The organism is Methylocystis sp. MJC1, from assembly GCF_026427715.1.
Lineage (GTDB): Bacteria > Pseudomonadota > Alphaproteobacteria > Rhizobiales > Beijerinckiaceae > Methylocystis.
The window spans coordinates 3,228,706-3,286,376 of record NZ_CP107558.1; the positions used below are offsets into that span (position 1 = coordinate 3,228,706).

Annotated in this window: 50 protein-coding genes, 2 tRNA genes and 1 pseudogene (2 of these 53 only partly in view); 25 read left to right on the forward strand and 28 right to left on the reverse strand. The window is 59.1% G+C overall.

Going from position 1 to position 57,671, the window contains the following annotated elements; genetic code table 11:
- Positions 1–129, reverse strand: the 5' end (the start) of a protein-coding gene (locus tag OGR47_RS15505) for a LysR family transcriptional regulator (protein WP_165054384.1). The gene continues 777 nt to the left of window position 1, outside the view; 129 of the gene's 906 nt are visible here — the first part of the coding sequence; its start codon is at positions 127–129; its stop codon lies off the left edge, out of view.
- Between the two features lie 193 nt (positions 130–322).
- Here OGR47_RS15505 and OGR47_RS15510 point away from each other — a divergent pair, with 193 nt between their 5' ends.
- Complete coding sequence (locus tag OGR47_RS15510) at positions 323–1,360, forward strand: aldo/keto reductase (protein ID WP_165054575.1); 1,038 nt, start codon at positions 323–325, stop codon at positions 1,358–1,360.
- Between the two features lie 57 nt (positions 1,361–1,417).
- Here OGR47_RS15510 and OGR47_RS15515 read toward each other — a convergent pair.
- Positions 1,418–1,507 (reverse strand) — tRNA-Ser (locus OGR47_RS15515).
- Between the two features lie 207 nt (positions 1,508–1,714).
- Here OGR47_RS15515 and OGR47_RS15520 point away from each other — a divergent pair.
- Positions 1,715–1,804: transfer RNA gene (locus tag OGR47_RS15520), tRNA-Ser, on the forward strand.
- A gap of 363 nt (positions 1,805–2,167) precedes the next feature.
- Here OGR47_RS15520 and OGR47_RS15525 read toward each other — a convergent pair.
- The 9 genes and pseudogenes from OGR47_RS15525 to OGR47_RS15560 all read right to left on the reverse strand — a co-directional run bounded on the left by OGR47_RS15525 (position 2,168) and on the right by OGR47_RS15560 (position 7,639).
- A complete protein-coding gene (locus OGR47_RS15525) occupies positions 2,168–2,758 on the reverse strand; it encodes a TlpA disulfide reductase family protein (RefSeq protein ID WP_165054381.1) in 591 nt (196 codons plus the stop codon).
- 291 nt (positions 2,759–3,049) lie between these two features.
- A complete protein-coding gene (locus tag OGR47_RS15530) occupies positions 3,050–3,526 on the reverse strand; it encodes a DoxX family protein (protein ID WP_165054378.1) in 477 nt (158 codons plus the stop codon).
- 13 nt (positions 3,527–3,539) lie between these two features.
- Positions 3,540–3,980, reverse strand: a complete 441-nt coding sequence (locus tag OGR47_RS15535) for a hypothetical protein (RefSeq protein WP_246729770.1) — start codon at positions 3,978–3,980, stop codon at positions 3,540–3,542.
- A gap of 111 nt (positions 3,981–4,091) precedes the next feature.
- Positions 4,092–4,325, reverse strand: a pseudogene (locus OGR47_RS21935) (DNA-binding domain-containing protein); the annotation flags it as partial.
- 17 nt (positions 4,326–4,342) lie between these two features.
- Entirely contained in the window at positions 4,343–5,212 is an 870-nt protein-coding gene (locus OGR47_RS15540) for a DUF692 domain-containing protein (RefSeq protein WP_165054372.1), read from the reverse strand.
- A 34-nt stretch (positions 5,213–5,246) separates the two neighbouring features.
- Positions 5,247–5,525, reverse strand: coding sequence for a DUF2282 domain-containing protein (locus tag OGR47_RS15545; protein WP_165054370.1), 279 nt, complete (start codon positions 5,523–5,525; stop codon positions 5,247–5,249).
- A 148-nt stretch (positions 5,526–5,673) separates the two neighbouring features.
- A complete protein-coding gene (locus OGR47_RS15550; RefSeq protein ID WP_165054367.1) occupies positions 5,674–6,465 on the reverse strand; it encodes a DNA-binding domain-containing protein in 792 nt (263 codons plus the stop codon).
- On the reverse strand, positions 6,462–7,313 hold the full coding sequence (locus OGR47_RS15555) for a DUF692 domain-containing protein (protein WP_371824432.1): 852 nt from the start codon (positions 7,311–7,313) through the stop codon (positions 6,462–6,464). Before OGR47_RS15555 ends, OGR47_RS15550 begins: the two co-directional genes overlap by 4 nt.
- Positions 7,314–7,369: 56 nt before the next feature.
- Positions 7,370–7,639, reverse strand: coding sequence for a hypothetical protein (locus OGR47_RS15560; RefSeq protein ID WP_165054365.1), 270 nt, complete (start codon positions 7,637–7,639; stop codon positions 7,370–7,372).
- Between the two features lie 1,065 nt (positions 7,640–8,704).
- Between OGR47_RS15560 and OGR47_RS15565 the strand changes: the two genes are divergently transcribed.
- The 5 genes from OGR47_RS15565 (at position 8,705) to OGR47_RS15585 (ending at position 15,252) form a co-directional block, all read left to right on the forward strand.
- Positions 8,705–10,384, forward strand: coding sequence for a multicopper oxidase family protein (locus OGR47_RS15565; protein WP_206527469.1), 1,680 nt, complete (start codon positions 8,705–8,707; stop codon positions 10,382–10,384).
- A gap of 38 nt (positions 10,385–10,422) precedes the next feature.
- On the forward strand, positions 10,423–11,109 hold the full coding sequence (locus OGR47_RS15570) for an SCO family protein (protein ID WP_165054359.1): 687 nt from the start codon (positions 10,423–10,425) through the stop codon (positions 11,107–11,109).
- Between the two features lie 18 nt (positions 11,110–11,127).
- Positions 11,128–12,924 (forward strand): hypothetical protein, encoded by a 1,797-nt coding sequence (locus OGR47_RS15575; protein ID WP_216697923.1) that lies wholly within the window; start codon positions 11,128–11,130, stop codon positions 12,922–12,924.
- Between the two features lie 47 nt (positions 12,925–12,971).
- Positions 12,972–13,595 (forward strand): SCO family protein, encoded by a 624-nt coding sequence (locus tag OGR47_RS15580; RefSeq protein ID WP_246729780.1) that lies wholly within the window; start codon positions 12,972–12,974, stop codon positions 13,593–13,595.
- Between the two features lie 145 nt (positions 13,596–13,740).
- Positions 13,741–15,252 (forward strand): c-type cytochrome, encoded by a 1,512-nt coding sequence (locus OGR47_RS15585; RefSeq protein ID WP_165054350.1) that lies wholly within the window; start codon positions 13,741–13,743, stop codon positions 15,250–15,252.
- Between the two features lie 124 nt (positions 15,253–15,376).
- Here OGR47_RS15585 and OGR47_RS15590 read toward each other — a convergent pair whose 3' ends face one another.
- The 7 genes from OGR47_RS15590 to hppD form a co-directional block, all read right to left on the reverse strand.
- Positions 15,377–16,063: an NrsF family protein gene (locus tag OGR47_RS15590; RefSeq protein WP_165054347.1), complete on the reverse strand. Its 687-nt coding sequence runs from the start codon at positions 16,061–16,063 to the stop codon at positions 15,377–15,379.
- Positions 16,060–16,590: a sigma-70 family RNA polymerase sigma factor gene (locus OGR47_RS15595; protein WP_165054343.1), complete on the reverse strand. Its 531-nt coding sequence runs from the start codon at positions 16,588–16,590 to the stop codon at positions 16,060–16,062. The genes OGR47_RS15590 and OGR47_RS15595 overlap by 4 nt, the downstream gene beginning before the upstream one ends.
- Positions 16,591–16,943: 353 nt before the next feature.
- The gene (gene mmsB, locus OGR47_RS15600; RefSeq protein WP_165054340.1) at positions 16,944–17,819 is read right to left on the reverse strand and encodes a 3-hydroxyisobutyrate dehydrogenase; all 876 of its coding nucleotides are present in this window, start codon (positions 17,817–17,819) and stop codon (positions 16,944–16,946) included.
- A 15-nt stretch (positions 17,820–17,834) separates the two neighbouring features.
- The gene (locus OGR47_RS15605; RefSeq protein ID WP_165054337.1) at positions 17,835–19,331 is read right to left on the reverse strand and encodes a CoA-acylating methylmalonate-semialdehyde dehydrogenase; all 1,497 of its coding nucleotides are present in this window, start codon (positions 19,329–19,331) and stop codon (positions 17,835–17,837) included.
- A 27-nt stretch (positions 19,332–19,358) separates the two neighbouring features.
- Entirely contained in the window at positions 19,359–20,366 is a 1,008-nt protein-coding gene (locus OGR47_RS15610; RefSeq protein WP_165054335.1) for a fumarylacetoacetate hydrolase family protein, read from the reverse strand.
- Positions 20,363–21,661, reverse strand: a complete 1,299-nt coding sequence (gene hmgA / locus OGR47_RS15615) for a homogentisate 1,2-dioxygenase (RefSeq protein WP_165054333.1) — start codon at positions 21,659–21,661, stop codon at positions 20,363–20,365. Before hmgA ends, OGR47_RS15610 begins: the two co-directional genes overlap by 4 nt.
- Before the next feature lie 6 nt (positions 21,662–21,667).
- Entirely contained in the window at positions 21,668–22,780 is a 1,113-nt protein-coding gene (hppD, locus tag OGR47_RS15620; protein WP_165054331.1) for a 4-hydroxyphenylpyruvate dioxygenase, read from the reverse strand.
- A gap of 112 nt (positions 22,781–22,892) precedes the next feature.
- Here hppD and maiA point away from each other — a divergent pair, with 112 nt between their 5' ends.
- The 9 genes from maiA (at position 22,893) to OGR47_RS15665 (ending at position 33,633) form a co-directional block, all read left to right on the forward strand.
- Entirely contained in the window at positions 22,893–23,528 is a 636-nt protein-coding gene (maiA, locus tag OGR47_RS15625) for a maleylacetoacetate isomerase (RefSeq protein WP_165054328.1), read from the forward strand.
- 83 nt (positions 23,529–23,611) lie between these two features.
- Positions 23,612–24,781, forward strand: coding sequence for an isovaleryl-CoA dehydrogenase (locus tag OGR47_RS15630; protein ID WP_165054326.1), 1,170 nt, complete (start codon positions 23,612–23,614; stop codon positions 24,779–24,781).
- 13 nt (positions 24,782–24,794) lie between these two features.
- Positions 24,795–26,399, forward strand: a complete 1,605-nt coding sequence (locus tag OGR47_RS15635; protein ID WP_165054324.1) for a carboxyl transferase domain-containing protein — start codon at positions 24,795–24,797, stop codon at positions 26,397–26,399.
- Between the two features lie 6 nt (positions 26,400–26,405).
- Positions 26,406–27,197, forward strand: coding sequence for an enoyl-CoA hydratase-related protein (locus OGR47_RS15640; RefSeq protein WP_165054322.1), 792 nt, complete (start codon positions 26,406–26,408; stop codon positions 27,195–27,197).
- Between the two features lies 1 nt (position 27,198).
- Entirely contained in the window at positions 27,199–29,193 is a 1,995-nt protein-coding gene (locus OGR47_RS15645) for an acetyl/propionyl/methylcrotonyl-CoA carboxylase subunit alpha (RefSeq protein ID WP_165054320.1), read from the forward strand.
- Complete coding sequence (locus OGR47_RS15650; protein WP_165054318.1) at positions 29,190–30,128, forward strand: hydroxymethylglutaryl-CoA lyase; 939 nt, start codon at positions 29,190–29,192, stop codon at positions 30,126–30,128. The genes OGR47_RS15645 and OGR47_RS15650 overlap by 4 nt, the downstream gene beginning before the upstream one ends.
- Positions 30,129–30,202: 74 nt before the next feature.
- On the forward strand, positions 30,203–31,318 hold the full coding sequence (locus OGR47_RS15655) for an acyl-CoA dehydrogenase family protein (RefSeq protein ID WP_246729779.1): 1,116 nt from the start codon (positions 30,203–30,205) through the stop codon (positions 31,316–31,318).
- Positions 31,315–32,376, forward strand: a complete 1,062-nt coding sequence (locus tag OGR47_RS15660) for a 3-hydroxyisobutyryl-CoA hydrolase (protein WP_165054315.1) — start codon at positions 31,315–31,317, stop codon at positions 32,374–32,376. Before OGR47_RS15655 ends, OGR47_RS15660 begins: the two co-directional genes overlap by 4 nt.
- Before the next feature lie 78 nt (positions 32,377–32,454).
- Positions 32,455–33,633 carry an acetyl-CoA C-acyltransferase gene (locus tag OGR47_RS15665; protein ID WP_165054312.1) on the forward strand — a complete coding sequence of 393 codons (1,179 nt, stop codon included), beginning with the start codon at positions 32,455–32,457 and terminating at the stop codon, positions 33,631–33,633.
- Here the strand turns inward: OGR47_RS15665 and OGR47_RS15670 are convergent.
- On the reverse strand, positions 33,630–34,751 hold the full coding sequence (locus tag OGR47_RS15670) for a Glu/Leu/Phe/Val family dehydrogenase (protein WP_165054309.1): 1,122 nt from the start codon (positions 34,749–34,751) through the stop codon (positions 33,630–33,632). The two genes, OGR47_RS15665 and OGR47_RS15670, sit on opposite strands and share 4 nt — an antisense overlap.
- Before the next feature lie 189 nt (positions 34,752–34,940).
- Between OGR47_RS15670 and pdhA the strand changes: the two genes are divergently transcribed.
- The 4 genes from pdhA (at position 34,941) to gmd (ending at position 39,328) form a co-directional block, all read left to right on the forward strand.
- Complete coding sequence (pdhA, locus tag OGR47_RS15675) at positions 34,941–36,032, forward strand: pyruvate dehydrogenase (acetyl-transferring) E1 component subunit alpha (protein WP_165054306.1); 1,092 nt, start codon at positions 34,941–34,943, stop codon at positions 36,030–36,032.
- The gene (locus OGR47_RS15680; protein ID WP_165054302.1) at positions 36,025–37,005 is read left to right on the forward strand and encodes an alpha-ketoacid dehydrogenase subunit beta; all 981 of its coding nucleotides are present in this window, start codon (positions 36,025–36,027) and stop codon (positions 37,003–37,005) included. The genes pdhA and OGR47_RS15680 overlap by 8 nt, the downstream gene beginning before the upstream one ends.
- On the forward strand, positions 37,002–38,102 hold the full coding sequence (locus OGR47_RS15685; protein ID WP_165054299.1) for a dihydrolipoamide acetyltransferase family protein: 1,101 nt from the start codon (positions 37,002–37,004) through the stop codon (positions 38,100–38,102). The genes OGR47_RS15680 and OGR47_RS15685 overlap by 4 nt, the downstream gene beginning before the upstream one ends.
- 245 nt (positions 38,103–38,347) lie before the next feature.
- Positions 38,348–39,328 (forward strand): GDP-mannose 4,6-dehydratase, encoded by a 981-nt coding sequence (gmd, locus tag OGR47_RS15690; RefSeq protein WP_216697924.1) that lies wholly within the window; start codon positions 38,348–38,350, stop codon positions 39,326–39,328.
- A gap of 66 nt (positions 39,329–39,394) precedes the next feature.
- On the opposite strand, the gene OGR47_RS15695 is transcribed toward gmd, so the two are convergent.
- From OGR47_RS15695 to OGR47_RS15705, 3 genes are all read right to left on the reverse strand, one after another.
- Complete coding sequence (locus OGR47_RS15695; protein ID WP_165056130.1) at positions 39,395–40,474, reverse strand: hypothetical protein; 1,080 nt, start codon at positions 40,472–40,474, stop codon at positions 39,395–39,397.
- Between the two features lie 63 nt (positions 40,475–40,537).
- Positions 40,538–41,491: a GDP-L-fucose synthase gene (gene fcl, locus OGR47_RS15700; protein ID WP_165056128.1), complete on the reverse strand. Its 954-nt coding sequence runs from the start codon at positions 41,489–41,491 to the stop codon at positions 40,538–40,540.
- An 82-nt stretch (positions 41,492–41,573) separates the two neighbouring features.
- The gene (locus tag OGR47_RS15705) at positions 41,574–43,772 is read right to left on the reverse strand and encodes a polysaccharide biosynthesis tyrosine autokinase (protein ID WP_165056126.1); all 2,199 of its coding nucleotides are present in this window, start codon (positions 43,770–43,772) and stop codon (positions 41,574–41,576) included.
- Positions 43,773–44,108: 336 nt separating this feature from the next.
- Here OGR47_RS15705 and OGR47_RS15710 point away from each other — a divergent pair, with 336 nt between their 5' ends.
- Positions 44,109–44,957, forward strand: coding sequence for a LuxR C-terminal-related transcriptional regulator (locus OGR47_RS15710; RefSeq protein ID WP_246729894.1), 849 nt, complete (start codon positions 44,109–44,111; stop codon positions 44,955–44,957).
- Here the strand turns inward: OGR47_RS15710 and OGR47_RS15715 are convergent.
- From OGR47_RS15715 to OGR47_RS15725, 3 genes are all read right to left on the reverse strand, one after another.
- A complete protein-coding gene (locus OGR47_RS15715) occupies positions 44,951–46,441 on the reverse strand; it encodes an exopolysaccharide biosynthesis polyprenyl glycosylphosphotransferase (RefSeq protein ID WP_165056124.1) in 1,491 nt (496 codons plus the stop codon). The genes OGR47_RS15710 and OGR47_RS15715 overlap by 7 nt on opposite strands.
- A 436-nt stretch (positions 46,442–46,877) precedes the next feature.
- Positions 46,878–47,717 carry a WecB/TagA/CpsF family glycosyltransferase gene (locus OGR47_RS15720; protein ID WP_253948122.1) on the reverse strand — a complete coding sequence of 280 codons (840 nt, stop codon included), beginning with the start codon at positions 47,715–47,717 and terminating at the stop codon, positions 46,878–46,880.
- A gap of 153 nt (positions 47,718–47,870) precedes the next feature.
- On the reverse strand, positions 47,871–49,058 hold the full coding sequence (locus tag OGR47_RS15725) for an acyltransferase family protein (protein ID WP_165056122.1): 1,188 nt from the start codon (positions 49,056–49,058) through the stop codon (positions 47,871–47,873).
- A 313-nt stretch (positions 49,059–49,371) separates the two neighbouring features.
- Between OGR47_RS15725 and OGR47_RS15730 the strand changes: the two genes are divergently transcribed.
- The 3 genes from OGR47_RS15730 (at position 49,372) to OGR47_RS15740 (ending at position 52,353) form a co-directional block, all read left to right on the forward strand.
- Positions 49,372–50,133 (forward strand): RraA family protein, encoded by a 762-nt coding sequence (locus OGR47_RS15730; protein ID WP_165056120.1) that lies wholly within the window; start codon positions 49,372–49,374, stop codon positions 50,131–50,133.
- 88 nt (positions 50,134–50,221) lie between these two features.
- Entirely contained in the window at positions 50,222–51,472 is a 1,251-nt protein-coding gene (locus OGR47_RS15735) for an ATP-grasp domain-containing protein (RefSeq protein WP_165056118.1), read from the forward strand.
- Complete coding sequence (locus OGR47_RS15740; protein WP_165056116.1) at positions 51,469–52,353, forward strand: NAD(P)-dependent oxidoreductase; 885 nt, start codon at positions 51,469–51,471, stop codon at positions 52,351–52,353. Before OGR47_RS15735 ends, OGR47_RS15740 begins: the two co-directional genes overlap by 4 nt.
- Before the next feature lie 59 nt (positions 52,354–52,412).
- On the opposite strand, the gene OGR47_RS15745 is transcribed toward OGR47_RS15740, so the two are convergent.
- The 3 genes from OGR47_RS15745 to OGR47_RS15755 are packed head-to-tail and all read right to left on the reverse strand — an operon-like array spanning position 52,413 to position 56,374.
- Positions 52,413–53,780, reverse strand: coding sequence for a hypothetical protein (locus OGR47_RS15745; protein ID WP_165056115.1), 1,368 nt, complete (start codon positions 53,778–53,780; stop codon positions 52,413–52,415).
- 45 nt (positions 53,781–53,825) lie between these two features.
- Positions 53,826–55,160, reverse strand: coding sequence for a hypothetical protein (locus OGR47_RS15750; protein WP_165056113.1), 1,335 nt, complete (start codon positions 55,158–55,160; stop codon positions 53,826–53,828).
- A 32-nt stretch (positions 55,161–55,192) separates the two neighbouring features.
- Positions 55,193–56,374, reverse strand: a complete 1,182-nt coding sequence (locus OGR47_RS15755) for a hypothetical protein (RefSeq protein WP_165056111.1) — start codon at positions 56,372–56,374, stop codon at positions 55,193–55,195.
- Positions 56,375–56,679: 305 nt separating this feature from the next.
- On the opposite strand from OGR47_RS15755, the gene OGR47_RS15760 reads away from it, so the two are divergent.
- Positions 56,680–57,671 carry the 5' portion of a glycosyltransferase family 4 protein gene (locus OGR47_RS15760; protein ID WP_206527516.1) on the forward strand. It continues 229 nt past the right edge of the window, so only the first 992 of its 1,221 coding nucleotides appear in the window; it begins with the start codon at positions 56,680–56,682; its stop codon lies beyond the right edge, outside the window.

The following is a 57,671-nucleotide window of genomic DNA, read 5'->3' on the forward strand; positions in this document are numbered from 1 at the left end:
GGAGACGAGCTTGCTGACGGCCGAAGGCGTCATGCGGCGCGCGCGTGCAGCGGCGGAGAAACCGCCGCGCTCTACGACGCAAACGAAGACCTCCATCTCGCCGGAACGATTAATCTCCGATCGCGCCATTGGTCGTTCAATTCATAAGTGATGTTACAATTGACACTCTATGTCACTTTCAGCATAGCGTCTATCTCGGGAACGCCATCGGCGTTGGGCGGGAGCGGCGATCGATCACGGTCCCGGCCTCGTTCTCGCGCCGCTCGTGGCGAGCTTCTTTCCGGCGGCGGCGATCGCCGCCAACCCTCTGAAAGGACATCCCATGGAATATCGCTCGCTCGGTCGGTCCGGCCTCAAGGTTCCGGTCTTGAGCTTCGGCGCGGCCACATTCGGCGGCGTCGGGCCATTGTTCCGCGCCTGGGGCAATACCGACGCCAACGAGGCGCGCCGTCTCATCGACATTTGCCTGGAAGCGGGCGTCAACCTTTTCGACACGGCCGACGTCTATTCCAACGGCGCCTCCGAGGAGGCGCTTGGCGCCGCGCTGAAGGGGCGGCGCGATCACGCGCTCATCTCGACCAAAACCAGCCTGCCGATGGGCGACGGCCCGAATGACGCGGGCTCGTCGCGTTTCCGCCTGATCCGCGCCGTCGAGGACGCGCTGAGGCGGCTCGACACCGACTATATCGACCTCCTGCAATTGCACGCCTTCGACGCGGCGACGCCCGTGGAGGAAGTGCTGTCCACGCTCGATACGCTCGTGCGCGACGGCAAGGTCCGCTATGTCGGCGTGTCGAATTTCTCTGGCTGGCAGATCATGAAGGCGCTGGCGGTTGCCGACCGCTACGGCTGGCCCCGCTATGTCGCCAATCAGGTCTATTACTCGCTGATCGGCCGCGATTATGAATGGGATCTCATGCCGTTCGGGGCCGATCAGGGTCTCGGCGCTCTCGTCTGGAGTCCACTTGGTTGGGGGCGGCTTACCGGCAAGATCAGGCGTGGCTCCCAGCTGCCTGAAGGGAGCCGCTTGCACGACACGGCGAGCTACGGCCCGCCGGTGGAGGACGATTATCTTTACCGCGTCGTCGATGCGCTGGAGGCGGTCGCAGCGGAAACCGGCAAGACCGTGCCGCAGGTAGCGATCAACTGGCTGATCCAGCGCCCAACCGTTTCCTCGGTGATCATCGGCGCACGCAACGAAGACCAGCTTCGCCAGAACCTCGGCGCGATCGGCTGGACGCTTTCCTCCGAACAGATCGCCAAACTCGACGAAGCCAGCGCCATTACGGCGCCCTATCCGCAATTCCCTTACCGGCGTCAGGAAGGGTTCACCCGTCTCAATCCGCTTATGGTGGGTTGAGGGTCATAGGGCAGTGTTGGCGTTGCGATCGCGCCATGGAGGGCTATCGGCGGTGAATGGCGGAGGGGGCGGGATTCGAACCCGCGATACGGTTTCCCGTATACACACTTTCCAGGCGTGCGCCTTCAACCACTCGGCCACCCCTCCATTGGCGCGCAATATATTCATGGCGGCTCGGAACGCAATTGCCGAGTTGGAAATTATCCCCTTTCGGCCCGATTTTGCCGCCTTTGGGTCCAAACGGCCTTTCATTCGCGCCGATCGTGCGACTTGTGCTTGATCACACGCCAATTTGCGTGTTATGGGCCGCTCACCACAAAGCTATCGGCCCTCTTGGGGCCGAATTGGCGCGCCGGAGAGGTGGCTGAGTGGTTGAAAGCACCGCACTCGAAATGCGGCATACGGGCAACTGTATCGGGGGTTCGAATCCCTCCCTCTCCGCCATCATTGACAGCAAGATGCTGAAATATTCTGATTTTCGAGCCGGCCCGGCCCCCGAGCTTTGCTGGGATGCGGTAAGGCGCTGTGAGGCCTTTGGGGTAGCCGCTAAGGTAGCTGAGCTGGAAAAGCCTCTCTCAAAGCGCGACGAAATCTAAGATCAGGCTGGTGGATGTGGGGCGCAAAGCACCTCTACCGGCACGGTGGCCGCCGTTCACCGAACCGCTTCGTTCTTCGGGCCGTCCCCGCTCGCCGGCGCCAGCACCGACGATCCAATGCATGAAGCGCTCGAGCTAATTTCGGACTTCAGTATTCGTTCTCGAGCGCGCGCCCCTGCGATAAGCCGGCATGCGCCGACGCGTGGCCCCCTCACCCTTCCGTGAAATAGGCGAGGAAGGAAAGCGCTTCTGGTGATGTCCAGTCCACTTCGCCCGTTACATAGCCGATGACCAATCCGCCTCTATCAATCAAATAAGTTATCGGCATTCCATATAGAGGGAATGGAGCAGCCTCTTCGACAGGTCCGACAATACGCTGCGACACAGCATAATATATAGGGAGATTATTCACGTTAAGATGTCGAAGAAAGCTTTCGATGGATGATTTGCCAGTCCTGTCGACTGAGGCTGCGACAATCTCAAGTCTTTGAGCTCTAGTGAGCGCCGCCAGCCGCTCAAGCGACGGCAGTTCCCTCCGGCACGGAGGGCACCATGTTGCCCAAAAGCTCAATAGGACAACTTTTCCACCGAATTTCTCGAGAGAAATCAACTTGCCATCGAGCCGCTCAAAGGTGAGGGCGGGTACTTTAGACCTCGGGATGAGTTCGATGAACTGCGCACTGTTCGAGCGCAACTGCGGAAGATCCGATTCCGCTCGAGCTGGTGAATTGGAGGTTGCTGTCAGAAAGGCGAGGGCGAGGAAATAGAAGGCGCCAAAGTAAAGCCTGAAGGTTTCCGCCATGCACGATCGCCTGTCTCGAGCGCTCGAACGCGCACCGCCAACAAAGCTCCATTCCGCCAAACACGCCACCTGTTAAGCGAGCAAGCGAGCGAAGCGCATCAAAGCCATTGTGTAATTAGCCGGTCTAACCGGTCCACAGCGAACTCTCAGGCAGTCCGCAACATCAAGATCGCATCCCATGTTGCGGCCGCCCGAGAGCTGGCGCCGAGACGGGCATTTTTGGGGCACGAAGCCCGCCCTCGGAACCGAAGTCAATTTCGTCGGCGCACTCTGAAAGGTTACGGGGCTAGATTAGTTGCGGAACAAAAGGTGGTCGAAGGAAACTTTGCCTGGACCTCGCGCTATCAAAACCGACAAAATCGTCACCCAATACACATGCACTGTCCACCATGCATCCGGGTAAACAAAAAATTGAATTACCAAGGTCATCACGAGCAGACCGAGCGCAGAGAAACGCGCCGCCAGCCCCAACATCAGCATCACGGGCAGAATGAATTCCAGCCCTGCCGTGAGCAGGGCGGCGCTCTCAGGCGACAGGAACGGCAATTTGTAGTCATTCTCAAAAAGCGTAAGCGTTGAATCGCGAAGGCTGGTTGGAATCTGAAAGGTCATATCGTAGCCGAAATATTCGCCCCCAAATGTGGGTCCTTCGATTTTAGTCTGGCCGGACAGAAAGAACGGGCGGCCCACGACGAAACGCAAAACAAGAGCGAGGAGAGAGTAAGGGATCGCGTCGAGATAGCGCCCGATGATGCGGAAGTATTTCATTCAGTTCTCCAGCTTATGAGCTGATAGCCAATGGGGCAGGATCGATGGCCACAATCGCCCGTGCGGATATGACCAATTCGACGCAAGCGGCGAGATCAAACCGCGAGTCTTGCAACTGAGCGTCCGCGGCCGCGTGTAAAATGGTTTGGCCGTCGGCGAGCGAACGCATGAAGCGAAATCCGCCGGCCGGCAGCCTGTGCACTTCGACGTTCAAATAGGAGCGCACGATCAGAGCATCTTCTGGCTCCGTCGCATCGAGGACTTTTACCTCGTCATCGAAGCTGTTCGTGCGCCAAATCGAGACGATTGGGTACGCGAATGAATGAAGCGTTGCGGATGGATGCAGTTGCAGCCTCGAGCCGGCTATCTGATCCGGCGACATGCTGACAAGGACCTGATTGGATACGGGCGCTGCGTCAGCAGCGTCGTAAGCGCGCCCGATGTCGTATTCCAACCGAGCGACGTCGGGAAGATAAGGAAGTGCGCGCGCCGGCCCGAAACCACTGATGAAGTCCGGGAGATCGGCGCCATATTCGATCAGAATTGGCGACCCAGGAGGCGACCGGCGGATATATTCAGACGCCAACGCTCGAAAAAACGAGTCGCCTACGAGCCGTTTGCAGACCGGAAAGCGCGCTTCGAGATTGTCGATCAACCTCGAGAACAGGTTATTTTGATAGATTGCAAAGCGCCTCACGACGGAATGCGAACTCGACCGTTTCAAAGAGACCGGAACCGGCGCATTGCGATCCAGTAACGCCCGGAGGAATTCCTCGGCGTAATTCTCCGGCGTCTGCATTGTAGGATACGTGGCTCTCAAGATGGCGTGACGGAAGCGCCATGCGCGTTCGCCAAGAGTAGTGACTCGGCGCGCACAGCTTCGCTCAGAAGCGTATCCCACGCGGGGATGTCGTTGTCCCACTCAATCACTGTTTGAACGGGTCCACGTCTCGCAAGCACACGCTCGTAAAGCGCCCACACGCGCCCGGCGACTTTCGAATTATGAGCGTCGATCAATAAGGGCTCACCTCCCAGATCCGTCAATTCGGCGTAGCCTGCAAGATGAACCTCCTCCACGCTGGATATTGGAAAGGCGTCGATATACTCCTCCGGTTCAAAACCATGGTTGCATGCGGAGACAAATACATTGCTCACGTCGAGTAGGAGACCGCAGTCAGTGCGCTCGACAATCTGAGCGATGAACTCGATTTCCGTGAAACATGAACCCTCGAACTCCACATATGTCGCGGGGTTCTCCAGGAGTATCCGACGCTGCAAGGCGTCTTGGACCTGGTGAATGTTGGCAGTGACCCGATCCAAAGTTTCAGGCGTATAGGGAAGCGGGAACAAATCGCCAAAATAGCGACCCGCGTGCGCCGACCAAGCTAGGTGTTCAGAGAAAATAGCCGGCTCGAATCGATCGACAACCCGCTTTACGCGCGCAAGATGCTCTCGGTCGATCGCCTCGGACCCACCGATGGACAACCCCACCCCATGAATAAGCAAGCGATAGTCACGGCGGATACTTTCTAGTTGGTTCAAGCGCGCGCCGCCAGCGCTCATGTAATTTTCCGCGTGAACCTCGAGCGCGCTGACGCACCCAGAAAAGGCCAGAATATCCACGGCGTGTTCCGGCTTGAAGCCGACGCCCACGCAACCGGAACTAATCGTTTCAACGGAGCGCATCTAACCATCCTGGCAAGACCACATGAGGCTGCGATTAATTTGTGATCGGCTCGAGGCTGCCTTTTCCCTTCGGAGTAACGATTGATGTGCAAGTACCCTTTGGCACGTATTTCCAGGCATCACCCTGATAATTCTTTGTTGCTGATCCGGCGCAGCTCGTTCCGGCGCCTGCTGCACAATCATTTTTTCCTTTCAACGACACGCCATAACATTTTTCCTGCTCCGCCTTTGCGTGAGCGGTTTCAATCGTCGAAAGCGCAGTTGCGATAGCTCCAGCGACGAACAGCGCTGTACATTTGCTAGCGTCAATCATCGTTTCCTCCTCCAAAAGGGGGGCAAAGGGCCCTTCCCTGCGTCGATATTCTCTAACAATTGTTTCGCGTTCTTACGCGGAAGGTTACATCGTCGCACCGACGTCAGCCACGCTGGCGCAACTCCGAGTAATCGCGCTCAAACAAACCTCACGCTTTGATTTGAAGACTGACGATCAACCCATCAGCAAACCAACCCGATAGAAAACCCCCGATAAGAACGCTTACATCATCTCCATTGTGTCTGAAGGAGAGCAGCGAGCAGACGTCGGCGAACGTTTTCGCGCGCATCGCTTCAGAAAGGGCGAGGCGCTCGTCATTATCGACGATTCTGTGGAAAGTTTCGTATTCACTCCGCCAAACTAAGACTGTCTCGTCACTATATGGGGGAGAAGCGGGAGCGGACGTCCGACCCTCGGTTAGAGACTCGTATAGCGTCGCCGTCCCACGGCTCAGGGTAAGCAAATTTGCGCTGGGATGGAATGACAAAACCAAATTCGGCCAGTCCGCGGCGTCGATCTGATGAAGCGTCTGCGCGCTCGAAGCTGGCGCATCGGCGGCGTCGAAGGCATCCGCCAGCGCACGCTCGAAGCGCGCGAGATCACAGGCGCTACGATCTAGGCCCCAGCTATCGGACTGCTCCATAAACTCGGGGAGGCCCCTTGCGTACCATCTTGCGTTACGATGGATCGAGGGCTTCGCCATCACATATTCTTCTACGAGCCTGCCGAAATCTTCATCGCCGAGATAGCTCCGCAAAATCGCGAAATCAGTCGAGATGAACTCGGCAAGGCGCAGACGGTAGGCATTGTAGTAAACGCCAAAAGCGGTGACGCGATCAATCAAACGTGGTTGCCCCACGAACGCCAGCGTCGTTGCGCTCGGCACTTCCGCCTTGAGGATCGCCGCTTGGAAAGCCCTCTGAAACGACAGGAGAGTCACGCGGGCGCCCTTTCGGCATCGACATCAGCCGCAATCTGCCGCATGCGTTCCACTTCCTTTAGTAGTTCCTCGAAAGGTGGAAAATTGTCATCGCGCTCGACCATCGTCGAAACGTTGCCAAATCTGCGCCGAGCGTGCGCATACAGTTCCCAGACATCTTCGCACACAGGCTGATCGTGCGTGTCGATTTTGTGGGTGCCATAATCGCTATGGCCGGCAAGGTGGAGTTGTGCCACTCGGTTTACCGGAAGTGCATCGATAAACGTGCGAGGCTCGAAACCGTGATTGAATCCAGAGACAAATACATTATTGACGTCGAGGAGAAGAAGACAATCGGCGCGTTCGGCGAGCTCAGCCAGAAAATCCTGTTCCGCCATCTCGGATCCATCGACAGATACATAGGTGGAGACATTCTCGACGATCAATCGTCGACCTAGAAAGTCCTGCACGCGCGCGATGCGCTCGCTGACGTGACGCAGCGCTTCCAGCGTAAACGGTATCGGCAGTAGGTCATGAAGATTAGACCCGCCGACTCCTGTCCAGGCGAGGTGATCCGAAATCCAGGCGGGCTCGATGCGGGCGGCCAGCGCCTTCAATTCTCTCAAATAATCAAAATCGAGATCGTCGGTCGACGCCAGCGACATCGCGACGCCATGCATCACTACAGGGTAGTTCGTGCGGATGCGTTCAAGCGTCGCTAGAGGACGCCCACCAGGAATCATGTAATTTTCGGATATGATTTCGAACCAATCCACCGCGGGTCTGCGGTCCAATATGTCTGGATAATAAATTGGCCGAAGACCGAGCCCGAAGCCGAGCGAGGAAGGTATCGTCACATCATTGCCCATGTCGAGAATTTTACGGGCGGGACGCGCGAGGTTCCGCGCGCGTCCCACCACGCGGCTTACATCGCCTGAACCGTACCGCCCTTGGCTTCGCAGGCCTTAGCGGATTTCTCCGGAAGCCAGCCCTGCCCCTTGCAGGAGTTCATGGCCTTGCAGGAGTTGTTCGCTGTCTTGCAGGCGCCCATTCCCTTGCAGGAATTGATGGCCATGCAATGAACGGGCGCAGCAGCGGCTTTCTTCGCCAGAGCCGAGGACGTCGTTGCGCCGCTGGCGGCAAGGGCGATGGCGGCGGCGGCGAGAGTCGCGCCAGAAACAATGTTGGCTTTCATTCGTCTTCCTCTGTGATGAACAATTAGCCTACGCGCACGACACGAGGGTGATGCGCGGTCCAACTAACCTACGCCACAAATTTCGCAGCCCCCCGCGGGAAAGTTACAGCACGCCGATGGAATCCAACTTGCGGCGGTGGACGCCACCAGCTGGCGGCGACTGAAATACAACCTCCGGTAGGTTGAAAGCCAGGCTTCCCCACGGAAAAATAGATGCGGGGCGTCCCCTTACGGGGAAAAGCGAGGGCATCACAGAACGACATCATTCTGAGAGGCATTGCATTCGCGTCGCGCATAGCGGCGGGGTGTGCGCGGACGCACGTCTCCAATTCCAATGACGCAGTAATCTTTCCTCTGTGCGTTCTTGTGCACAGAGCAGGACCGTTCGGCTTCCTTTGCGTCGCCGCGCGCCGGCTCAACGCGTCTCGAATCACAAAACTGGCGCTGGCTGCAATGTCACGCGCCAGAATACCCCCGCTCGTCCTATAATATACAACACACAATTGGCGAGCGTATACAATCTAGTAAAGTATAAACACACGAAAATGCCAATTATACCATTGACTAAGCCGTCGCCTTGTCTTGTATTAGCCGGGGCGGCACTAGGAGGGGGTGCATATGGTGACTGACACAATGAATTAAGGCTCAGCGCCACCTGAGAGGCATTGCATTCGCATCGCACATGGCGGCGGGCTTGTGCGTGAACGCACGTCTCCAATTTCATGGCGCAGTAATCTTTCCCCTGTGCGTCCTTGCGCTCAGGACGGGACCGCTCGGCTTCCTTTGCGTCGCCGCGCGCCGACTTAATGCGTTTCGAGATCGTAAAACTGGCGCGGACTGCATCGTCTTGCGCCAGAATAATAGCGCTCGCCATATTGTATTCATCAAACACAACTGGGGGGTGTTACTTGTATCGTAAACGTCGAATACGGAATATCTCCAACTATAACGTTGACTAAGCCTGCGGCTTGTCTTGTATTACGCCGGGGCGGTAAGGAGGGGCTGGATATGGTAAACCGACGCGATGCATTAAAATTAGGGCTCAGCGCCGCTGGCGCAGGGATCGTGGCTCAGGAAGCGCACGCAGTTCCGCAAAGCGGTCTGCTTTTCCCCGATGGCTATGTTCCGGGGTTTCAGGCGCACCCAAGTCCGCCCGCAACGCCTTTCGCCATGCCATTGTATGTCATGCCGACCGCGCAGCCGGTGCCTGTCGGGGCCCTCGGAACGCCTCCGGATCCGGCGCGGCATCAGCGCTACAACGAGTTTCTTCCGAAGAAATTCTACAAGCAGGTTCTGTCGGAATTTAAGTGGAACTATCATCTTGAGGGGCCTTACGCGAACGGCTCCTGGGCATACGGTTTCAATGGCGCGACACCCGGCGAGACATTCATGGCGCGCTATGGCGAGCCGATCTTCGTTCGTCGCTTCAATAATCTGCCGCCAGTTGGCACAGGCAATATCTCTTTCGCCTTGCCCTCGAGCACGATTCACACGCACAATGGCCACCAGGCTTCCGAAAGCGACGGCAATCCGGCGGACTTCACATTCCCCGGAGAATTCTGGGATCATCACTACCCCAACATCTACGCCGGCAACGATCCGCGGGAAGCGCTCAGCACGCTTTGGTACCATGACCATCGTCTCGATTTCACCGCGACCAATGTTTATGCAGGCCTAGCAGGCTTCTATCTGCTGTTCGACGAGAGCGATTCAGGTAACGAACAGGATCGGAACCCCAAGGCTTATCGTCTCCCGAGCGGCCGATATGACGTCCCGCTGATTTTGCACGACGTTCTGTTCGACCAGAACGGCCAACCGATCTGGGACTTCACCGGCGCTCATCCGGTCGCCAATTCCGGTGAAACGGGCGGCTACATCGGCAGTGACGTCTACACGAACCACGGCATGCTCGGTGACCGCTTCACGGTCAACCGCCGCATCCAGCCGTATTTTCAAGTGGAGCGTCGTAAATACCGCTTCCGTCTGCTGAACGGCGGCCCGTCGCGTCTCTACAAGCTGTACCTGACCACGCAGGGCAAGGACGCCATCCCGTTCGTGGCGATCTCGAACGACGGTAATCTGCTACCCGAGCCGATCCTGACCGACAATGTCAATCTTTGGGTCGCTAATCGCTGTGACATTATCGTCGATTTTTCGAAGTTCAACGCCGGCGACAAAATCTATCTTACCAATCGACTCGCCATGAGAAACGATGGCGCGGGCCTCGCTGGCGGTCTTCTGGACCAAGGCGACCTGATAATGCGCTTCGATGTCGTTGGGCCTATGGTCTTCGATCCGAGTCGCATCCCAGAGCGGTTCCGCGAGCTGCCGCCGATTAACCTCAAGGACGTCAAGCGCGAACGCCTATTTGTCTTCGACTATACCAACGGTCTTTGGACGGTGAACGGAAAGCTCATGGATCCAAAGCGCATCGACGCCGCGATCGAGCAGGGCACGGCCGAAATCTGGACTATTCGGAATGGCGGCAACAACTGGTCGCACCCCATCCACACACATTTCGAGGAATTCCAGATCATCGAAAAGAATGGCAAGCCGATAAAGCCCGGCTCCATGCTGAACGCCCGCAAGGATGTCGTCGAACTGGCGCCGGGCGATGAGGTGAAGTTCTACGGGCATTGGCGAGATTTCTTCGGCAAATATGTCATGCACTGCCACAACGTCGTGCATGAAGATCACGCAATGATGATCCGCTGGGACATCGTGAAGCCAGGCCAGGGTTTCTAAAACACCCGGCACGCACAATGGAATTCAAGGAGAGTCAAATGAACGAGAGGCGCAAGTTCCTCGCGGGGCTGTCGCTCGCGGGTTTGCTCCCAGTCGCCAACGCCGCGCAGGCGATGACGTCGGGGCAAGAACACACACACACTCATGGCGGCGTGCAGCTCTATGGCCGTAGCCAGCTACCGGAATCGACCGTCACCACGCACGATGGCCGCACGGTGCAGCTTTACGGGGATCTTATTCGTAACAAGGTCGTCATTATCAATTTCATGTCGATTGCGAATGAGGAAAGCTTTCCGATCACTGCAAGTCTCGCAGAGGTCGCCAAGCTTCTGGGCGATCGCCTCGAAGAAGAGGTTCGGATCATTTCGATCACCGGCGATCCGGCAAATGACACGACGGAGCGCCTGGCTGCTTTCGCCGAAAAATTCGGCGCGCCGAAGGGGTGGGTTTTCGTCCGCGCTTCGTCCGAAGGCAATGCGGCTTATGCCTCGCGCCTTTATAAGCACGGGAGGGACACATCTCGCCCCGCCTCCGTCGACATCGTTCACTATGGCAATGACGCTGTTGGCCTGTGGGCCGCGTTTCCCGCATTGATCGCGCCGGAAGACGCGGCGTCGCGGATCAAGTCGGTGATGAATGGAAAGCCTGTGACGGGCGATTTCGCCCAGGCTGGCCCGCGCCGCCTCGACGAGAACGGACCATCCTTCCACAATCGGGCCATCTAAAGCTGCCGGAGCAACGTCATGAACTCGAATCAAACGCGTAATGTGACGATCGCCTCCACGGCGATCGCCCTTTTCCTTGGAGGCGGTTTCGCTTTAGCGCAAGTCCCTCCCCCGCCGAACGATCGCACGCCGCAGCCGTGGCCGGCCCCGTCGGCCTACAAATATGAAGTGTCGCCGGACGGAAAAACGACGACAGTCACAACGCCCCAAGGCAACTTCCCGCCTTCGGACCCATGGGTCAATCCGACCAACCTGTTGCCAACGCGGTACGAGAACGTAAAGGCCGCGGACGGAACCGAGATTCCGAATACCCTTTCATCCTCGCCAGAGCATCCCTACAATCTGCATGACGACCCGGTCGTCACGCCGATCAACAAGACATCGCCGACAGACGACCTCGCGGCGATCTTCAAAGCTTGGCATCGCAAGGGAAATCCCGGCAAAGGCGACGAAAGAGACGAAAGAGAAGCCTATTCGCCGGACGGGTTCAGTAAGGCCGACTTGCAACGGGCCATCGACATTCTCGAGGGCAACCCTGTTTCAGATCGCGTCTATAGCGGCATCCCCATGATGCACTATGCCGGCTCTAGTAATCTGACGCATGTCGATCCGATCAAGGACGCATCTGGAAACGTCATTGGCGGCACAGCGACGATCCACCAGGTTTGGTTTGACACTCACATCGAGTCGGACACCGCTTTCCTCGATGTGCGAGACGTCAAAGGCGTGCCGTTCACGATCAACTATATCGTCGACACGTTGAACAAGGGCCAGGACGATTTTTCGCCCATGCAGATGTATCTCGACCCGACTGCTGTTCCGGGAGCCGCGATACCGCTGGTCACGATGGATTTGACGTTTTTCCCAATGGAAGACGGCACCCGCACGCAATACAAGCTGAAATTCGCGCCGGGTAAGAACTTCAACCTCACTTACACTTGGGGCTGGCGCCGTCATCCTCCACGCGTGCAGGTGACCGAAAACGCGTTCAAGCCCGTTGGCAAGAGCACGCCTTTGGGATGGGAGCAAGCGGTTTTCGGTTCTACGCCGCGCGCCAGCCAGGCGGACAAAGAAGCAGCGATTGCCAAAATCGGCGATCTCGCGCCCTCGAAGCGGATGTGGAAGGCATTCCGTTCTCTTTTGAACAGCGGCTACAATCCCGTTGTGATGGCGGAAGCCGAACGCGCATTCTTCCAATGGCAAGATCGTAACAGCTTGCCGGATGGCGTCTCCGAGGATCCTGACGCCGACATGACGTTGTTCTATGTCGACAACACGATCTACGGGCGCTTCAAGAAAAACAATTTCAAAAGTGAAGCTCAGCCGATTCTCGACAAGTGGCACACCCGGCCTGCAACCGTCAAAGTGAAGCTGGTCAACGGCGACTACTTTGATCACGGCTATGTGAGCGTCGACTTCGGCGGCATGCGCGGGTGGGAGAACACCTTCCACAACACGCTGCCTGTCGGCGGCGACGGCGCGTTCTTCACCTTCGGGCGCGCCTGGTGGGAGATGAATACGCCGACGCCGATCATTATCCCAGCAGCAACGCAATCGGCGAACCCGACTCCGTCCACGCCTCCGGCGATCGATCCGGAAATCTACAAGAACCGCGAGTTCTGGATGGAGGAGAATGATCCAGAGGGCAAACGAATGTTCGCACGCCCTCGCGGGGCATCGTTGAAAACGTCTTACGGCACCACTCTCGGTGAAGCGACGGTCATCTTGAACCTAAACTATGAGCCCTCGCTTCGTCTGCGTCTTTACCAGTTCGATCCGCTCCATCATGAGCAGGCGATCTGGTCAATCCACTAATGACTTTAACTGCAGGCGCCGATTGTCGGCGCCTGCATTTGCAACGGATGACAATGGCAAACTCAAGTCATGCCTTCCGGGGGCTGCTGCACGCGGTTCATTTTGCGCCTCTGCTATTGGCTTCAATTTCCGCGTCTCACGCCGCTCAGCCCGACTCCGCCGTTGTGCGCAGCGAGCTAACCTTTGTGGCGCCTGCGATCACCCTGACCGACGACATCCGGAACTCTGTGCGGCTCGATCAATTGCTCGCCGAGCGCCGGCCCGTCATCGTGCAGTTCATCTTTACGAGCTGCACAACCATATGCGGCGTGATGACGTCGACCCTGGCGGCCGCAAAGACCGAGCTTTCGGCTGTCCGCGGGGATTATCGAGCCGTATCCATCACGATTGATCCGGACTACGATACGCCGGAACGGCTGCACGAGTTTGCGGAGAATTTTCCGCCCGACAATCATTGGCGATTTCTGACCGGACGAAAAGAGGACATTGCACGGGTGCTGTCAGCTTTCGATGCACGCTTCGCCAATGATGCAAAGGCGAACCATCGGGCTTACACCTATCTCCGCGGGTCGCCAGAGCAACCTTGGGTTCGTATCGAGGGTCTGATCAGCAGCAAGCAACTTGTGAGCGAGTATCGAACCATTGTCCAAAAAGCCGAAAGCTCTCACTGAGCAAGCCTCCCTTAAGCGCACGCTTTCTGTCGTCGCACTGGTGGCTGCGATCTCCCCTTCATCCGCCCTTGCCGAACCCTCCGGCGATCCGGCGCTTGGCGAGCGATTGTATTTCGAAGGACGGAGGGCCGACGGATCTCCGCTCGTGGCGACGACTCAGGGCGACGTCTCTCTGCCCGAATCGCGAGCGGCTTGCGTCACGTGCCATAGGCCCAGCGGATTCGGAACAAGCGAAGGGGGGTATTTCGTTCCGCCGATTAATGGCTTGGCGCTTTTCAGCGAGCGGCAATTGGATCGCGGCCGCTTCCTTCTCAACCGCTTTGAGCAGGCGCAGCCGCAACGCTATCGCGCACGCCTCAATCAACCGCACATGCGCCCTGCCTATAATTTCGAAACGCTCGGGCGCGCTTTGCGAGGCGGCGTGGACGCTTCTGGTCAGGACCTCGATCCGATCATGCCGCGCTACCAGCTTTCGGACGCCGATGTCGCTAATCTTAAATCGTTCCTGCGTAATCTTTCGGCGACGATTGATCCGGGGATAACAGACGACGAACTCCACTTCGCGACGATCGTGAGCAAAGATGCGTCTTCGCGGGATCGGGCGGCAATGCTTTCGGTGATCGAGGCCTATTTCGATTGGGCGAATAAAAACTCGGGAGGCGAACGCAGCCGGCAAGGTTTCTCGCCCTACCACCAGTCCGAGCTTATCAGCGCAACGCGAAAATGGCGGCTGCATGTCTGGGAGCTCGAGGGGGCGCCCGAGAGCTGGTCGCAGCAACTTGAACTCAAATATCAGGCTCAGCCGGTTTTCGCATTCGTCTCGGGATTGGCGCCTGTTTGGGAGCAGATCGCCCAGTTCTGCGACAAGAAGAAAATCCCTGCACTATTTCCCAACACCGAGCTTCCTGGGCGCCGGAAGGATGGACAGACGTTCTACTTTACGCGCGGCCTCGAGCTCGAAGCAAAGGGGCTGGTCGCCTTTTTTTCGCGCGAACACGCTGGCAAGACGCACATTCTCCAAGTAGTCGGCGAAGGGCCGATGGCGCATGAGCCTGCGAGGATTTTCGACCAAGAAGCTCGCGCAGTCGGCATTGAAGTTGAAACGGTCGCTATGGCCGATGTCGACAACGCTAATCGTTTGGTGTTGCCTCAAACCGCCATCGTGGTGTGGCCCGGCAATGCCACCGATGAAAAAGTCGCTTCACTGTTATCTGCATCGCCCAAGACGTCGAAAATCTATCTTCCTTCGACGATATTAGAATTTTCCAAGAGCGAGTCGGCTCGACCCTTCTTGGAGCGTCTTTTTTTCGTCGATCCCTATGAAGTCGACACCCAATCTCATCCGCTGTCGTTCCGCGTGCGTGCATGGATCGATACACGCGGCGTTTCGATCACTCATCCAACGCTCCAATTTCAAACTTACTACGCCCTTTCGCTCCTCGACGCCGCGATTGGGCGGCTCAAGACCGACTTCTTCCGGGACTATCTCATAGAAAACGTCGAGCATGAGGCGGAAGGAGACTTGAATCCGGGAGTGTTCCCCCGCCTTTCGCTTGGCCCTGGTCAGCGCGTCGCGTCGCATGGCGTGTATGTCGTTCAGATGGCGCGCGAGAAAGTCGATCGCATCGAACCTGTCGGAGATTGGATAATCCCTTAGGGGCAGCGTGCTCGTGGAATCAGCGACTTAGCAAGGCCCCCGCGTCTCTTTTGCAGACCGAGAGGGCCAGACTCATGCGCGCGCCTATTTTGGATGGTTCGGAACTGCCGTAGCGGCATTCCCTCTAGCAATGAGGTACCGTTCCACTTTCAAAGGAGGCGAGATCCACAGGTCGCCAATAGATCAATCGCCGACCAAACAGCGCGGCGAACCCCGACAGCATGACGACCGATCCAAATTGCCAGATGAGAACCATTATGCTCGACTCTTGTCGATGGACCAAAAGCATCACGGCGCCGCTCAACGACAGGGCTGCGAGCGCCGATAGACCCGTCGTAAGATAAGGCGCAATCGGCGCCCCGCGCCTCACCATGAAAAGCATCAGCATTGCCGGCGCCGCGCTCAACGCCAATATCTCCCAAACGCAACTGAATTCCATATTCAGATGCACGGCTCTTAGTCCAATCCGGGACAATTCCTGCCTGCAACCCTCACCAATACAAGCGAGCCAAAGAGCAAGAAAAGGAAATGGCGCTAGACGCTCCCACAACGGCCGGCCAGGGCACGTCGAGCAGAAAGCGGCCGCGGCGGCCATCATCGCGGTGAGGGCCGCGGCCGCAAACTCCATCAAGAAGCGTGGCTCCGCGATCCGAGCTGCAAAATCCTGGCGTATGCCCAAAGCGAACACCAAGCCTGCCGCATAGGTGAGCGAGACAAGAAACCATGCCGCAGTGCGCGAGAAGGGGTGCGGGAGACGGCGCACGGGCTTGGCGTTTACCGCAAGACGGCGAATGAGCTCTTCGGACTTCATTGCCGCCAACCCTCTTTTTTCGTGAATTCGCGCATGGCCTTTATGGCCCGGTGGACGCTGACCTTCAGCGATGCAACGCTCTTGCCGGTCACAACTGAGGCCTCCTGGAGAGACAAGCCCTTCACTTTCATAAGCTCGACCGCCTCGCGTTGTCCGTCGGGCAATTGCGCCAGGGCGCGCCTCAAGAAGGCCTGATCATCGGCAATCTCCTGATCGCTCTTCGCGTCATCTCTCGAAAAGGTTTCCGGTAAGACATCCACTGCGGTCTCATTTGCGTTCCGCGAAGCTTGCCGCCTTGCCGCATCGATCGTCCGGCGGGCGGCAATCGTCATAAGCCAGGGCATGAACGGGCGTTCCGGGTCATAGGTGTGCCGAACAGTATGCACCGAAAGCAGGATTTCCTGAACAATGTCCTCCACGTCCGATGCGCCAGGCCGTTTGTAGGCGACCGATCTCCGAAGCAGAGGGAGCATTTCTGTCAGGAGCGTCGCATAGGCGGCGCTATCACCGTCCTGCGCGGCGCACATCAGCTTCCGCCATCGCTTTTCACGCGCCGCATAAGCACCGTCGTAATTGTCCGTGTGCATGCCATATCGACCCTTGAAGGAAACTTTGGCGTCTCCAATTGCCGCGGATGATGACGAGCTTTGATCAGGCAGCAACGCGCAGGTATGATGCCGCCGCCTCCATATTTCATTGTCATAGCATCAAGAAAACTACTATAGCATAAACTCGAGCCTTAGCGGTGTTTACTGCAAATGCTGTGGAAATCGGTCTCTCGAAAGGGCGCGATGCGCCCCTCTCGAAGGACGAGACCGAAGCTCATGAGGCCGCTGCTTTTGGCGCCGCGCGCGACGCCCCCCAACGGCGTCGGTAAGCCTCAACGCCGACGCATCGCCTGAATGACGCCGGAGAAGTCGTGTTCCCCTCCGCCTTCGCTCTCATAAGTAGAGTAGAGCCGAGCGGCGGCTGAGGCCATGGGCGTCTCGAGCCCTGAGCCCGCGGCGGCCGTCTCGGCCAGCCTCAGGTCCTTGAGCATGAGCTTGGTTTGGAAGCCAGCCTTATAACCCCGGTTGGCAGGCGCTTCGGGCGTTAGCCCCGCCACGGGGCAATAGCTCGTCAACGACCAAGATTGTCCCGACGAGACGGATGCGACGTCAAAAAGGGCCTGACTTGAAAGTCCCAGCTGCTCGGCGAGCGTAAAGGCCTCCGCCGTGGCGGCCATGGCGACGCCGAGCATGAGATTATTGCAGATTTTCGCCGCTTGCCCGAGCCCGGGGCCGCCGCAATGCACGATCCGCGCGCCCATGCTTTGCAGGATCGGCTGCGCTTTCTCGAAAGCCTCCAGCTCAGCGCCGCACATGAAGGTGAGCTTGCCCGCCTGGGCGCCAGCGACTCCACCAGACACCGGCGCGTCCACGGACAGCGCCCCCAATGCGCGCGCAAGGGCGTGGGCGCATTGCGCGCTCATTAGATCGATCGTGGAGCAGTCGATGAAAAGCGCATCGGCCGCAAGCCCAAGCAACGACTCCCAAACGGTTAGCACCTGGTCGCCGTTTTGCAGCATCGTGACAACCGCATCGGCGCCCTCGGCCGCCGCCTTCATGGATTCGCTGAGCTCAATGCCTTGGCTCGACGCCTTTTCGCGGGCGGAAGCCGAGCAATCATAGCCGGCGATGTCGTAGCCGGAAGCCGAGAGATTAGCCGCCATTGGAAGACCCATGGCGCCCAATCCGATGAAGGCGATGCGAGGCAAATTGGCTCTCCTTCTTCAGGACATCGTCGGAAAGGCGAAATTCGCCCCTTCCCTGCCCCCGCCAGCCCAGCGCGAGGTGACGGTTTTCGTCCTTGTATAAAAGCGGAACGCATCTTCGCCGTGCTGGTTGAGATCGCCGAAGAAGGAGCGTTTCCAGCCGCCAAAGGTGTAGTAGGCGAGCGGCGTCGGCGTCGCGATATTGACGCCGATCATTCCGACTTTGGCGCGCGTGGCGAAATCCCGCGCAACATCGCCCGACCGAGTGAAGATGGCGGCGCCATTGCCATATTCATGCGCGTCGACAAGCGCCAGCGCCTGCTGATAAGTTTCCGCGCGCACGACCGAGACCACAGGGCCAAAAATCTCCTCTCGGTAGATGCGCATAGGCGGCTCGACCTCGTCGAAGAGACAGCCGCCGATGAAAAAGCCGTTTTCATAGCCCTGCATCTTGAAGTCGCGCCCGTCGACGAGGAGCTTCGCACCTTCGGAGACGCCAAGCGAAACATAGTTCCGCACTCTCTCGAGATGCGCTTTCGAGATCAGCGGGCCGAAGTCCGCCGTTTCGTCCGTCGAGAGACCAACTTTCAAGGACTCGACCCGTGGCGCGAGCCGGCGCAGCAATTCCTTCGCCGTCGATTGCCCAACCGGGACGGCGACAGAGATGGCCATGCAACGCTCGCCGGCCGAGCCGTAGCCAGCTGCGACGAGCGCCTCGACAGTCTGTTCCATATCGGCGTCAGGCATGACAACCATGTGGTTTTTTCCGGCTCCGAAACATTGCGCCCTTTTGCCGTTACCCGTCGCGCGCGAATAGACATATTCGGCGACCTGCGTGGAGCCGACGAAGGCGATCCCCTCGACGCCACGATCGTCAAGAAGCGCGTCGACCGCCTCTTTGTCGCCGAGGATCACATTGAGCACGCCCGGCGGCAGGCCTGCTTCCAGCATCAGTTCCGCGAGGCGCAGCGGCACACTCGGATTGCGCTCCGACGGCTTGAGAATGAAGGCGTCGCCGCATGCGATCGCCGGAGCGAACATCCACATCGGGATCATCGCCGGGAAGTTGAACGGCGTGATTCCGGCCGCCACGCCGAGCGGCTGACGCATGGAGGCAATGTCAATTCCAGCGCCAGCCGAATTTGTGTAGTCGCCTTTGAGGAGCTGCGGAGCCCCCACGCAGAACTCAACCACCTCCAGCCCGCGCCGAATATCGCCGCGCGCATCGGCGATCGTCTTGCCATGCTCGCAAGCAAGGAGCCTGGCGAGCGGCTCCATCTCTTTTCCGACGATCTCCGCAAAGCGGATCATGACGCGCGCGCGCCGCTGCGGATTCACCGCCGCCCATTCGGATTGGGCGGCCCGCGCGTCGGCGACGGCCGCCTGCACCTCTTCGGACGAGGCAAGCGGCGCGAGGGCCCTCACGGCGCCGGTCATTGGTTCGTAAACTTCGGCGAAGCGGCCAGAGCGTCCGAGGACGCGACGCCCTCCGATAAAATGCGCCAACTCCTGCATCGCATATTCCTCGAGTCAGATCTCTCGCTATCTCGCCTCAACATGCTGCTCGATCGCCCCAAAGATCGAGTGGCGCTCCTCGTCCAGCATTTCGATTCGTACGATGTCACCCGCTTTGAGAAAGGGCGTGCGCGCTTCGCCCTCGGTGAGCGCCTCCACGGTGCGCTGCTCGACAAGACAGGAATAGCCGAGGCCGCCTTTCGCGATTGGAAGACCGGGCCCGCCATCCACGCCGCGGTTGGAAACCGTGCCGGAACCGATAATCGTACCGGCCGACAACGGACGCGTGCGCGCGGCATGGGCGATCAGCTGGCCGAAATCGAAGTTCATATCGGCGCCGGCGTTTGGTCGCCCGAGCGGCGCGCCATCAACAGACGAGAGCAGCGGCAGCGACAGTCGGCCGCCATCCCAAGCGGAGCCGAGCTCATCGGGCGTTACAGCGACGGGAGAGAAAGCAGAATGGGGCTTGGACTGGAAAAATCCGAAGCCCTTGGCGATTTCATCCGGAACAAGCCCACGGAGCGTGACGTCATTGACGAGCATGACGAGCATAATGCTCTCTCGGACTGCGACGGGACCGAGGCCCATCGGCACGTCGTCGATGACGACTGCGATCTCCGCCTCCAGATCGAGGCCGAGCCGCTCATCGAGCAAAGGTATCGGATCTCGCGGCCCCAGGAAGGCGTCGGAGCCTCCCTGATACATGAGCGGCTCGTCTCTGAAGCTCGCCGGCATATCCGCGCCCCGGGCTTTCCTGACAAGCTCGACGTGATTGAGATAGGCTGATCCATCCGCCCATTGAAAGGCGCGCGGTAGAGGCGAAGCGCAGTCGCGTTCGCGAAAGCGGAAAGTCGCGGTGGTCTCGGCTTCGACCAGCTCGTAAAGCGCCAAAAGCAATGGACTGACGCGCGCCCAATCGTCGAGCGCCGCTTGCAGCGTCGGCGCGATGTCGTCGGCCAAAGCCGCACGTGTCAAATCGCGCGAGACAACGGCGAGTCTGCCGTCGCGACCGCCTTTTAACGATGCGAGCTTCATGGCCGCTCCCTCTCGAACTGGTCTGGCAGGCCATCCCAGCAGGCGGCGTAATCCGCCTGCCGGCTTTCGAGCCCGAAGGCAAAATCCGTCGGATGCTGCGGCAAGCGTGTCTCGAACATGAAGGCGAGCGTGTGTTCGAGCTTGCTGGGCTTGAGCTCCGCGTCTGTTGCGGCCTCAAAAGCCGCGGCGTCTGGCCCATGTGGCAACATGGCGTTATGCAGCGAGGCGCCGCCGGGGACGAAGCCGCTCGGCTTTGCGTCATAGGCGCCGAAGATAAGCCCCATGAACTCGCTCATCACATTCATATGGAACCATGGCGGTCGGAATGTATGTTCGGCGACCTGCCAGCGTTCGGGAAAAATGACGAAGTCGAGATCGCCCACGCCCGCTTGACCGGATGGCGAGGTCAGGACGCAGAAAATCGACGGATCAGGATGATCGAACAACAAGGCGCCGACAGGACAGAAGCGAGCAAGGTCGTATTTGTAAGGCGCGTAATTGCCGTGCCATGCCACGACATCGAGCGGCGAACGCGGAATATCGCACACATAAAAGCGCCCGCCCCATTTCACCGTCATGCGGGATGCGCGCTGCGAATCCTCAAAGGCGGCGACAGGCGTGAGAAAATCACGAGCGTCAGCGAGACCATTAGCGCCGATAACGCCGCGGCTCGGCAGGACGAAAGGCGCGCCATAATTCTCGCACAAATAGCCCCGCACGGGCCCATCTTTTAGAGTCACGCGGAATTTCACGCCGCGCGGCAGGACGCAGATTTCACCTGGCGCCACCTCAAGCCGGCCGAATTCCGTATCGAAGACCAGCACGCCCTGTTGCGGTGCGATCATAATCTCCCCGTCCGCGTTGTAGAAATAGTCGTCGACCATCGATTGCGTTGCAACGTAAACGCCCGCCGCCATTCCGACGCGCGCATCTGCATCGCCCGCAGTTGTCATGATCCCGACGCCCTCGATAAAGCTGACGGCGCCATCGGGCAGCGGCGCAGGCCCCCATCTCATCTGATCGATTGGATGTTCGGTCGTCGCGCGGGACGGCGCCGTCTTCCATAGCGGCAAATCACACGCCCCAAAGTTTCGCGCATGCAGCACGGAGGGACGAATGCGGTAAAGCCACGAACGCCGATTTACGCCTTGCGGCGCCGTGAAGGCCGAGCCAGAGAGCTGCTCCGCGTAAAGCCCGTAAGGACAATGCTGCGGGGAATTTTGCCCGCGTGGCAACGCCCCCGGCAAGGCTTCGGATTCGAACTCATTGCCGAAGCCGCTCATATAAGCCGCCATCGCGCGTCACTCCGCCGGCTTCAGCGCGCCGCGGCGCAATTGGTCCTCTTCGATCGACTCGAAGAGCGCGCGGAAGTTGCCTTCTCCGAATCCTTCGTCGCCCTTTCGCTCGATGAACTCGAAAAAGATCGGCCCGATGACCGTCTTCGAGAAAATCTGAAGAAGCAGACGCGGCGCGCCACCTTCACTCTCGGCGACGCCGTCGATCAGAATGCCCATGCGCCTCAGGCGCTCGATCGGTTCGCCATGCCTAGGAAGGCGCTTTTCAATCGCTTCATAATAAGCGTCAGGCGGCGCTGGCATGAATTCCAACCCACGCTCGCGCAGCTTCTCGACGGTCGTGTAAATGTCTCGGCACAAACAGGCGACATGCTGCACGCCCTCGCCCTTGTAGGCGTGCAAGAATTCTTCGATCTGGCTGGTCTCGTCGGCGCTCTCGTTGATCGGGATGCGAATCTTTCCGCAAGGGCTCGTCATGGCCCGCGAATGAAGCCCGGTGAAGCGGCCCTCTATGTCGAAATATCTTATCTGCCGAAAGTTGAAGATGCGCACATACCAGTCGGCAAGCTCATCCATGCGTCCGCGCCGGACATTGTGGGTGAGATGGTCGATAACCAGCAGACCGACTCCCTCGGGCCTGGGCTCGGCGGCGCCGGTCCAGCGGAAATCGACGTCCCAAATCGACCCACTCGCGCCATAGCGGTCGACCAGATAAATCAGCGCGCCGCCAACGCCCTCGATTGCGGGAATGTGAAGCTCCATCGGCCCGGGATGCGTTGGGATCACCTTTGCGCCCAAAGAGGCGGCACGGCGCAACGCATGGGAGGCGTCCCGCACCCGGAAACCGATCGCGCAGACAGACGGCCCATGGCTTCTCGCAAAGGCTGCGCCGAAACTATCGGGCTCGGCGTTCAAGACGTAGTTGATGTCGCCCTGCCGAAAGAGCGTGACGTCCTTGGATCGGTGGCGGGCGAGCGCCGAAAAGCCCATCGTCTGGAACAGCGCGGCGAGCGCCGCAGGATCGGGATGGGCGTATTCGACGAATTCGAAGCCATCCGTCCCCATGGGATTATCTCCAGGGAGCGGTTCACTCTCTTCGTTTCGTGCGAGCGGGGCCATTGTCTTCTTCCTCTCTCGAGAGGCGAGACGAATAAAGACGAAATATAGCGGCGCCAGCAGGGTTGAAGCCCTATCTCGAGCCTATCGAGATGTTTTTCACGGGAGAGCGGGAATGCTCCTTTACGATTATTTTCGCTCGTCGGCCGCCTTTCGGGTCCGTATCGCTCTTGCAATCAAAGGGATTTCAGTCGAGCGCCGCTTCGTGCATCTCCTGAAAGACGGCGGCATGCATAAAAAAGCAGAGTATCGAGAAAGAAATCCTCAAGCTCTCGTCCCGGCGCTAGAACTCGACAATGGCGTGACGCTGACCCAGTCGCTCGCGATCATCGAATATCTCGAAGCGCTACAGCCGTTACCCCGGCTGGCGCCAAGCGACCCGATCCTTGCCGCGAAAGCACGGGGCGTTGCGCTCGCCATCGCTTGTGACATTCATCCGCTGGGCAATTTGCGCGTGCTCTCCTATCTTAGAGACGAGCTCCAACAGAGCGAGCAAGCAATTGCCGAATGGCGGAGCCGCTGGGTGCAGGAGGGCCTCGCAGCGGTCGAGCAATTGATCCAGCCCGCCCCCTTCTGTTTTGGCACGCAACCGACGATCGCCGACGTCTGCCTTGCGCCGCAACTCTTCTACGCGGCGCGCTTCGCGATCCCGCTCCAAGCCTTCCCGAAAGTGCGCGCTGCAGGAGCGGCCTGCGAAGCGCATCCCGCCTTTCGCGCTGCACACCCTTCCGCGCAGCCTGACGCCGAGTAAAGGCGCGGTCGGCGCCTTGAAACCTCTCGGCGCTGGCAAATATAGCCGTGATGCCGACGCTTGCGATAAAGGAGCGTGGCGCGATGCGCCATTTTGACAGGGTCCTGGATTTCGATCTCGGCGAGACCGTGGACCTTTTGAGAAGACAGGTCGAGACATTTGCGGCCCGCGAGATCGCCCCGCTTGCCGCAAAGATCGACATCGATAACGCCTTCCCTGCCGCATTATGGAGAAAGCTCGGCGCGCTCGGCTTTCTCGGGGTCACAGTCGCGCCGGAATATGGCGGCGCGGGTCTCGGCTATCTCGAGCATGTGGTTCTCATGGAGGAGATCAGCTGCGCCTCAGCGTCAGTCGGCCTCTCCTATGGCGCGCATTCCAATCTCTGCGTCAACCAAATTCACCGTAACGGCTCCCCCCAGCAGAAAAGGCGCTACTTGCCCAAGCTTGTCACCGGCGAGCATATCGGCGCGCTGGCGATGTCCGAACCGGGCGCCGGCTCCGATGTCACGAACATGCGCCTGCGCGCCGAAAGACACGGCGACGCCTATGTTCTCAACGGCGCCAAGATGTGGGTGACGAACGGGCCGGACGCAGACGTTCTGGTGGTTTACGCGAAAACCGACGCCTCGGCTGGCGCGCGGGGCATAACCGCCTTCATCGTTGAGAAGGCCTTCGCGGGATTTCAAGCCTTGGCCAAAATCGACAAGCTCGGCATGCGCGGCTCGAACACATGCGAGCTGGCGTTTGAAAATTGCTTGGTTCCGGTCGAAAATGTGCTGGGGCTTCCCGAGCGAGGGATCGCCGTATTGATGAGCGGGCTCGACTATGAGCGCGCGGTGCTTGCCGGCGGGCCAATCGGCATCATGCGCGCCTGCATGGATGTTGTCCTTCCCTATATCCATGATCGCAAGCAGTTCGGCCGGCCGATCGGCGAATTCGAGCTTATGCAAGGTAAGCTCGCCGACATGTATACGGCCCTTAGCGCGGCGAGAGCCTATGTCTACGCTGTCGCCAAAGCCTGCGATCTGGGAAGCGTGACGCGAAAGGACGCAGCCGCTGCAATATTATTTGCGGCGGAGAGAGCCACATGGATGGCGCTGGAGGCGATTCAATGCCTCGGCGGCAACGGATATACGAACGACTATCCGGCAGGACGACTTCTTCGCGACGCGAAGCTCTATGAGATCGGCGCAGGCACCAGTGAAATCCGCCGAATGCTGATCGGCCGCGAACTCTATCAGGAGACGGCCTGAGAGGAATGATTTCATGGCGACGCTGGAGACGTCGGTTGATACGCGGTCAGTGGATTTCGCGAGCAATCGCGACGTCATGACGGCGCAGGTCGAGCGCTTGCGCAGTATATTTCTAAAAATTCGAGAAGGCGGCGGAGACGAAGCGCGCGAGCGGCAACGCAGCCGCGGCAAAATGCTTGTCCGGGAGCGCATCGACGCCTTGATCGACCCGCTCTCGCCTTTCCTCGAAATTGGGCAATTTGCGGCGCATGACATGTACGACGGCAAGCTCGCCTGCGCCGGCGTGGTTGCGGGAATCGGAAGGGTCGAGGGCCGCGAATGCATGATCGTCGCCAATGACGCCACGGTGAAGGGCGGCGTCTATTTTCCGATGACCGTGAAAAAGCACCTCCGCGCGCAGGAGATCGCGGCGCAGAACAGGTTGCCTTGCCTCTATCTGGTCGACTCGGGGGGCGCCAATCTCCCGACACAGGACGAAGTCTTTCCCGACCGCGAGCATTTCGGGCGTATCTTTTACAACCAGGCGCGGATGTCGGCGCAGGGCGTCGCGCAGATCGCCGTGGTGATGGGCTCGTGCACGGCCGGCGGCGCTTATGTTCCCGCGCTGTGCGACGAGACGATCATCGTGAGAAACGAAGGGACGATTTTTCTCGCTGGCCCGCCCCTCGTCGAAGCCGCCACCGGAGAAGTCGTCAGCGCGGAAGAGCTTGGCGGAGCCGAGGTGCATTGCCGGCGCTCGGGCGTGGCCGATTACCTTGCCGAGAACGACGCGCACGCCATCGCGCTCGCCCGCGACGCGGTCGCAACGCTCCCGCGCCAGCACGCAGCGCGCTTCGAAAAGCCCCCCATCGAGCCACGCTACGATCCGGCGGAACTATATGGCGCCATTCCGGCCGATCTGCGCAAGCAATTCGATGTCAGGGAGATTATCGCGCGCATTGTCGATGGATCGGAATTAGACGAGTTCAAGGCCCTTTATGGTCCCACCCTGGTGACGGGCTTTGCGCATATCTGGGGCTATCCCGTTGGCGTCATCGCAAACAATGGCATTCTCTTTCCGGAAAGCGCGCTCAAGGCGACGCATTTCATCGAACTTTGCGCGCAGCGCAAAACCCCGCTCGTCTTTTTGCAGAACACCACCGGATTCATGGTGGGCAGCAAAGTTGAGGCGGAAGGCGTCGCCAAGGAAGGGGCGAAGATGGTCACGGCAGTGTCGACGGCCGCAGTGCCAAAATTCACCATCGTCATCGGCGCCAGCTTTGGCGCAGGCAATTACGCGATGTGCGGCCGGGCTTTCTCACCGAACTTCCTCTGGATGTGGCCAAACGCGCATATCGGCGTGATGGGTGGCGCTCAGGCTGCTTCGGTGCTCTCGCGCCTGCGCCGCCAAGCCATGCAATCGCGCGGCGAAGAATGGACTGTCGAACAAGAGCAAGAATTCGCTGCGCCGATCCTGGCGAATTACGAACGGCAAAGCGACCCGCTCTATTCGAGCGCCCGATTATGGGATGACGGCGTAATCAACCCGGCAGATACCCGCCGTGTTTTGGCGCTGGCGCTTTCGGCGAGCGCCAATGCGCAGATCGAGGATACGCATTTTGGCCTTTTCCGCATGTGAGGTCGCATGGACATTCTCGAATCGATCGATGAACGCGGCGTCGCCGATCTGACGCTCAATCGTCCGCGGCGGCGCAATGCGTTCAATCGCGCCTCGATGCTGGAGCTGACGAAGATATTGCGCCGCCTCGACTCTAGCGAGCGCGTACGCGTCGTGACGCTTTCCGGCGCCGGCGGCAATTTTTGCGCCGGCGGCGACATCGAATGGATGCGCGGCCTCGCAACCGCCTCGCCACAGGCGCAAGAAGACGACGCGCGAGCGCTCTCGGAAATGTTCCACACGCTCGACACACTCTCGAAACCGACGCTTGCGGTGGTAGAGGGCGCGGCTTTCGGCGGCGGCGTTGGTCTTGTCGCCTGCTGCGACGTCGCCATCTCGGAGAGCGGCTCGAAATTCTCCATGAGCGAAGTCCGGCTTGGCCTCGCGCCGGCGGTTATCGCGCCTTATGTCGTAAGAGCCGTTGGCCCTCGGACGGCGCGCGCCTTGTTCCTGACCGGCGAGCCCATTCCGGCCGACAGAGCCCTGCAAATCGGGCTCATTCACCAGATCGCCCATAAAAACAACATCGATGCGGCCCGCGATCGTGTGATCGACGCGTTGCTTCTCGGCGCGCCAGGCGCTCAGACACAGACCAAGGGCCTTGTCGCGCTCTGTGAGCAACGGCCCATCGATCTGTCAATCAGACGAGAAGCAGCGCGACTGATTGTGGCGCGTTGGGCGTCGTCAGAAGGAACAGAAGGCTTGAGCAGCTTCTTGGAAAAGCGCACGCCAAATTGGCGCTTAAGCCGGAAAGCCTGACATGTTTCGAAAGGCGCTTATCGCAAACCGCGGCGAAATTGCCTGCCGCATTATGCGGACGGCGCGCGCGATGGGCGTCGCCACTGTAGCAGTCTATTCGGATGCGGATGCAAATTCCCTGCATGTAGCGATGGCCGACGAAGCATTTCGAATTGGCCCGTCGCCGGCGCAAGAAAGCTATTTATCGATAGATCGAATTCTCGAAGCGGCGCACCGGAGCGGCGCGGGCGCCATTCACCCTGGCTATGGCTTTCTTTCCGAGAATGCGGATTTCGCGGAACGCTGCGAGAAGGCAGGAATTGCGTTCATCGGGCCGCCCGCTGGAGCCATGCGTTTGATGGGCTCCAAGGCGCAAGCCAAGGAATTGATGGCGCGCAGTGGCGTGCCGATCCTGCCCGGTTACCATGGCGAAGCGCAGGAGGCCACATTGCTGGCTGAAGCCGCTGCGGCGCTCGGATTCCCTGTTCTCGTCAAAGCGTCGGCCGGAGGTGGCGGACGAGGCATGCGCGTCGTTTCGACACCCGGCGAGCTCGATCATGCATTGGAAAGCGCAAGGCGCGAGGCAATAGCCGCGTTTGGCGACGGCCGCTTGATGGTCGAAAAATATTTGAGTCACCCCAGGCATGTGGAGGTCCAGCTCTTTGCCGACTCACATGGCCGCATCGTGACCTTTCCCGAGCGAGATTGCTCCTTACAGCGCAGGCGCCAAAAGGTCGTCGAAGAAACGCCTGCGGATCTCCCTACCGAGCTGAGCCACTCTATGCGCGCAGCCGCGATGAAGGCAGCCCGCGATTCGGGCTATCTCGGCGCAGGCACCGTTGAATTTCTCGTCCAGGACGGCGCTTATTATTTCCTCGAGATGAATGCGCGGCTTCAGGTCGAACATCCGGTTACAGAGATGATTTCCGGCCTCGACCTCGTAGAATGGCAGCTCCGCATCGCCGCAGGCGAGCCCCTGCCTCTCGTTCAAGACGACATCGAGACCAGAGGCTGCGCCATCGAGGTGCGCATTTGCGCAGAGAACCCGGCAGAAGGCTTCATACCCGCAACAGGCGTCATCTCTCATCTTCGCTTCCCGGAGCAGAATGCGCATGTGCGAGTCGATTCCGGCGTTCGAGAAGGCGATACAATTTCGTCCTATTATGACTCGCTCCTCGCAAAGCTCGTCGCCTGGGGCGAAGACCGGGCGGGCGCCGTCGCAGGGCTGCAAAATGCGCTCGACCGCTGCGAGCTCGTAGGCGTCTCGACAAATCTCGATTTCTTGCGCGCGCTCGTCAGGGCGCCGCAATTCGCGCTTGGAGACTATGACACGAGCTTTATCGCCGCCTTCCAGAACGCGACCCCGGCTGCGGAGCCGGAGGATGAGAAATTTCTCTTTTCCGCAGCGGCGGCGGCCTGGTTCGATGACGTAACCAAAAGCGTAACGCGAGACGCCGGAGCGTCTGGCGATCCTTGGTCTCCATGGAGCCAGGCCGATGCATGGCGACTTAACGATCAAGCTTCGCATCCAATCGAATTTCTCGGGGCCGGCAAGTTGTTTGCGGGGCGGCTTCGCCCGCTAGGGACCAGCGCGTTTCTGCTTGAAGCTTCTCCAGAGACGTTACATGTGCAAACGAGCCGAAACGGCGACAGATGGACTCTTTTCGTCAACGGCATGAAACGTGATGCGACAATCGTTCCAGAGGGAAAGCGCTATGTCGTCATACTGGCGGGACGGAATTATTCTTTCGAACGCTTGGACCTGTTTACGCCGGGAACGCCAGATCAAGCGAGAGAGGAGACTCTCCTCGCCCCGCTCCCGGCCCGGGTAACGCGCATTCTCGTCAAGGCGGGGGATCGCGTCTCGAAGGGAGAACAGCTCCTCATGCTGGAGGCTATGAAGATGGAAATCACTGTCACCGCGCCGCGCCACGGAGAGGTCGAAGATATTTTCTGCAAGGAGGGCGAGACGGTTCGCGAGGGCGCGGATCTCGTGCGCCTCGCGGAGGCGTCGTGACTCTTCCGGCGCGCGTTCAGATCGTCGAGGTCGGGCCGCGTGACGGCCTCCAAAATGAGATGGCCGTCACGCCCGTCGCCGTGCGCACGCAGCTCATCGAGCTTCTCGCGCGCGCTGGGCTCAATCGCATCGAAGTGGGAAGCTTTGTCTCGGAAAAGGCCGTCCCACAGATGGCCGGCACGGCGGAAGTCCTGGCGTCGATCCGCGTTCCAAAGGGAGTGAATCTGTCGGCGCTTGTCCCGAACATGCAAGGTTTCGCTGCTGCAACGGCGGCCGGCGTTGGCGATATCGCTTTATTCGCCGCGGCCTCAGAGAGCTTTTCTCGCAAAAACCTCGGCTGTGGCGTAGACGAGAGCTTCAACAGATTTGCGCGCGTTGCGGCGGCGGCGAAAGACGCGGGACTGGCGATGCGCGGCTATGTTTCCTGCGCGCTCGGATGTCCCTATGAGGGCAAGGTCGATCATACCCGCGTCGTCGAGACCGCGCAGCGCTTGCTTGCTCTCGGCTGCTATGAAATTTCGCTGGCGGACACGATCGGCGTCGGAACGCCGGTTGCCGCACGCGAGCTGATCCAACGCGTGGCGCAAGTGATCTCCGTCGAGCGCATTGCCGTTCATTTCCATGACACCTATGGCCAGGCCTTGGCTAATATCTTCGCCTGCCTGGAACATGGCGTCTCGGTCGTCGACAGCTCCGTCGCAGGTCTTGGAGGTTGTCCCTTTGCGCCTGGCGCCGCTGGGAATGTTGCAACGGAAGACGTTGTCTACATGCTTAATGGCTGCGACGTCGAAACCGGCGTGGATCTCGGCAAGCTCCTCGACGCCACGCGCTTCATCTGCGCGAGTCTCGACCGACCGCCCGAGAGCAAAGTCGCGCGCGCCCGGCTCGCGGGGGAGAGCTTGCCTAGCCAGCGTTGCGCGACAAATTCCGAGTAGGCGCGGGCGAGGAACAGACAGTGGGCACGTGTTCGACCGCCGGATTGACTGCTGAACAGCTCGCGATACGCGAGATGGCGATGGCCTTCGCGCGAGAAAGGCTTGCGCCTTTCGCCAGCGATTGGGATAGGGATAAGTTTTTTCCGGTAGAGACCATGCGCGCCGCCGCCGACCTCGGCATGGCGGCGATCTATGTTCGCGAAGAATCTGGCGGCGCAGGCCTCTCTCGATTGGATACGGCGCTGATTTTCGAAGCGCTTGCGACAGGCTGTCCCGCGGTCGCCGCTTATCTCTCGATCCACAATATGTGCGCCTGGATGATCGACGCTTTCGGCACGCCCGCGCAGCGTGAGATCTGGATGCCCCGCCTCGCAAAGATGCAGTTCTTCACAAGCTATTGCCTGACGGAGCCCGGCTGCGGGTCTGACGCCGCCGCATTGCGCACCCGCGCCAAAAAACGCGGCGACGCCTATGTCCTGACCGGCGAGAAACAATTCATCTCGGGCGCAGGCGCGGGCGGCGATGAGCATCTCTATCTCGTGATGGCGCGCACCGGCGTCGAAGGCCCATCGGGAATTTCCGCCTTTCTTATCGAAGGCGGAAGGCCGGGCATAACGCTCGGCGGCAATGAGCGGAAAATGGGCTGGAATGCGCAGCCCACGCGGGCCGTCGTTTTTGACGACTGCGAAACGCCGGCAAGCAGCATGCTGGGTTCCGAGGGGCGCGGATTTGCGATGGCGATGGCGGCGCTCGACGGCGGCAGGTTGAACATCGGCGCTTGCTCACTCGGCGGCGCCGACGCCGCTCTCAACCGGGCGCTCGCATATATGAAGGAGCGCAAGGCCTTCGGCCGACGGCTCGACGAGTTCCAGGCGCTGCAATTTCGTCTGGCGGATATGGCCACCGAGCTCGAAGCGGCGCGCGCGCTCTTGTGGCGCGCCGCCTCGGCGCTCGACGCCGGGGCCGAGGACGCAAGCAAGCTTTGCGCTATGGCGAAGCGCATAGCCACCGACATCGGCTTCGATGTCGCCGACAATGCGCTGCAATTACTCGGCGGCTACGGCTATCTTTGCGACTATGGGCTGGAGAAGATCGTGCGCGATTTACGGGTCCATCGCATACTCGAAGGCACGAACGAAATCATGCGCCTGATCGTCGCGCGCGCGCTTCTCGAAAGCGAAACAAAATGAGCCAGGAAGAGGCGCTTCTCGTCTCTCGCGAGCGGAGGATCGGGCGCATTCGACTCAATCGGCCGAAGGCGTTGAACAGTCTGACGCTGGATATGGTCCGGCGCTTCAAGCAGGCGCTCGACGATTTCGTCGCCGATCCCGATACAGTTGCGGTGCTCGTCACAGGCGAAGGCGAGCGCGGCCTCTGCGCGGGCGGGGATATTCGCGCGCTTTACGAATGCCGCAACAACGGGAAGGAGCATTACAAAACCTTCTGGCGTGAGGAATATGCGCTCAATGCGCGGATCGCGTCGTTCTCGAAGCCTTATGTCGTGCTGATGGACGGCATTGTCATGGGAGGCGGCGTCGGCGTTTCGGCGCATGGGAACCGGCGAGTCGCCACAGAGCACACCCAGCTCGCCATGCCCGAGACGCGGATAGGCTTTATTCCGGACGTCGGCGGCACTTGGCTGCTGGCACGGGGGGCCGGCGCTGGCGTCTATATGGCCCTCTCAGGCGTTGCTGTCGGCGCAGCTGACGCCATGCATGTCGGACTCTGTGACCAGATGGTCCAATCCTCACGCATCCCGGAGCTCGTCGAAAAATTGGCGTTCGCGTCCAGCGGCGATCAAATCGACGCCACTCTTGCCGCCTTTGCGATCGAGCCCGAGAAGGGCGAATTGCAGCAGCGCAAGGAGGAGCTGGATCGCGTGACCGCTGCGGATAGCGTCGAGCATATCCTCGAAAATTTGCGTGCGAGTGGATCGGCCTTCGGCAGCAAGGCGGCAAAGGAAATCTGCCGTAACTCGCCAAGCAGTTTGAAGGTCACATACGCCCTTTTGAAGCGCGCGAGGACCGCCGAGAGGTTGGAGACCTGCCTCATCAGCGAATATCGCGCTGCATGCAGCTTGCTGGACGGTCACGACCTTTACGAGGGAATCCGAGCCGCGCTCATCGATAAGGACAAGACACCCAGATGGCGCCCGCCGTCACTCGAGGAAGTCGATGAGAACGCAATCAAGAAGATCCTCGAAGGACGCGGCGACCCGGAACCTGATTTCGGCGCTCCGCCGCAATAGGCCCTGGCGCTTCCCGATCAGCGCCCCTGCCCCACTTCACCAATTGACGTGGCAAGCTGAGAAGACGGCAGATCGAGCATGAAAGACCAAGTCGTCATTGTCGGCGCCGCCCGGACGCCCATCGGCGCCTTTCTGGGAGAACTGGCGCATGTCGCCGCGCCCCAACTCGGTGCGCGCGCCATCGACGCGGCTGTGACTCGCGCAGTCACGCCGAAAGACCAAATCGACTCATGCGTGATGGGGTGCGTGTTGAGCGCCGGCTTGGGCCAGGCGCCGGCGCGGCAAGCCGCTCTCGGCGCAGGACTTGGCGTCGAAACGGGATGTGTCACCGTCAACAAAATGTGCGGCTCGGGCATGCAGGCCCTTATCTCCGTCCACGACCAGCTCTTGGCGGAAAGTACCGATCTCGCGGTTGCAGGCGGCATGGAGAGCATGAGCAATGCGCCCTACCTGCTGGATCGCGCCCGGTCGGGCTTTCGCATGGGACATGGGCGCGCGATCGATCATATGTTTTTCGACGGCCTGGAAGACGCCTATGAAAAAGGACGGCTGATGGGCTCCTTCGCCGAAGATTGCGCGACGGACTACCAGTTCACCCGCAAGATGCAGGATGAATTTGCGCTCCGATCGCTCTCGCGCGCGCAGAACGCCGCGCGGGAAGGTCTTTTCGACGAGGAAATCACGCCTGTCGCTCCCCGCAAAAACGAGGCGCCGATTGTCAGGGATGAGCTGCCGCAGAAAGCCAATGCCGAGGCGATCGAGAAGCTTCGGCCGGCGTTCCGCCCGGACGGCACATTGACTGCTGCAAATTCGAGCGCAATTTCGGACGGTGCCGCAGCTCTGGCGTTGACGCGCCTGAAGGAGGCCGAGCGCAGAGGGCTGACGCCCCACGCCAGGCTCGTCGGCCACGTCACCCACGCCGGACCTCCCGGTAAATTCCCAACCGCGCCCATCGCAGCGATCCGAAAATTACTGGATAAGGTCGCGTGGCGCGCCGAAGACGTCGATCTCTACGAGATCAACGAAGCCTTCGCCGTCGTCACGATGGCCGCGATGCGCGATCTCGCCCTCCCCGACGAAAAGGTGAATATTCATGGCGGCGCCTGCGCGCTTGGCCATCCCATCGGCGCCTCGGGCGCGCGGATCGTCGTGACCCTGCTCTCGGCGCTTGAACATTATGGTCTTCGGAAAGGCGTTGCGGCGCTCTGCATCGGCGGCGGGGAAGCGACGGCCGTCGCGATAGAGCGCTGTTTCTAGCGCCAGCGCTTGAGCAGCATCATCTTGTGGAGGCGGTCCATCGCGAGCTTTCTCGCAGCCTCCGCGGACGGAATATTCGCCGTGCGGGCGCGCTCGAGCGTCAGCCACGTGTTGCGGCCCACCTTCTCTTCGATGGCGGCCAGAGCGATCGCCTCGGAGCCGCCGCCATATTCGACGGCGCCGGAGATCACACCGCCGGCGTTGGCGATAAAATCCGGGACACTGATAATGCCGCGTTCAAACATTCGCGCTTCGGCGTCCTTTGTCGCTGGGACATTGGCGCCCTGCACGACAAGCTTGCAGTCGAGACGATCAACATTGTCGACGCGTAGCGCATCGGGGCGCGCCGCTGGAATCCAGATATCGCACGGAACGGCGACCAGCGAGTCGCCAGGGATGGCTGTTGCATTGCGGTAAGCAGCGACGCTTTTACCCGCGCGCTTGAGTTCCGCCAGCGCTTCAATGTCGAGCCCATCCGGGTTCGAGATCGCCCCGGCGATATCCGCGACGCCAACGAGTCGCGCGCCTTTCTTTGCAAGGAATCGCGAGGCGTGCTCGCCGACGGCGCCAAAGCCCTGCACGACGACGCGCGCGCCCTCCAAGGAAAGGCCGGCGAAAGGCGCGGCGACTTCAGCCGCAATGGCCACCCCGAAACCCGTCGCGCCGATTTCGTTGAGCGGAATGCCGCCTATTTCGGCCGGAAGGCCGACCGCGCGTCCGATCTCGTCGTGAATCCAGCCCATCGCGGATTCATCCGTGCCCATGTCGGGTCCGGGGATATATTCGACGAGCGGCGCTATGGCGCAAGCAAAGGCGCGGATCAATCGCTCCTTCTCACCTGGCGGCATGGCGGGGTCGCCGAAAATGACCGACTTGGCGCCGCCATGTCGCAAGGAACAGGCCGCGTTCTTCAGCGTCATCGCGCGGGCCAGACGGAAACATTCGAAGACGGACACGTCGGGAGCCATGCGCGTCCCGCCGATCGCAGGGCCGGCGGCGACATTGTCGATGACGACGATCGCCTGCAGCCCAACCGATGGCGTATTCAAATGAACGATTTTCGCGGGCCCCAGCTCGTCGCCGAATGTGAAAAGTTCCGCTGCCATGTTCTTCGACATAACGACTAGCTTGGAAGCCAGAGGCCCTTGGTCAAGAGGCCCCATGGCGCGCCGCTATTGTGCAGCGCAGGAAGGCGGCGCTTGAAAATTCGACTGCCTCAACGTGACTTCGCGCTTCAATGCGCTACTTCAGCCTGCATCGAAGCGCTGACCTGGTTTGCGCTGTCACTTGAACGCGACGAGTCTCGCATGGGCATACATACAAGCGTTGACCCAGAGACCGGTGCTGTGCGCTTCCTATCGCCAGAAGGCGCCCTATGCCGCCCGATCCCCTCGTCGCTCAGCGACGAATTGCTCGTGACGCTCTATCGGGCGATGACGCGCACCCGGATCTTCGACGGCAAGGCAGTCGCCTTGCAGCGCACAGGCCAGCTCGGCACCTTTGCTTCCGCTCTCGGCCAGGAAGCCGTTGGCGTCGGCGCCGCCGCCGCAATGCAGGCGCACGACGTCCTCGCGCCGTCTTACCGAGACCACGGCGCGCAATTCCTGCGCGGGATGACCATGGCCGAATGCCTGCTCTATTGGGGCGGCGACGAGCGGGGCAGCGACTTCGCCGGCCCTCGCCTGGACTTCCCAAACTGCGTGCCCGTCGCAACGCAAATTGCGCATGCGGTGGGCGCGTCTTATGCCTTCAGGCTGCAGCGCGCGGATCGCGTGGTTGTCACCTTCATCGGCGACGGCGGGACCGCCAACGGCGGATTTTACGAGGCTTTGAACATGGCCGGCGTCTGGAGGACGCCAACCGTGATCATCATCAACAATAATGGCTGGGCGATCTCGACGCCATGCGCGCTCGAATGCGCGGCGCCGACGCTCGCACAAAAAGGCGTCGCTGTGGGCATCGAGGGTTGGCAGATCGACGGCAATGATGTCGTAGCCGTCTACGACACTGTCCGTCAGGCGGTCGAAAAGGCGCGCGCCGGCCAAGGGCCGACTTTGATCGAGGCCCTCACTTATCGCCTCGGCGACCACACCACGGCCGACGACGCCACGCGCTACCGCGACCCAGAACTCGTGCGGCGCGAATGGGCGCGCGAGCCGATCGCTCGGCTACGCGCCTATCTTCTACGGAAGGGCGCCTGGAACCAGGAAAAGGAAGACGCGCTGCAACGCGAAAGCCTGGAAGAGGTTGGGCAGGCGGTCAACGCCTATCTCGCCACACACTCCGCCGGCTGCGACGCCATGTTCGACCATCTCTACGCGACGCTTCCCGCGAGTTACGTCTCCCAGCGCGACACGGCGCGCCGATTCGAGCCAAAGGGCGGAGGCGGGCATGGCTGAGCTGAGCCTTGTCGAGGCGGTCAACCACGCGCTCGCTTACGAGATGGCCAATGACGAGAGCGTGCTGCTGCTCGGCGAGGACATCGGCGTCAACGGCGGCGTGTTTCGCGCCACCAATGGCCTGCAAGCGCGCTTTGGACGCGAGCGAGTGATCGATACGCCGCTTGCCGAGGGGGCCATCGCGGGCGTCGCGGTCGGCATGGCCGCCATGGGGCTCAAGCCAGTTGCGGAGATCCAGTTCACCGGCTTCATTTATCCAACCATCGACCAGATGATCAATCACGCTTCGCGCCTGCGCAATCGCACACGGGGGCGGCTGACCTGTCCGATGGTGCTGCGTTCGCCCTATGGCGCCGGCATTCACGCCCCCGAACATCATTCCGAAAGTCCGGAGGCGCTTTTCGCGCACATGCCCGGCTTGCGCGTCGTCGTCCCGTCGTCTCCGGCGCGCGCCTATGGCTTGCTGCTTGCGGCCATGCGCGATCCCGACCCCGTCGTCTTTCTCGAACCGACGCGGCTCTATCGCTTGTTCAAGCAGGAGGTTGCGGACGAAGGGGAAAGCCTGCCGCTCGACGCCTGCTTTCTGTCGCGCGAGGGAAAGGACGTTACGCTCGTCGCCTGGGGCGCCATGATGCAAGAGACGCTCGCCGCGGCGGACGCTCTCGAACAGCAAGGCGTCGACGCGGAGGTTATCGATGTCGCGACCATCAAGCCTCTCGACATGGAAACCATCCTTCGCTCTGTCGAGAAAACCGGTCGCTGCGTGATCATCCACGAAGCGCCCCGCACGGCCGGATTCGGTGCCGAGATTGCGGCTGAAATTGCCGAGCGCGCGCTATTTTCGCTGCTAGCGCCAGTGAAGCGCGTCGCCGCCTACGACGTCGTCGTGCCGCTTTCGCGCCTGGAACGCCAATATATCCCGAGCGTCGATCGCATCGTCGACGCCGTGCGCAGCGTCATGGAGGGGTCATGAGGACATTCCGACTGCCCGATCTGGGCGAAGGCTTGCAGGAGGCCGAGCTCGTCGAATGGCGCGTGAAGCCGGGAGAAGAAGTCTCCGTCGACCAGCTGCTCCTGGCGGTCGAAACGGCTAAGGCGGTCGTCGAGATCCCCTCCCCCTGCGCGGGTCGAATCGAAAGAATTTTCGCCAATGCCGGCGACATTATCCGCGTCGGCGCGCCTCTCGTCGAATTCGAGGGGCAAGCGGCCGATGACGCCGGCACAGTCGTCGGCGCTGTCGAGAGCGGCGCAAACATATTGCGTGAAGCGCCTGTGTCCTTCGGACGGTCCGGCAGCTCTGTGCGTGTCATTCCAGCCGCCCGCGCTCTTGCGAGAAAACTCGACGTCGACCTTTCGATGGTCACGCCGTCGGGAGCGGATGGGGTCATCACTCCCGACGATGTGCGCCGCGTCGCTAAAATACTGAGCGAGACCGAACCCGCCGAACCTTTGCGAGGGCCGCGGCGCGCCATGGCGCAGAATATGGCCTTCGCCCAGGCGGAGGTCGCCCCGGCAACCGTCATGGACGACGCCGTCGTCGACGCCTGGGAGCCTGGCGCGGATGTCACCATCCGCCTGATCCGCGCGCTTGTGAAAGGTTGCGAAGCCGAGCCGGGACTCAATTGCTGGTTCGAAAGCGCGACGCTCTCCCGCCGGATACTCAGAAAAATCGATGTTGGAATTGCCGTCGATACGCCCGACGGACTCTTTGTCCCAGTCTTGCGCGACGCCGGCGCCCGAGACCCAAGCAATCTGCGCCAAGGACTCGACCGGATGCGCGCAGACATCCATGAAAGGCGCGTTCCACCCGAAGAGTTGCGCGGCGCCACGATCACCCTGTCTAATTTCGGAACCATCGCCGGACGCTATGCAGCGCCGGTCGTTTTGCCGCCGACGGTGGCGATACTCGGGGCGGGGCGTATCAGAGCCGAGGTGAAGGCTAAAGATGGCGTCCCCGCCGTATCGCGTGTTCTTCCCCTGAGCCTGACATTCGACCATCGAGTCGTCTCCGGCGGCGAAGCCGGACGGTTTCTTTCGGCCGCAATATCGGATCTTACGCTCGCGACTTAGGCTCGATGAGCCGATCGCGTTCAGATGCCTGTCTGTTCATCGATCGACTTAAGCCAATCGAAACCGATAAGCACGCCCTTGGCCAGCTACTATGCGCAGCGAGCCGCATGTAATAGCTAGATGAGCGACGGAACGGGGACCACATTATTCACCAGTGGAAGCCGAGCAATCCTATCCTTCCCGAATCCTGATCCGCGTGAATGCGCGGATCAACCACAGCCACAGCAATCCAAATGAGTGAGCTAATGACCAAGCGCGCGCTTGTGACGGGCGTCACGGGACAGGACGGAGCCTATCTCTCGCAGTTCCTGCTCGAAAAAGGTTACGAGGTTCATGGCGTCGTTCGTCGCTCCTCGCATCGCGGCGTCGAGGACCACCGCTTGCGCTGGCTCGGGATCAGCAGCAAGGTTCATCTCCACGACGCCGATCTCATCGATCTCTCCAGCCTTCTGCGCACGGTCGAGGAGGTCAAGCCCGACGAGATCTATAATCTCGCCGCGCAATCCTATGTCGCCTCCTCCTGGCGCCAGCCCCTGCTCACCGCCAATGTCACCGCCGTCGGCGTGACCAATGTGCTCGAAGCCATGCGCCTCGGCGCGCCGGGCGCACGCTTCTACCAGGCTTCCTCCTCGGAGATGTACGGGCTCATCCAGGAGCCCATGCAGAGCGAGAAGACGCCTTTCTATCCGCGCTCGCCTTACGCCGTCGCTAAGCTCTACGGTCATTGGATCACGGTCAATTACCGCGAGAGCTTCGGGCTGCACGCCTCGTCCGGCATTCTGTTCAACCACGAGAGCCCGCTGCGCGGCGTCGAATTCGTCACCCGCAAGGTCACGCGCGGCGTCGCCCAGATCAAGCTCGGCCAGGCGAGCGAGCTGCGGCTCGGCAACATCGACGCCAAGCGCGACTGGGGCCACGCCAAGGATTACGTGCGGGCGATGTGGCTGATGCTGCAGCAGGACAAGCCCGACGACTACGTCGTGGCGACCGGCGTCACCACCACTGTGCGCGACATGTGCAAGATCGCCTTCGACCATGCCGGGCTCGACATGGGCAAGCATCTGGTCATCGACCCGGCGTTTTATCGACCGGCCGAGGTCGACGTGCTGCTAGGCGACGCCAGCAAGGCCCGCCGGGCGCTGGGTTGGGAGCCGCAGATCAATCTGGACCAAATGATCCGCGAAATGGTCGACGCCGATCTTGAGCGCCTGCGGCGCGAGGCTTGAGAGAACGTCAGCGCCGAGCGCAATGGCGCTCGCCAGCTTCCCGCGACCCCGCCAGCGACAGCCTGCCTAAAGACTGGCGGCGGTCGCGATTGCCGACACCGCCTCGTCAACGCCAGTGGCTTCGATCGCCGCCTTCGGTCGGCCTTGAAGAACGTCTTCCAACGCCACGCCGAGCCCCTGCGCGTCCTTGAGGCCATTTGGCGCCAAAGCAAAATTGCAATGCTCCGCCGCCCATTCCACAAGGCAGTCGGTCTCCGGCCAATTCTCTCTCGGCGCCATAACGATGCCGACAGAGGCGCAAGCTGCCTCGACCACCGTGCAATAGCTATCCTTGCAAATGACCGCATCGACCGAAAACAGCAGGTCGAGCATCGAAAGCCCCGCAGCTTCGGATGTTGACACGTCGTCCCGAAGCGGAGCGATCGCCCGGCGCATCAACCAGCGTAAACCGGACACTCGCGGAAGATCGAGCGACTCTGGATTCGGCAGACCTCCAAGCGTTAACAACGCAAGCTTCTCGCCTTCGCCAAGCTTGAGACGCTTTCGCAGCTCTTCTATACGTCGAACGCCTTTGCGCGCAATTGGCCCAATGGAGCGTCGTCGGGGAAGATCCGACATGTTCATATGCGGCCGCGGCTGTAAGAATGCCTCGACCTCCGAATAGGCCCGATGCATCGTTTGCTCGATGTGACGGGCTTCCGGGCGGCACCCAAAGTAGCTTTTGTAGATGTCCATCCAATTCATGCAACAAAGGGCAATGTTCGGCACGCCGGCGCGCCGCGCCGCTGCGAGGCTGAGGGGATTAATATTCGACACCACCGCCGAGGGCCGCAAAGCCTGCATGAATTGCTGCTCAGCATTCAGAACTTCATCCCACCTGGCATACAACTGCGCATAGGCGGCTGCGCTGGCTTCCAAGTCGACCGACATCGCATCCGGCGCGTCCATGGTTGCTTCCGCAGGCGCGTCGCCAAGCTGGATATCTGAAGAGATAAACTCCTTGACGATGCTCCTTGGGTGTTTGGTGCGCACAAACATCCGCACGTTCGGGAAACATTGCTGCAGTCTTTCGATAACCGGAGCCGTTTGCGATAAATGCCCAAAGCCATGGTTGGATATGTCGAATAGAATCGTCTTCACGCTCATCCGCCAAAGCCCCCGCGCAACCCGCAACCCAGCCCCTGCCTTCGACGCGCACGCGCCTGCCTCCTACGCTGCAACGGCCCCGCACGCATCTCTTTGGCTAAGCTGTTCCAGATACCATTGGTAGGTGCTCGCGATCCCCTCTTTGAGCGCCACCTCCGGCCTCCAGCCGAGTTTGGCGATGCGGCTGGAATCCATGAGCTTGCGCGGCGTGCCGTCCGGCTTGGACGAATCGAAAACGATACTCCCGGTGAAACCGACGGCGCAGGCGATCGTTTCGGCAAGATCGCGAATTGCGATCTCGCTTCCGGCGCCGCAGTTGATATGCTCATAATCATCGTAATGATCCATGCAAAAGACGACGCCCCTCGCCAGATCATCCACGTGCAGAAATTCGCGCATCGGCGAACCTGTACCCCAGACAACAACTTCGCGGCGGCAATCGCATTTCGCTTCGTGGAATTTCCGCATGAGCGCCGGCAACACGTGGCTGGTCGTCAGGTCGAAACTATCGTTTGGACCATATAAATTGCAGGGCATCACTGAGATATAACGTCGACCATATTGACGACGATAGGCCTGGCAGAGCTTGATGCCGGCGATCTTGGCGACCGCGTACCATTCATTGGTCGGCTCGAGCGGGCCGGAAAGCAGCGCCTCCTCTTTGATCGGCTGCGGCGCGAACTTCGGATATATGCACGAGGACCCCAAGAATACGAGTCGATCGACATTCGCGGCATGAGCTGAATGAATGATGTTCGTCTCAATCGCGAGATTGTCGTAAATGAAATCGGCTGGGAACGTATCATTCGCATATATCCCGCCGACCTTCGCGGCAGCGAAGATAATGGCGTCCGCGCGATTTTGTTTCAACCACAACTCAACCGACCGCTGGTCCCGCAAATCGACGACGGAACGATCGACTTTCATCACTTCGTCGCCACGCGCTTCCAAGCACCTGGTAACCGCCGAGCCAACCATCCCTTTATGGCCAGCCACCCATATACGTTGTCTGCCCATGTGCGCGATCCTCCAACACTAACCCACGAAGCACCTCGGCGAACTCATGATCGCCACCGACTCTATGTCGCGCTGCTCTCGCCTATTTTGCCTCTGCCGCCTGAGCGGTCTTCGTCGGCGCTGCGCCAAAATCAAGCGTCCGTTTTTCCTTCCTCTTGGCGGAAGCATATTTCTCGTGCCTTATGAGATAGCCAGCGAGGCGCCCGTAGCTGCTTTGCGCGTGCTTCTTCAAGTCGACCTGCGTGAGCACAACGGTCGTCTCCTGGCAGCGTATATTTCTTAGAAGTTCGATCGCGTTCTCGGCGTCATCGAAGCGTGTCCGCTCCCATTTTACAAGGAACAGCACTTCATCTGCGAAACGGGCGAGCAAGCGTGTATCCGCGACGTCGAGCAGCGGGGGCGCATCGAAGAACACCCAATCGTATTTTCCTCGCAGCGCCCCCAGAACGGCAGGCAAGCGTGCGCCCGCATTTGGTTCCGAAAGCTCCGCCGAAATCCGGCCAAATGGAAGGTAATCCACACCGAGGCTCGGAATCCGATGGATGGAGTTGATTAAGCTTCGACCGGCTTCGCTTGGATTGCCGCCCCGAGAGTCCTCCGCCGAGCTCGCCTCGCCATTAAGCGGCAATGCCTCGGGCCAGATATCGAAGTCGACGATCAACGCCCGACGCCCATGGATCGCCGAGAGGGCAGCGAGACTGAGGCAGAGTGTGGTCTTGCCTTCACCCGCGCTACCCGATGTCACCATCACTGTTTTGGGCGGCGCGCCGCGGACATCCGATTGCAAGACATCGGTCAACAATTGAAGCGATTGTGCGAACGGCGTCGAACGCTCCATAAGCAGCGTGCGGTATGGCCAATCTTTTCTCCTGAGCGGAACGTGCGGCACCACGGCGGCGCAAGGAACGCCCAGTGACGCCATGACATCTTTTTCACTTCTGATGCGCCGATCGAATTGAGAAACCCAGGCTGCGAACCAATTCCCCGCGAAACCAAAGGCGATCATCGCGGGGATGATGAGTAGGAACGGATTTATCGAGCTCGGTCTGTCCGGTATCGGGGCATAGGTAAGAACCCGCGCATCCGGACTGCAATGTTCGATCCGCTCACGGATGATGCTTACCTGCCGCTCGAGTGCGGGCTGCGATTGCCGAGCCGCAGACGCCTGAGTCAATGCCTCGCGGATGCGCTGGTCCGTGAATTTATTGCGTCCGCTCGCGTCATGGACTGCTTCCGCCTGATTCTGTAAGAGATTGCGAGCCAGGCTGTCTGTCTGTACCGCTTGAGATTTTAAGACGCCCAGCTGGGCCGATATTCGAGTCAGCTCAAGCTCCAGCGTATTTCTCTTGGTCTCCACAGATCCGGTGACAAAAAGATCGGCGACTCGATTGACGAAAGCAGCCGCTTTAATTGGATCTGGATAAGAGAAGTTTATTGTGATGACATCGGAGTGCCCCTCCTGAGAAACCTTCAGCCGCTTCTCGATGTCCTCTGGCTGCAAAGCCCCGCCCGTAGGCTTTTTCGTCAATGCGCCAAGCCAGATCTCGAGGCGACGCTTCAGCTCGGCGACATTGAGCTGACCGGCCTGCGGCGACGCATCAAGACCGGTGGCGGCTTCGGCAACGGAGCTGGCTTGATTAGGAGGCGAGTCCCATATTCCAGCCATCGCGCGACGTAAAAAGTCGCGTGAAAGCAGTTTGGCCATGCTTGTCTCGATTGCCGCCGGCTGTGCGGGCGCATTTGCGGGCTGCGCCCCATTTGCCGCTTCGGCCCCGGTAGCGACGTCCTTTTGCACTTCGATCAGAAGCTGAGATTTTGCGGAATACACAGGATTGAACAGAAGTCCGCCGCCGCCGACCAGTATCCCTCCGAGAAGCGCACCAGCGACAATAAATGCAGTTCGCTTTTTGAGTGGCGCCTTCCGAGGAAGGGAAGGTCGGCTCGAGATCTGATCCAGGGGTTGGTGTATCGTCGACGCCCGCTCGAATGGCTCGGAAATCCTTTGCTGTCGTTGCGCAGAAACTCCGAATGAAAAAATGTCGACCGAAGGAGCTTCCGGCGGCGTTTCGGCGCGCCTCGACCAAAGACGCTTCTTGTAGCGCTTATGGCCACTCATCGCCGGAGCGCGACCATTCGAGTGAAGCAAGCTGGCGTGAACACCATTTCGTTGCTTGCCATATTTGGAAACCGCGCCGCCGACATCTTCCTGCCCATCGGCCGGTCGCGCGGCCCGCGTCTTGCTGATTCCGGAAGGCTTCTGTCTTGAGAATTTCATTAGCATGGACCCTGCCTGAAGAATGAACGTCACTCGCTTTACCAGCGGTCCCACAACAATGCCTGAGGAAAGCCTACGTTCTTTCTTGGTAAAGACAACATAGACAAAACGGATAATCCCTAATATCCAGGCAGGCTCACATCCTATGTCGCACGTTTGAATTAGTCATTTCGTCATACGTATTGCTACGGAGCCGTATAATACGGACAATACGACGATTATTTGCTAAAAAAACATTGAAGACGCGTCTGATTTTAATTAGAGGTAGGAAGTCCGGATGACCTCAAAATAACTCGTCGAGCTATACTTATTCAGCTCGAGTTCTCGCTTCCCGGAGGCCCCATGCACAGGCGAAGCTATCCAGACCACAAGACTGTCGTTACAGCAATAGTAGAACGCAACGGCTTGTTTAGAGACGGCCTAGTCGAAATCCTCCAAACGAGCAGATTCAACGTCGTTTTGTCGGCGCCGGCAATAGACGCAGACGCAATCACCGTCATCCGGGAAAACAAACCCGATTTGCTGGTCATCGACTTGGGTCCGGACCTCCTGGACACGTTGAGCCAGATCAAGCTCTTCAAAAGCTTTTGCACGGACTCTCCTGTCGCGGTGCTCGCTCCAAGCTTGGATAGCGATTTGGCGTCGCTATTCCACGAGGGAGCCTCGGCCTTCCTTAGTAGCTCGATGCGGGGCGAAGCGCTCATCAAGGCCCTAGAGCTTGTCATGCTTGGAGAAACCGTCTTGCCTCAACAGCTGCTCTCCGCCCTGCTCGTCAACTCCAAACGCAGCATCCCAACCGCCTCCCCTAAATTGCAGACTGAACCGTTGGCGAATGAACTGAAACGCGGGATCGATTCGCTCGCCGTCGCTGGGGATCGCGGGCCACATAACACGGTGATGAAGAACGACGCGACGCCTCAATTCTCTGATCAGGAACGACGGATCCTACGGTGCCTCGTCGAAGGCGACTCGAACAAATCCATCGCCCGCAAGATTGGGATCGCCGAGGCCACAGTCAAAGTGCATGTGAAAGCGATCCTGCGCAAAATCCGTTTGCAGAATCGGACCCAGGCCGCGGTCTGGGCTCTGAGCCAAAGTCAACTTCTGACAAGCGAGAGCGCCAAAGGAAAGCTTGATCCTTCCGCCGCGCGAGACTCCTCCGTCGCTCTCATTGAAACGCCTCCTCAATAGGCTCGACCGAAAACAAGCGCGAGAGGCGTGCGCAGCATGATCCATATGTCCAGCCACAGAGACCAGTTCTTTACGTAAAGAACGTCGAAATCCACGCGTTGTTTCATATCGCTGAGCTTGGCCGTCTCACCGCGAAAGCCATTCACCTGCGCCAGACCTGTCATGCCTGGGAGGACATGCAGACGATACACATAGTTCTGTATAAGCGCCTTATATTGGGCGTCATGCGCAAGGGCATGCGGCCGCGGCCCAACAAGCGACATGTCGCCTTTCAATACATTGAACAGTTGTGGAAGCTCGTCGATGCTGGTCTTTCGCAGAATGCGGCCGACGCGATTGATCCGCACATCGTTCTTACGGGCTTGTACGATTGATGCGCCATTTTCCAACACATTCATCGTGCGGAATTTGTAGATCACGAATTTCCTTTCGTTGAACCCGCTCCGCATCTGCCGGAATATGACTGGACCCGGGCTCCCCAGTTTAACCGCGATCGCACCCGCGAGAATGACGGGGGAGAGCAAACACAGCGCCAGGGAGGCCAGCACAATATCGCACCCCCGCTTGATCGCGCGTTCTGTGGCGCTCATGGCGATGCGTGGCATTTCGATCGAGAAGCCGGCTGGCTCGCTCACAGATGTCGCGCCGCTCACCAATTTCCGCACCGAACGGTCTGGAATCAGTCGGACCGGAAGCGCCGAGCTACGCAGCCGTTCATCGATTGCCGCGATCAGATCGACATCGCGCCAACGAAACGCGATGACAAACTCGTCCACGTTCGCGTCTTGCGAAATCCTAATGGCTTCGTCCAACTTGGCGAGCCCAGCGTCGGTTAGTTTGCCGTCTGCCGCCGCCTTATCATCGAGAACGATCCGAGCAACTTCTCTGAACCCAAAGGAGAGATTCAAGTGAGATGCGCTCAAACGCCGAAGCTCATCAACATCGCCAATGACGATAGCCCTACGACCTACGACCAGCCGTTTTGCTATGAAGGTTCGGAGCGCACGCGAATACGCGCGTCTAATTGCGAGCAACCCCACAAGACCGACCGCGCCTGCGGCAAACAAGAGTCCAACGTGAGGCGCATCCGGCAGATGCAAAGGGTAGATAATTGCGAGCTGAACCGCTATGGCCAGCAACCATGAAACGATTATCTGATCGCGATGTTGCCGCGCGTCTAGCAGCGCGGTCATGCGATAGAGTCCTTTTGGTTGGCACAGCAATGCATAAACGACGATGCCAACCTCGCTCAGCGCAATCGTCTGTTCAGGCGCCGCCGTGAGCGACAAAAAGGCTTGGCCGATCCACGCAACCGCAATGGCTCCGCTCAGAATGCCGATCGCCTCCGCCAGCAACACGCCAGCCAACACATATGGATACGAAATACGCCATCTTGTCCTGCCCGGATTGAATTTTACCGCGGCCCCTTCAGACCACGATGAAGCGCCACGAACGACATGAGGAGAGAGACGCTGCCAAAGCATTGAACTATTTCTCCGACGATGGTTTCGCTCAGAGAAATGCTAGTTCGGCGGGCTTCTTCATCTCAATTTCTTTGGGGAGTTACTCCCCATGATCGCGCGATTTCCAGCATGTGCGCGCGACTACTTTGATCAATACAGCATCCGCTTGAGTTCTGGCTCACCTGCTTGGTTGCGAGGAAACCCCGCTATTCATCGCCAATCGTCAGACTCAGGGGCCATTTAGCGTGGCTCCAGGAAATTCTACACAACAAGCCAAGAGCGATCGCAACGCCGAGAACCGCCCTTTGGAACGTCAATGAAAGCCACAATAGCTTGCGCGGATATTATTTTCCCGTCGACGTTGGCGCAAAGGGAGGACGCGTGCATCGCCTTATGCGCGACGGCGCCCTCCCCACAATTAGGCGTGCCCGATGTCACCGATCGCTACAGCGACAGCTCAGGCCTTCTGCAATTTCAGCAGACGATGAAACAGCACTTGTCTCGCGCCCAAATATAGAAAAGCCGGAACGACGACCGCATATCGCCGCCATAGCCGCGTCGGCTCAGACGCCAAACGAAAGAGCCATTCCAACCCACTTCGCTGCATCCACTTCGGCGCCTCTGGTTTCGTTCCGGCCAAAAAATCGAAAGCCGCTCCCACGCCGATCATGACCGGCGCCTCTATGCGACCGAAATTTGTCGCCATCCAGCGCTCCTGCTTGGGCGCGCCAAGGCCGACCCACACGACATCCGGCCGCGCTGAGTTGATCCTCTCAACTATTTCAAGGTTTTCTGCGGCTGTGAGCTCGCGAAATGGCGGACACAACACGCCCGCCGCTTCGAGCCCCGGATGGCTGGAGATCAACTTTGCGCTAAGCGTAGCAGCAGTTCCCGGAGCACCGCCAAAATAAAAATTGCGGAATCCAAGCTGCGAAGAGAGTGCTGTGACTTCCCGCATAAAATCCGTTCCGCGCACTCGCTCGATCCGGGTTTTACCGAGCAGCCTCGAAAGCCACACGATCGGCATTCCATCCGGCAAGGACAACGCCGCGTCCCCGTAAACATCCTTCAGCTTCTCATTTCTGCGAGCCACGAGAGCCGCATTTGCGTCAGTAACGCAGATATAGATTCTCTTACGCTCACGGATCGCTTGCTGCACGACAGCCACCGCCTCACCGAGATTCGTAGCGCTGACCCTAACTCCAAACACATGCACATCCTCCCCCCCGACCTCTTCTGAAGAGATTTGCAACGTGGCAGCAGAAGCATCCTCGGATCTTTTTGCAAAAGGTCGCAATGCTTTCGTCCTTCTCGCTGGAGCCTCGAGGCGCACGTCATCGTGTGCCCGTCATAGTTCGATGACGATAGGCAGGCCGCTAATTGAGGAACATTGCTCAAGCGGATGCGGATTATCGCGGGGGTTAGCTCTGAAGGATGCCCCGGCTACTCCCTAAGCCAACGCCAGTTGGGCCTTTCGTTCGAATAGCGCTGCAAAGCGTCGCCCGAGCCGGTTCGACGGCGCCTCGATCGCGCGATAAGCGATCATGGCGACGGCAAGCGATAGGGCCGGGACAATGATTGGAACTAGCACGACCGGCATTGGATGTCCGGGCCAGATGCGCACAGCAAGCTGAAAGAAGGGAACATGGAGAAGATAGAGGCTGAACGAAATTCGCCCCAAAAGCTCGAGGGGTTTTGATTCCAACGCAGCCCTTATCCGCTTCCCGCTACCGAGAGCTAGGACGATATACACACTTGCGAGAAGCCCCAACGGAAGATCTGCGAGCCATTTCCCGGCAGGCAGCAGCACCGCAGTGGCGAGTCCGAGGACTATGAATTTCACCGAACCTGACGACTCTTCAACCATCTTGATGATTGACCTCCGGTGACGAGCGATAACGCAACCGAAGACAAAGAAGGTAGAAAAGTGAGCCGTTAGTAGCGCTGCCGTTAGAGGCGAGTAGGAGTAGAAAAGCGATTCTGCTCGATAACCAAGGAGCCACAGAAACGCGTCAACCACGAGGCAGCCAACGAGCGCAACGCTTATCGCGGCATAGGCATGAAGCCTATAGATGATCACCATCAGAAGCGGAAACACCAAGGATATGCGCAGTTCGTATATCAGGCTCCAGACAACATTGTTCAGCCTGACGCTGTCGATATCGCCAATCATGAGAAGATGGTGATAAAGCAGAGGCAGAGATATCTCCCCATGGGGGAGGTTGTTATTGAACCAGGCGCCGTAAGACGGAATTTCCGCAGCGGGAATGAGCAAAAACAGCCAATAGGAAAGGAAGATCGAAAAAGCAAAAGGCAGGTAGATTCGAAAGAACCTGCGGATGACGAATCCGAAGTAGGACACAGTTCGCTCGAACGAGATTGCGAGAACGAACCCGCTGAGCACAAAAAATAGAATTACAGAGGGACGGCCGCTAACGAGCAAACGCAGCGGGGTATGATCGATCCACCAAAATACGCCAACGCCGGTATTGTCGAACGCTTTGTAGCAGTGGTGAAAAACGACGAGAAGCGCTGCTATCCCGCGCATTGAATCAAGGCATCTGAAGCGGCCTTCCTCTCGTCGCTCGATATCGACGTGGACGCCGGCTTTTTTCTCGATAGTCTGCGCGTCTCCCATCCAGTACCTCCTCTAACGCGACGACTCCGAGTCGCCTCAAAGAAGCCTATCTGGCTTCAGCCTTTCGGCAACTGCTACGAGTGGACTAAGTCGTACACACAATCGTCGAGTCTGAATAAGAGGTCGAGCGCAGCACTCCATTAGAGGTAGCCCGTATATTTAATTCAGCGAGAGCGCAGAATGTGGCATTCAACCTCGGGTGGAAGTTCTTTCTCTGGCGGGAGAAGAGCTTTGCCACGAGGCGGCGCGGTGGGCGAGGCAGGCGGCGGCGATTGAGCGCACGCCTCTCTGACCCACGAGGGGAAATACGCCCATGAAACAATTTGCTTCAACAGCCGTATCTTCTACAGGAAATATTGTTCCGACGGGGGTGACCCCGCCACGTTCAGCCAAGATCCACCTTGGTCCTGGATTTCGTATAAGACTCGATTTCGACAGGCCGACGCCGGAGCTGCTGGAAGCTTTCGAAGGACTGGACGTCGCAGACATCTCCGATCAAATGAACAGGCTTTACGCAGTTGATCCCGAGATCAAGTGCTTGGCTTCGCCCGAAAGGCGATTGATCGGTCCCGCGTGTACCGTGCGCGTTTTTCCCGGCGACAATCTTATGGTGCATAAGTCGCTTGATGTCGCTCAGCCCGGAGACGTCGTCGTCATCGACGCCCACGGGTCCTCGCTCAACGCTGTGCTCGGCGACATGATTTGCACGAAAGCGAAACACCGCGGCATCGCCGGCTTTGTGGTGGACGGGTATGTGCGCGATATTGAGGGTGTGAGAGAGACCGGCTTTCCGGTGTTCGCTCGAGGCACAACGCCCGTGGGGCCGCTCCATAGAGGCCCCGGCGAGATCAACTATCCCATTTGCTGCGGCGGCGTCGTCGTGCACTCAGGCGACATCGTTGTCGGCGACACGAGCGGCATCGTCATCGTGCCGCAGGCGCACGCCCCCGAAGTTCGCGACCGCCTGCTCGACTACCTTAGACGAAACGCGGATTACAGACGAAGCCTAAGGGCCGGAACCTTTTCGAACGCATGGGTCGATGACGTCCTTGGCTCATTGGGGTGGAGGTCGTGAGTTTTCTCAGGGGCGATTATCTGTTGCGCCGACTTTATGGCGGTTGCTAGCCTAGTTGCGGCTAAAATACTTCGAGGAGCGCTCACTCATGGTTGACCACCACAAAGTCAACTTCCCCCAAACTCAACCAGCCGCGATCGTCATTGATGGAACATTCAACAACTTGTCTGTGGCTCGAAGCCTTGTCCGAAGAGGGATCAAGGTCTACGTCCTTTGCGATTCGCGCGAGCCTGTTCGATTCGCTCGTGGCGTCACATGGCTGCGCATGCCCGATAACGGCTCGCCCGCGTCATGGGAGAAATTTCTACTGGGGCCCGAGTCGGATTATCTCAGCGGATCGATGCTGCTTGCCTGCAGCGACCCCGCGATAAAGATGATCGCCGAAAATAACGAAACGCTCTCGCGTAAATTCCTTCTCGAGGAGGGCGAACCGGAAACCCGCCTATGCCTCCTCGACAAGCTGCGAACCTATTATGAAGCTCAGGAGGCGGGCGTGCCAACGGTGGATTTCGCGCTCGTTGAATCTGGCGCCGAGCTCCACGGGCTGATGTCTCGGTTTCGCTTTCCGATCATTCTTAAACCGCTATATTCGCCGGACTCTGAGCGCCTCGGCGGAAAATTTGTGATGGCGCGCAATGAGAGCGAGCTCCTATCCCTCAAGGACCGGCTTGCGTCAGGGATTAAAACCGTTGCGATGGAATTCGTTCCAGGAGGCGACGATCTCTTGTGTAGCTACTATTGCTACATGGACGAAAAGGGAGAACCAATCGTCGAATTTACCAAGCGATTGCTTCGTAGATCTCCGATCCACACCGGCAACGCTTGTTACCACATTACGGACTGGAATCCGGAAGCAGCCGAGCTGGGGAGAAAATTTTTCAAACATGTAAAGCTCCGTGGAATCGGAAATATCGAATTCAAGCGCGATCTGCGTGACGGCAGGCTGAAGATTATTGAAGCGAACGCGCGCTTCACCCTTGGAACCCCTTTGCTTGTTGCGAGCGGCGTGGATCTCGCTGGGATCACCTACGCGCGCTTGACGGGCCAGCCCGTGGCCCCCATTCAAGATTACAAAAAAGACCTCGTATTTTGGCTACCTGCCGAAGATACGCGGACATTTTGGCAATTGCGGTCTCGTGGCGAGATCACTTTCTTTCAATGGCTGCGTAGCATAGCGCGTGCGCGAGTGTTGCCATATTTTTCATGGACCGACCCGGCGCCAAGCCTCTATCTCAACGCGCAGCGCGCCATGCAGCTCTTCGAAATCTGCCGCGTGAAACTCCTCGGGCGGCGCTTGGATTTTCCCCTGCCGAGGGTCGAGGCCGGGAAGAAATCATGACACGCATCGCTCTTTTATCGCCTGGCGCCCTCGGCGCACCAATTGGGCGCGCTCTGGCGGCGGCGGGACATGAGGTGCTCTGCGAGGTTTCTGGGAGAAGCGACCAAACGAGGCAGCGCGCCATCGAAGCCGGCCTGCTTCTCGCCGCATCACTTCCGGAGATGATCAGCTCATGCGAAGTGATTCTCTCCTTTGTGCCGCCAGCTCAAGCGTTGCCCATCGCTCAACAAGTTTCGACGATCCGGGCGGAAGGTGGCGCCCGGACGTCCTCATCCAGGCCGATTTACATCGACGGCAACTCCATTTCTCCATTGACGGCCCAAGACGTTCTTGAAGCTCTGGCGCCCGCCAATGTCCACGCGGTCAAAGCGAGCGTATTCGGGCCCTCCGACACCCTTACGTTTGATAACATCGTCGTCGTAAGTGGCGAAGCCGCCATGGATGCGGCGGCGTTTTTCGAGCCCTTCAGCCGAGTTAAAATAGCCGGCCCGAATTTCCGGGCGGCTTCGGCAGTCAAAATGTCGATGGCCAGCGTAACGAAAACCTTACCGGTTCTTTTCCTGGAGGCAATGAACTCCGCCGCAAGCTCCGATCAACTCGAGCTCACAATCGCTCTTTTCGAAGAGCTCTATCCCGGCATATCGCAGTTCCTGCGTCGAACGCTTCCGACCTATGTCAATCACGCTCGGCGCCGGGTGGATGAAATGCGCGAGATAGAAAATTGGGTCGACGCCATGGGAGGCGACGCACCCATCACTCGGAGCGGCCGGCTCGCGCTAGGAAGCCTCCATTTGGACGAGATTCCGGCCGAGCATTCGAGGGATTTCCTTTCCCTAACGAAGGCCGCCGTCAGTCGGAAGGCTTCTGTGCAACCGGAATAAAGGCGGGAAAGCCGCTGCTCCGCCGATCTATTTTTTACTCCACCTACGCGCCGCCCTCCTTATCGCAGAGCGTCCTGACATCGAGCTTGTACGACGACGTCTCGTCCCGCCAGTAAGCGGGGCGTAACGCCTCGACCGGTTTCGGGAGCTGAGCGGAGCACGAACGCAATTCGCAAGATCACGCCCCACACAAAATAGTAGGGGATAGCGAAATACGGCTTCTCCATATTGTCTTCACCCAAAGACCCTATGAGAACGAGGATAACGAAGGACAATAAGATGAGAAGACGGTCCTGCCAAAGCCCCGGTAGCGAATTGGCGCGTGCGCGACAAAATGCTTTCAGCGACGCATGAAAGAGCTCGGCATGCATCCAAAGCCAAAGACCGAATCCGATGAGGCCGCTCCGCGCGAAAACCGACATCAAAGAATTATGCGGCTCACGCACCTGGATGCCGGCGACATTTCCGAAGGAGATCAGAGGAAATCCGTACCCCAACCCTGTGAGGAGCGTTGGGGGGTCGACCGTAACCCTCTCAAATAGGTCGGTCCACCATTGCATTCGTTGATCAACCCCCGATGCGGCTGCGGAAATGGCTGCGTTGCTTCCGTCCGAGATTCCGACCATCGCCGCGACGTGGTCGACAAAAAACGAGAGCGAGACCTGGCTCGTAAGACGCCCTGGGACACGCAACTCGAGCGTCTCAATTGCGATCAGCGCGATTAAAAGAAGCGGCGCAAAAGACAATAGCGGGCGTATCGCAGCTCTGCGCAATCCACACATCAGCAACAAGAGCGCGCCAAGTTGCATGTAAGCGGTGCGATTCTGGAAAACAACGATCACATAGGACGCCAAGCCTCCCGCCGCGAGCGCGGCCAAAGACGCGTGCTTCTCCGGCGGCCTTATGATGAGGCAGGCGGCCGCCCAGAAGATAATGACCTCAGCCGTATTGAAGATGCCGAACACTGGAACGGTTTCCCCGTGCTCCGTCGCAACGCCGGGTGACACCGCGATGATTTCCGTTTTGAAAGCAAATCCCACGCAGGCGTAAACGACAGCCACTGCAAGCATTGGGGGAATCCATCGAAACAACCGATCGACATCGATTGGCCGGCGGGCAAATGAATATCCGACGATCAGATAAAGTGAGTCGATCGCTTGGCTGGCGTCGCGGAGCGCCCAGAGGCCGTATTCAGACGTAAACAGAGCCGCCGAACCGATCGTATAGCCCGACCAGGCGAGGATGGGGAGCAGACGCACTACGGATCCAATTTCCCGCAACGAGGCCCTTGTGTTCAAAAAGAGCAAACCAATGAGCAGAGCAAATTCGCCGAGAGGGATCCCGAGGCTGGGCGCCTTGAATTGCGTGAAGCTCCACCCCAGGATGAGATTCCCGGCAAGGACCAGGGCCAACGCTAAATTGAGCATTCAATCCTCCTAGGCGCTGCGGACTCCATGGTCGGCTGTGCGCTCTCACTGTTGGCGGGAGCACCATATGTTTCGGCCCAGAAGAATGACGCTGCTAAGCGCCCATCCAATGAAGACGCCCAATAATCCAAAAACCGCACAGGCTCCTACGCCGATCGTCATCGTCGACGCCGTCCACGCGAATTTAGAAAGGGCTATGGATTTCATCCTGCCCTTGAGTCGAAGATCGAGCTCGACGACCGCGTTCAAGGCAGAGAGCACAGGGATCACACAAAGCCACAGTATCAGAGAAGGGCTGATAAGCGCGTCAAAAACACCGCGGTAGCAAAAATGAATGGCCTGCATGCCAATGATGAAGAACAGGAGCGCGTAGCCTACCGTCCAACTTAGTACTGTGCCCGAAAAGAGAGCGAACATCTTACGATAACGGTCTCGTTGATTTTCCGAATGATAGCTCGCCAGAGACGGCGCGGCCGCCGATAAGGTCGCTGCATTCGCAAGATTTACAGGCAAGATGAGGTTGAAAATTGCGCGGACAGCCGCTGTGGCCTCGAGGCCAATCATCGAGGGCCCCACCAAGTGAAAAATATTGCCTCCGAGCCAGTGGTTTGTTTGCGCGACAATCGCCCAGCGTCCATACCGCCAATGATCTCGCAACACCTCCCCGATCGTAGAGGAAATGTGCGCAAGCCTCAGCTCGGGACGCAGGAACATTACCATGATAAACAAGCAGGGAAGCGCCATCGCGCTCCCAACTGCGACGATTGCATAGGCAGGCGTCAATATCCCCGCGGCGTGCAGCGCGAAGAGAAAGCCCGGCGCCAATATGGCGTACGCCACCCCGCCAAGCGCGAACAGACCGTTGTAGGAATGCGTGTAGCAGAGCTGTTGTGTCATAGAGCGTAGGAATAACAGCGGCGCCGCGATAGCGGTGCCAATCATCGTCTCTGCGATGAGGGGCGACGCACGATCTTGGAGAATCGATCCGGCCAGCAATAGCCCAAGAGCCGCTAACGCGGACGTCGCAAGGTGCAGGGCTACGATCGCGCCCGTATAACGGCTTAATCGGTTGGCGTATCTGGTGGGTCCCAAGATTGGTATTGGCTCCGACACGAGCGCTTCAAATAGCATGCAGGTCACGATAAACAACGAATAGCAGAAGCTATACGCCCCGACATGATCGATCGGCATCCAACGGACGAGCAGAACTGTCACCAGGAAATTTGTGCCGGCGAAAATAGCTTGCTCGACAATGGCCGATAGCACCTTGCTGAAATGGAATAATGCGCTTTGCACTTTCCTCAAGCGGTCGAAGTCGAGCGCCGCCGCATCTGACACTTCGGGAACCTCCTCGACAGTGGCAGCCGAAGGTCCTTCCATTTTCGCCTCCAATCTCAAAGACGGGCACGTTTCTATTGATGCTCGATGCGTCCCACGGTACATCGTCGATCTCCTGGATCATCCACTCCGGGAGGCACCGGATTTTCTGCCTTGCCAGTACTATTGCTGGATATGACGATGTCGTTGCGGCCGAAAGCCGATGTCGCATTCCGAGCCGTGTTTATGACGGTATTGTTTCTTATGATGTCGCCCGCGGAATAGGCGATGATTCCAGCATCAAATCCGTCGATGTAATTTCTCTCCGCAACGGCATGCGAGCCGGCGATCTCGATCCCGATCCCGGTTTTCAGCGTCGTTTGCGCATAATTGTCTCTTACCTCTATTCCGTCCCCGCCATCGGTGACGATCGAATAGGCAATGGTGTTTCCGTCAGCGACGGGATTGATCCAGCTTGAAAAGCGATTTCGCTCCACCAGTAGATTTTGGCTCTCGCCCGCCTCTGGCGGCGAGTTTCCCTGGATCTCTATTCCCATGCGGGAAATCCCCCGCCCTATGTTGTCGGCGACGACAATATTGCGGCCCTGCTTCGGGACGCCCCCGAGGATGATGCTCATCCCCTGATAAACAGAGATGAAAGCATTGTGATCGATCGAGGAATTGTCGAGGTGATAGCCATAGACGCCGGCTCCGCCCACGCCGATATTCTCGAAACGGTTGCCCGATATCTGGGAGCGCTTGAGAAAATTAAACGTTAGTCCGTTGTTGCGCAACGTCGAGTTCAATATCCTGATGTCCGAGACTGAATTAGACGAGCCATTGCCGACAAGCGTAATCGCGCCGGTCATCGGACTGGCGCCATTTCCCAAAAAACAGAACGAGTCAATGGTGATGTCGTGACTATCATCGGGGTCGACGGTAAAAATCGCGCCTGCATTTGTGGCGCTCAAAATCGCGCCGTCTCCCCTATAGGCGATGCCTGATTTGAGGAGGACGCCGCTAAGGTGAAACATCCCTCTCGAGAAAACGAGGACATCGCCGGAGACTGACTCGATGATTGCTGATCGAACCGCAAGCGTGTCGTTTCCGCCTGATGGCGATATGATTCGTTCGGTTGCGCGTCCTTCTTCGACCGCCGTCCAAGTCGCAAACAGCACGACGCCGATTGCACTGACGCTGCGCCAAGAAGCGTCGCAGTCGTCGCGAGCTAAACTGAGCATATTGGCGCATTCAACGTTAGGGCGAAAGCTTCTCAATTCGGTCGCTCTCAGTAAAGGCAACGACGTTCGGCAACATAGCAGTGATTTTTTTTGTGGCTTCACGCCCAATGGTTTTGAGGCGAGCTACTCTGGAGTAGCTCGGATGAGCATTTCTCAACCGGCAAGCGGCGCCGCTAAAAAACGAGGGGACGTTCCGCGCGCGGCGTCACCGCGGCCTCGCAAAGACGCTCAACCCGTTTAAACGCCAGAACATGTAGAACTCGAGGTTTAATGTGAAGATCCTCATGAGCGCATTTTCGTGTGGCCCAGGTCACGGATCGGAGCCCGGCGTCGGCTGGAACATGGCGATCGAAACCGCACGGTTGGGGCACGTTGTTCATGTGCTGACCCAAACAGAATTTCGCCCCGAGATAGAAAGAGAGATCGCGGCTGGAGTCTTGCCTAAGAATCTTACTTTCGACATTTACATGCCGCGATGGCTCGAGGCGTTGCGAGATCGTGGCTTGAAGATGGGTTTCTTTTCGCTCACGTGGCATGCCGTGAATTTTCTCTGGCAGTTCTGCGCGCTTCAGCGCGCCTGGCGCCTTTACAGACACTCGGGCTTCGACATCATTCACCACGTTACGCTTGCGGGAATTCGCTATCCGACGCTTCTCGCTTCACTCGGTATTCCAACGGTGATTGGCCCTTTAGGGGGCGGCGAAAGAGCGCCATTCGCGCTACGCAAAAGCATGCCTTTGAAGGAGCGTCTTTCAGAACTTTTTCGCGACATGCATAATCTGGAATTGCAGATCGATCCATTTACCCGCTCGGCGTTCCGCAACGCTGCGCTCATTTTTGTCCGCTCGAAAGAGTCTCTCGTCGCCGTTCCGCCCCGATACAGAGACAAAGCGCTTGTCGATGTCGGCATGGGGATTGCGGAGCTCGCTAAAGCGCGGCCACAACTTCGCCCTCCAGGTAGTTCGTTCCAGTTGCTCTATGCAGGTCGACTTGTTTATTGGAAAGGAGCCCATCTCGCCATCCGCGCCGTCGCAGCGGCCCGCTCGCAGGGCGTCGACGCAAGCCTGACCCTTGTAGGGAGCGGCCCCGCAAGAGAGGATTTCGAGAAGCTGGCTCAGCGTCTCGGAATATCCGCGCATGTTCGATTTCGCGGTCAGGCGCCACACAGTGAAACGCTGGCGTTGTTTCGCGAACACCATGCCTTTCTTTTTCCGAGCCTGCACGATGCCGCCCCGACAGTCGTGCTCGAAGCTTTTGCAAATGGATTGCCGGTAATCTGCCTGGGGCTGGGCGGCCCCGCCAAAATGGTTGACGACGCCTGTGGTTGCGTCAT

Bases quoted from the DNA above. Each gene is read 5' to 3' on its own strand.
- OGR47_RS15510 (WP_165054575.1), top strand. From the start codon at position 323: ATGGAATATCGCTCGCTCGGTCGGTCCGGCCTCAAGGTTCCGGTCTTG.
- OGR47_RS15525 (WP_165054381.1), bottom strand. From the start codon at position 2,758: ATGGCGGAAACCTTCAGGCTTTACTTTGGCGCCTTCTATTTCCTCGCC.
- OGR47_RS15530 (WP_165054378.1), bottom strand. From the start codon at position 3,526: ATGAAATACTTCCGCATCATCGGGCGCTATCTCGACGCGATCCCTTAC.
- OGR47_RS15540 (WP_165054372.1), bottom strand. From the start codon at position 5,212: ATGCGCTCCGTTGAAACGATTAGTTCCGGTTGCGTGGGCGTCGGCTTC.
- OGR47_RS15545 (WP_165054370.1), bottom strand. From the start codon at position 5,525: ATGATTGACGCTAGCAAATGTACAGCGCTGTTCGTCGCTGGAGCTATC.
- OGR47_RS15555 (WP_371824432.1), bottom strand. From the start codon at position 7,313: ATGGGCAATGATGTGACGATACCTTCCTCGCTCGGCTTCGGGCTCGGT.
- OGR47_RS15560 (WP_165054365.1), bottom strand. From the start codon at position 7,639: ATGAAAGCCAACATTGTTTCTGGCGCGACTCTCGCCGCCGCCGCCATC.
- OGR47_RS15570 (WP_165054359.1), top strand. From the start codon at position 10,423: ATGAACGAGAGGCGCAAGTTCCTCGCGGGGCTGTCGCTCGCGGGTTTG.
- OGR47_RS15575 (WP_216697923.1), top strand. From the start codon at position 11,128: ATGAACTCGAATCAAACGCGTAATGTGACGATCGCCTCCACGGCGATC.
- OGR47_RS15580 (WP_246729780.1), top strand. From the start codon at position 12,972: ATGACAATGGCAAACTCAAGTCATGCCTTCCGGGGGCTGCTGCACGCG.
- OGR47_RS15590 (WP_165054347.1), bottom strand. From the start codon at position 16,063: ATGAAGTCCGAAGAGCTCATTCGCCGTCTTGCGGTAAACGCCAAGCCC.
- OGR47_RS15595 (WP_165054343.1), bottom strand. From the start codon at position 16,590: ATGTGCGCCGCGCAGGACGGTGATAGCGCCGCCTATGCGACGCTCCTG.
- OGR47_RS15605 (WP_165054337.1), bottom strand. From the start codon at position 19,331: ATGCAGGAGTTGGCGCATTTTATCGGAGGGCGTCGCGTCCTCGGACGC.
- OGR47_RS15610 (WP_165054335.1), bottom strand. From the start codon at position 20,366: ATGAAGCTCGCATCGTTAAAAGGCGGTCGCGACGGCAGACTCGCCGTT.
- hmgA (WP_165054333.1), bottom strand. From the start codon at position 21,661: ATGGCGGCTTATATGAGCGGCTTCGGCAATGAGTTCGAATCCGAAGCC.
- hppD (WP_165054331.1), bottom strand. From the start codon at position 22,780: ATGGCCCCGCTCGCACGAAACGAAGAGAGTGAACCGCTCCCTGGAGAT.
- maiA (WP_165054328.1), top strand. From the start codon at position 22,893: ATGCTCCTTTACGATTATTTTCGCTCGTCGGCCGCCTTTCGGGTCCGT.
- OGR47_RS15630 (WP_165054326.1), top strand. From the start codon at position 23,612: ATGCGCCATTTTGACAGGGTCCTGGATTTCGATCTCGGCGAGACCGTG.
- OGR47_RS15635 (WP_165054324.1), top strand. From the start codon at position 24,795: ATGGCGACGCTGGAGACGTCGGTTGATACGCGGTCAGTGGATTTCGCG.
- OGR47_RS15640 (WP_165054322.1), top strand. From the start codon at position 26,406: ATGGACATTCTCGAATCGATCGATGAACGCGGCGTCGCCGATCTGACG.
- OGR47_RS15645 (WP_165054320.1), top strand. From the start codon at position 27,199: ATGTTTCGAAAGGCGCTTATCGCAAACCGCGGCGAAATTGCCTGCCGC.
- OGR47_RS15655 (WP_246729779.1), top strand. From the start codon at position 30,203: ATGGCGATGGCCTTCGCGCGAGAAAGGCTTGCGCCTTTCGCCAGCGAT.
- OGR47_RS15660 (WP_165054315.1), top strand. From the start codon at position 31,315: ATGAGCCAGGAAGAGGCGCTTCTCGTCTCTCGCGAGCGGAGGATCGGG.
- OGR47_RS15665 (WP_165054312.1), top strand. From the start codon at position 32,455: ATGAAAGACCAAGTCGTCATTGTCGGCGCCGCCCGGACGCCCATCGGC.
- OGR47_RS15670 (WP_165054309.1), bottom strand. From the start codon at position 34,751: ATGTCGAAGAACATGGCAGCGGAACTTTTCACATTCGGCGACGAGCTG.
- pdhA (WP_165054306.1), top strand. From the start codon at position 34,941: ATGGGCATACATACAAGCGTTGACCCAGAGACCGGTGCTGTGCGCTTC.
- OGR47_RS15680 (WP_165054302.1), top strand. From the start codon at position 36,025: ATGGCTGAGCTGAGCCTTGTCGAGGCGGTCAACCACGCGCTCGCTTAC.
- OGR47_RS15685 (WP_165054299.1), top strand. From the start codon at position 37,002: ATGAGGACATTCCGACTGCCCGATCTGGGCGAAGGCTTGCAGGAGGCC.
- gmd (WP_216697924.1), top strand. From the start codon at position 38,348: ATGACCAAGCGCGCGCTTGTGACGGGCGTCACGGGACAGGACGGAGCC.
- OGR47_RS15695 (WP_165056130.1), bottom strand. From the start codon at position 40,474: ATGAGCGTGAAGACGATTCTATTCGACATATCCAACCATGGCTTTGGG.
- fcl (WP_165056128.1), bottom strand. From the start codon at position 41,491: ATGGGCAGACAACGTATATGGGTGGCTGGCCATAAAGGGATGGTTGGC.
- OGR47_RS15705 (WP_165056126.1), bottom strand. From the start codon at position 43,772: ATGCTAATGAAATTCTCAAGACAGAAGCCTTCCGGAATCAGCAAGACG.
- OGR47_RS15710 (WP_246729894.1), top strand. From the start codon at position 44,109: ATGCACAGGCGAAGCTATCCAGACCACAAGACTGTCGTTACAGCAATA.
- OGR47_RS15715 (WP_165056124.1), bottom strand. From the start codon at position 46,441: ATGCTTTGGCAGCGTCTCTCTCCTCATGTCGTTCGTGGCGCTTCATCG.
- OGR47_RS15725 (WP_165056122.1), bottom strand. From the start codon at position 49,058: ATGGGAGACGCGCAGACTATCGAGAAAAAAGCCGGCGTCCACGTCGAT.
- OGR47_RS15730 (WP_165056120.1), top strand. From the start codon at position 49,372: ATGAAACAATTTGCTTCAACAGCCGTATCTTCTACAGGAAATATTGTT.
- OGR47_RS15735 (WP_165056118.1), top strand. From the start codon at position 50,222: ATGGTTGACCACCACAAAGTCAACTTCCCCCAAACTCAACCAGCCGCG.
- OGR47_RS15740 (WP_165056116.1), top strand. From the start codon at position 51,469: ATGACACGCATCGCTCTTTTATCGCCTGGCGCCCTCGGCGCACCAATT.
- OGR47_RS15745 (WP_165056115.1), bottom strand. From the start codon at position 53,780: ATGCTCAATTTAGCGTTGGCCCTGGTCCTTGCCGGGAATCTCATCCTG.
- OGR47_RS15750 (WP_165056113.1), bottom strand. From the start codon at position 55,160: ATGGAAGGACCTTCGGCTGCCACTGTCGAGGAGGTTCCCGAAGTGTCA.